The 55,652-nt window shown below is 63.9% G+C and carries 56 protein-coding genes (1 of these 56 cut by a window edge); 25 read left to right on the plus strand and 31 right to left on the minus strand.

The window, feature by feature from the left end; translation table 11 throughout:
• From AC1DYJ_RS27100 to AC1DYJ_RS27110, 3 genes are all read left to right on the plus strand, one after another.
• Nucleotides 1-872: the 3' portion of a benzoate/H(+) symporter BenE family transporter gene (locus AC1DYJ_RS27100; RefSeq protein ID WP_477282743.1), read on the plus strand. 271 nt of this gene lie to the left of the window's left edge; the window shows 872 of its 1,143 coding nt (coding positions 272-1,143); the start codon falls outside the window, past its left edge; its stop codon occupies nucleotides 870-872.
• A gap of 117 nt (nucleotides 873-989) precedes the next feature.
• Complete coding sequence (locus AC1DYJ_RS27105) at nucleotides 990-1,475, plus strand: DUF2852 domain-containing protein (RefSeq protein WP_477282745.1); 486 nt, start codon at nucleotides 990-992, stop codon at nucleotides 1,473-1,475.
• A 119-nt stretch (nucleotides 1,476-1,594) separates the two neighbouring features.
• Nucleotides 1,595-2,353 (plus strand): M48 family metallopeptidase, encoded by a 759-nt coding sequence (locus AC1DYJ_RS27110; RefSeq protein WP_477282747.1) that lies wholly within the window; start codon nucleotides 1,595-1,597, stop codon nucleotides 2,351-2,353.
• A gap of 213 nt (nucleotides 2,354-2,566) precedes the next feature.
• Here the strand turns inward: AC1DYJ_RS27110 and AC1DYJ_RS27115 are convergent, their stop codons facing one another.
• Complete coding sequence (locus AC1DYJ_RS27115; protein ID WP_477282749.1) at nucleotides 2,567-2,785, minus strand: hypothetical protein; 219 nt, start codon at nucleotides 2,783-2,785, stop codon at nucleotides 2,567-2,569.
• A gap of 110 nt (nucleotides 2,786-2,895) precedes the next feature.
• Between AC1DYJ_RS27115 and AC1DYJ_RS27120 the strand changes: the two genes are divergently transcribed.
• The 6 genes from AC1DYJ_RS27120 to AC1DYJ_RS27145 all read left to right on the plus strand — a co-directional run bounded on the left by AC1DYJ_RS27120 (nucleotide 2,896) and on the right by AC1DYJ_RS27145 (nucleotide 8,602).
• Nucleotides 2,896-3,555 carry a phosphoribosylanthranilate isomerase gene (locus AC1DYJ_RS27120; protein ID WP_477282751.1) on the plus strand — a complete coding sequence of 220 codons (660 nt, stop codon included), beginning with the start codon at nucleotides 2,896-2,898 and terminating at the stop codon, nucleotides 3,553-3,555.
• Between the two features lie 90 nt (nucleotides 3,556-3,645).
• Nucleotides 3,646-4,896, plus strand: a complete 1,251-nt coding sequence (trpB, locus tag AC1DYJ_RS27125; protein WP_477282753.1) for a tryptophan synthase subunit beta — start codon at nucleotides 3,646-3,648, stop codon at nucleotides 4,894-4,896.
• A gap of 2 nt (nucleotides 4,897-4,898) precedes the next feature.
• Nucleotides 4,899-5,738, plus strand: coding sequence for a tryptophan synthase subunit alpha (trpA, locus tag AC1DYJ_RS27130; protein WP_477282755.1), 840 nt, complete (start codon nucleotides 4,899-4,901; stop codon nucleotides 5,736-5,738).
• Between the two features lie 48 nt (nucleotides 5,739-5,786).
• On the plus strand, nucleotides 5,787-6,710 hold the full coding sequence (accD, locus tag AC1DYJ_RS27135; protein ID WP_477282757.1) for an acetyl-CoA carboxylase, carboxyltransferase subunit beta: 924 nt from the start codon (nucleotides 5,787-5,789) through the stop codon (nucleotides 6,708-6,710).
• A gap of 121 nt (nucleotides 6,711-6,831) precedes the next feature.
• Nucleotides 6,832-8,157 carry a bifunctional folylpolyglutamate synthase/dihydrofolate synthase gene (locus tag AC1DYJ_RS27140; protein WP_477282758.1) on the plus strand — a complete coding sequence of 442 codons (1,326 nt, stop codon included), beginning with the start codon at nucleotides 6,832-6,834 and terminating at the stop codon, nucleotides 8,155-8,157.
• A 25-nt stretch (nucleotides 8,158-8,182) separates the two neighbouring features.
• On the plus strand, nucleotides 8,183-8,602 hold the full coding sequence (locus AC1DYJ_RS27145; protein ID WP_477282760.1) for a VOC family protein: 420 nt from the start codon (nucleotides 8,183-8,185) through the stop codon (nucleotides 8,600-8,602).
• A 19-nt stretch (nucleotides 8,603-8,621) separates the two neighbouring features.
• Here AC1DYJ_RS27145 and AC1DYJ_RS27150 read toward each other — a convergent pair whose 3' ends face one another.
• From AC1DYJ_RS27150 to AC1DYJ_RS27210, 13 genes are all read right to left on the minus strand, one after another.
• Nucleotides 8,622-8,903: a cupin domain-containing protein gene (locus AC1DYJ_RS27150; protein ID WP_127289572.1), complete on the minus strand. Its 282-nt coding sequence runs from the start codon at nucleotides 8,901-8,903 to the stop codon at nucleotides 8,622-8,624.
• A gap of 135 nt (nucleotides 8,904-9,038) precedes the next feature.
• The gene (gene trxA / locus AC1DYJ_RS27155) at nucleotides 9,039-9,362 is read right to left on the minus strand and encodes a thioredoxin (protein WP_023672297.1); all 324 of its coding nucleotides are present in this window, start codon (nucleotides 9,360-9,362) and stop codon (nucleotides 9,039-9,041) included.
• A gap of 74 nt (nucleotides 9,363-9,436) precedes the next feature.
• On the minus strand, nucleotides 9,437-12,952 hold the full coding sequence (addA, locus tag AC1DYJ_RS27160) for a double-strand break repair helicase AddA (RefSeq protein WP_477282763.1): 3,516 nt from the start codon (nucleotides 12,950-12,952) through the stop codon (nucleotides 9,437-9,439).
• Nucleotides 12,949-16,086 carry a double-strand break repair protein AddB gene (gene addB, locus AC1DYJ_RS27165; protein WP_477282765.1) on the minus strand — a complete coding sequence of 1,046 codons (3,138 nt, stop codon included), beginning with the start codon at nucleotides 16,084-16,086 and terminating at the stop codon, nucleotides 12,949-12,951. The genes addA and addB overlap by 4 nt, the downstream gene beginning before the upstream one ends.
• Nucleotides 16,083-16,787, minus strand: a complete 705-nt coding sequence (locus AC1DYJ_RS27170) for a nucleotidyltransferase family protein (protein ID WP_477283311.1) — start codon at nucleotides 16,785-16,787, stop codon at nucleotides 16,083-16,085. The genes addB and AC1DYJ_RS27170 overlap by 4 nt, the downstream gene beginning before the upstream one ends.
• Nucleotides 16,788-16,801: 14 nt before the next feature.
• Nucleotides 16,802-18,313: a tRNA (adenosine(37)-N6)-threonylcarbamoyltransferase complex ATPase subunit type 1 TsaE gene (tsaE, locus tag AC1DYJ_RS27175; RefSeq protein WP_477282767.1), complete on the minus strand. Its 1,512-nt coding sequence runs from the start codon at nucleotides 18,311-18,313 to the stop codon at nucleotides 16,802-16,804.
• 8 nt (nucleotides 18,314-18,321) lie between these two features.
• Nucleotides 18,322-20,886 carry a sensor histidine kinase gene (locus AC1DYJ_RS27180; RefSeq protein ID WP_477282769.1) on the minus strand — a complete coding sequence of 855 codons (2,565 nt, stop codon included), beginning with the start codon at nucleotides 20,884-20,886 and terminating at the stop codon, nucleotides 18,322-18,324.
• A gap of 287 nt (nucleotides 20,887-21,173) precedes the next feature.
• Nucleotides 21,174-22,574, minus strand: a complete 1,401-nt coding sequence (gene ahcY / locus AC1DYJ_RS27185; protein WP_477282771.1) for an adenosylhomocysteinase — start codon at nucleotides 22,572-22,574, stop codon at nucleotides 21,174-21,176.
• 158 nt (nucleotides 22,575-22,732) lie between these two features.
• Nucleotides 22,733-23,023 (minus strand): HPr family phosphocarrier protein, encoded by a 291-nt coding sequence (locus AC1DYJ_RS27190; RefSeq protein ID WP_477282773.1) that lies wholly within the window; start codon nucleotides 23,021-23,023, stop codon nucleotides 22,733-22,735.
• Nucleotides 23,020-23,421: a PTS sugar transporter subunit IIA gene (locus AC1DYJ_RS27195; RefSeq protein WP_142868692.1), complete on the minus strand. Its 402-nt coding sequence runs from the start codon at nucleotides 23,419-23,421 to the stop codon at nucleotides 23,020-23,022. Before AC1DYJ_RS27195 ends, AC1DYJ_RS27190 begins: the two co-directional genes overlap by 4 nt.
• A gap of 164 nt (nucleotides 23,422-23,585) precedes the next feature.
• On the minus strand, nucleotides 23,586-24,047 hold the full coding sequence (locus AC1DYJ_RS27200) for an HPr kinase/phosphorylase (protein ID WP_477282775.1): 462 nt from the start codon (nucleotides 24,045-24,047) through the stop codon (nucleotides 23,586-23,588).
• 12 nt (nucleotides 24,048-24,059) lie between these two features.
• Nucleotides 24,060-25,844 (minus strand): stimulus-sensing domain-containing protein, encoded by a 1,785-nt coding sequence (locus AC1DYJ_RS27205; protein ID WP_477282777.1) that lies wholly within the window; start codon nucleotides 25,842-25,844, stop codon nucleotides 24,060-24,062.
• 24 nt (nucleotides 25,845-25,868) lie between these two features.
• Entirely contained in the window at nucleotides 25,869-26,570 is a 702-nt protein-coding gene (locus AC1DYJ_RS27210; RefSeq protein WP_010912942.1) for a response regulator transcription factor, read from the minus strand.
• A gap of 347 nt (nucleotides 26,571-26,917) precedes the next feature.
• Between AC1DYJ_RS27210 and AC1DYJ_RS27215 the strand changes: the two genes are divergently transcribed.
• From AC1DYJ_RS27215 to AC1DYJ_RS27225, 3 genes are all read left to right on the plus strand, one after another.
• Nucleotides 26,918-28,528, plus strand: coding sequence for a phosphoenolpyruvate carboxykinase (locus tag AC1DYJ_RS27215; protein WP_477282779.1), 1,611 nt, complete (start codon nucleotides 26,918-26,920; stop codon nucleotides 28,526-28,528).
• 86 nt (nucleotides 28,529-28,614) lie between these two features.
• Complete coding sequence (gene arfB, locus AC1DYJ_RS27220) at nucleotides 28,615-29,049, plus strand: alternative ribosome rescue aminoacyl-tRNA hydrolase ArfB (RefSeq protein WP_477426310.1); 435 nt, start codon at nucleotides 28,615-28,617, stop codon at nucleotides 29,047-29,049.
• 181 nt (nucleotides 29,050-29,230) lie between these two features.
• Nucleotides 29,231-29,848 carry an alpha-ketoglutarate-dependent dioxygenase AlkB family protein gene (locus tag AC1DYJ_RS27225; protein WP_477282783.1) on the plus strand — a complete coding sequence of 206 codons (618 nt, stop codon included), beginning with the start codon at nucleotides 29,231-29,233 and terminating at the stop codon, nucleotides 29,846-29,848.
• Nucleotides 29,849-29,893: 45 nt separating this feature from the next.
• On the opposite strand, the gene AC1DYJ_RS27230 is transcribed toward AC1DYJ_RS27225, so the two are convergent.
• The 12 genes from AC1DYJ_RS27230 to hisB form a co-directional block, all read right to left on the minus strand.
• Nucleotides 29,894-31,429, minus strand: a complete 1,536-nt coding sequence (locus AC1DYJ_RS27230; RefSeq protein ID WP_477426312.1) for a hypothetical protein — start codon at nucleotides 31,427-31,429, stop codon at nucleotides 29,894-29,896.
• A gap of 38 nt (nucleotides 31,430-31,467) precedes the next feature.
• Nucleotides 31,468-31,863, minus strand: coding sequence for a GtrA family protein (locus AC1DYJ_RS27235; protein ID WP_477282787.1), 396 nt, complete (start codon nucleotides 31,861-31,863; stop codon nucleotides 31,468-31,470).
• Nucleotides 31,864-31,913: 50 nt separating this feature from the next.
• Nucleotides 31,914-32,951, minus strand: a complete 1,038-nt coding sequence (locus AC1DYJ_RS27240) for a glycosyltransferase family 2 protein (RefSeq protein WP_477282789.1) — start codon at nucleotides 32,949-32,951, stop codon at nucleotides 31,914-31,916.
• Nucleotides 32,952-33,023: 72 nt separating this feature from the next.
• Nucleotides 33,024-33,983 (minus strand): type I pantothenate kinase, encoded by a 960-nt coding sequence (gene coaA / locus AC1DYJ_RS27245; RefSeq protein WP_477282791.1) that lies wholly within the window; start codon nucleotides 33,981-33,983, stop codon nucleotides 33,024-33,026.
• A gap of 23 nt (nucleotides 33,984-34,006) precedes the next feature.
• Entirely contained in the window at nucleotides 34,007-34,330 is a 324-nt protein-coding gene (locus tag AC1DYJ_RS27250) for a phosphoribosyl-ATP diphosphatase (RefSeq protein WP_477282793.1), read from the minus strand.
• Nucleotides 34,331-34,365: 35 nt separating this feature from the next.
• Nucleotides 34,366-35,160 carry an imidazole glycerol phosphate synthase subunit HisF gene (hisF, locus tag AC1DYJ_RS27255; protein WP_477282795.1) on the minus strand — a complete coding sequence of 265 codons (795 nt, stop codon included), beginning with the start codon at nucleotides 35,158-35,160 and terminating at the stop codon, nucleotides 34,366-34,368.
• The gene (locus AC1DYJ_RS27260; RefSeq protein WP_477282797.1) at nucleotides 35,157-35,993 is read right to left on the minus strand and encodes an arginase family protein; all 837 of its coding nucleotides are present in this window, start codon (nucleotides 35,991-35,993) and stop codon (nucleotides 35,157-35,159) included. The genes hisF and AC1DYJ_RS27260 overlap by 4 nt, the downstream gene beginning before the upstream one ends.
• Entirely contained in the window at nucleotides 35,990-36,736 is a 747-nt protein-coding gene (gene hisA, locus AC1DYJ_RS27265; protein ID WP_477282799.1) for a 1-(5-phosphoribosyl)-5-[(5-phosphoribosylamino)methylideneamino]imidazole-4-carboxamide isomerase, read from the minus strand. The genes AC1DYJ_RS27260 and hisA overlap by 4 nt, the downstream gene beginning before the upstream one ends.
• 2 nt (nucleotides 36,737-36,738) lie before the next feature.
• The gene (locus AC1DYJ_RS27270; RefSeq protein WP_477282801.1) at nucleotides 36,739-37,029 is read right to left on the minus strand and encodes a DUF1330 domain-containing protein; all 291 of its coding nucleotides are present in this window, start codon (nucleotides 37,027-37,029) and stop codon (nucleotides 36,739-36,741) included.
• The gene (hisH, locus tag AC1DYJ_RS27275; protein ID WP_477282803.1) at nucleotides 37,029-37,679 is read right to left on the minus strand and encodes an imidazole glycerol phosphate synthase subunit HisH; all 651 of its coding nucleotides are present in this window, start codon (nucleotides 37,677-37,679) and stop codon (nucleotides 37,029-37,031) included. Before hisH ends, AC1DYJ_RS27270 begins: the two co-directional genes overlap by 1 nt.
• Nucleotide 37,680: 1 nt before the next feature.
• Nucleotides 37,681-38,157, minus strand: coding sequence for a DUF2628 domain-containing protein (locus tag AC1DYJ_RS27280; protein WP_477282805.1), 477 nt, complete (start codon nucleotides 38,155-38,157; stop codon nucleotides 37,681-37,683).
• A 4-nt stretch (nucleotides 38,158-38,161) separates the two neighbouring features.
• The gene (gene hisB / locus AC1DYJ_RS27285) at nucleotides 38,162-38,761 is read right to left on the minus strand and encodes an imidazoleglycerol-phosphate dehydratase HisB (protein ID WP_477282807.1); all 600 of its coding nucleotides are present in this window, start codon (nucleotides 38,759-38,761) and stop codon (nucleotides 38,162-38,164) included.
• Between the two features lie 256 nt (nucleotides 38,762-39,017).
• On the opposite strand from hisB, the gene hslV reads away from it, so the two are divergent.
• From hslV to AC1DYJ_RS27310, 5 genes are all read left to right on the plus strand, one after another.
• A complete protein-coding gene (gene hslV, locus AC1DYJ_RS27290; RefSeq protein WP_112559910.1) occupies nucleotides 39,018-39,569 on the plus strand; it encodes an ATP-dependent protease subunit HslV in 552 nt (183 codons plus the stop codon).
• Nucleotides 39,559-40,083 carry a GNAT family N-acetyltransferase gene (locus AC1DYJ_RS27295; protein ID WP_477282809.1) on the plus strand — a complete coding sequence of 175 codons (525 nt, stop codon included), beginning with the start codon at nucleotides 39,559-39,561 and terminating at the stop codon, nucleotides 40,081-40,083. Before hslV ends, AC1DYJ_RS27295 begins: the two co-directional genes overlap by 11 nt.
• 4 nt (nucleotides 40,084-40,087) lie before the next feature.
• Nucleotides 40,088-40,687, plus strand: a complete 600-nt coding sequence (locus tag AC1DYJ_RS27300) for a DUF2585 domain-containing protein (protein ID WP_477282811.1) — start codon at nucleotides 40,088-40,090, stop codon at nucleotides 40,685-40,687.
• A 4-nt stretch (nucleotides 40,688-40,691) separates the two neighbouring features.
• Nucleotides 40,692-42,005 (plus strand): ATP-dependent protease ATPase subunit HslU, encoded by a 1,314-nt coding sequence (hslU, locus tag AC1DYJ_RS27305; RefSeq protein ID WP_023714505.1) that lies wholly within the window; start codon nucleotides 40,692-40,694, stop codon nucleotides 42,003-42,005.
• A gap of 236 nt (nucleotides 42,006-42,241) precedes the next feature.
• Nucleotides 42,242-43,198, plus strand: a complete 957-nt coding sequence (locus tag AC1DYJ_RS27310) for a DUF1402 family protein (protein WP_477282813.1) — start codon at nucleotides 42,242-42,244, stop codon at nucleotides 43,196-43,198.
• A 133-nt stretch (nucleotides 43,199-43,331) separates the two neighbouring features.
• Here AC1DYJ_RS27310 and AC1DYJ_RS27315 read toward each other — a convergent pair whose 3' ends face one another.
• From AC1DYJ_RS27315 to AC1DYJ_RS27325, 3 genes are read right to left on the minus strand one after another with little or no spacing between them, the layout of a single operon-like run.
• Entirely contained in the window at nucleotides 43,332-44,561 is a 1,230-nt protein-coding gene (locus tag AC1DYJ_RS27315; protein ID WP_477282815.1) for an NAD(P)/FAD-dependent oxidoreductase, read from the minus strand.
• A gap of 4 nt (nucleotides 44,562-44,565) precedes the next feature.
• Nucleotides 44,566-44,880 (minus strand): MocE family 2Fe-2S type ferredoxin, encoded by a 315-nt coding sequence (locus AC1DYJ_RS27320; RefSeq protein ID WP_477282817.1) that lies wholly within the window; start codon nucleotides 44,878-44,880, stop codon nucleotides 44,566-44,568.
• Nucleotides 44,881-44,911: 31 nt separating this feature from the next.
• Entirely contained in the window at nucleotides 44,912-46,003 is a 1,092-nt protein-coding gene (locus AC1DYJ_RS27325) for a fatty acid desaturase family protein (protein ID WP_477282819.1), read from the minus strand.
• Between the two features lie 164 nt (nucleotides 46,004-46,167).
• On the opposite strand from AC1DYJ_RS27325, the gene AC1DYJ_RS27330 reads away from it, so the two are divergent.
• From AC1DYJ_RS27330 to AC1DYJ_RS27355, 6 genes are all read left to right on the plus strand, one after another.
• Nucleotides 46,168-47,199 carry a LacI family DNA-binding transcriptional regulator gene (locus tag AC1DYJ_RS27330; protein ID WP_477282821.1) on the plus strand — a complete coding sequence of 344 codons (1,032 nt, stop codon included), beginning with the start codon at nucleotides 46,168-46,170 and terminating at the stop codon, nucleotides 47,197-47,199.
• Between the two features lie 592 nt (nucleotides 47,200-47,791).
• Nucleotides 47,792-48,733: a sugar ABC transporter substrate-binding protein gene (locus AC1DYJ_RS27335; RefSeq protein ID WP_477282823.1), complete on the plus strand. Its 942-nt coding sequence runs from the start codon at nucleotides 47,792-47,794 to the stop codon at nucleotides 48,731-48,733.
• 111 nt (nucleotides 48,734-48,844) lie between these two features.
• Complete coding sequence (locus AC1DYJ_RS27340) at nucleotides 48,845-49,921, plus strand: ABC transporter permease (protein ID WP_477282825.1); 1,077 nt, start codon at nucleotides 48,845-48,847, stop codon at nucleotides 49,919-49,921.
• 2 nt (nucleotides 49,922-49,923) lie between these two features.
• Nucleotides 49,924-50,691 carry an ATP-binding cassette domain-containing protein gene (locus AC1DYJ_RS27345; RefSeq protein WP_477282827.1) on the plus strand — a complete coding sequence of 256 codons (768 nt, stop codon included), beginning with the start codon at nucleotides 49,924-49,926 and terminating at the stop codon, nucleotides 50,689-50,691.
• Between the two features lie 121 nt (nucleotides 50,692-50,812).
• Nucleotides 50,813-51,808, plus strand: coding sequence for an inositol 2-dehydrogenase (gene iolG, locus AC1DYJ_RS27350; RefSeq protein WP_477282829.1), 996 nt, complete (start codon nucleotides 50,813-50,815; stop codon nucleotides 51,806-51,808).
• Nucleotides 51,809-51,838: 30 nt separating this feature from the next.
• Nucleotides 51,839-52,633 carry an SDR family oxidoreductase gene (locus tag AC1DYJ_RS27355; protein ID WP_477282831.1) on the plus strand — a complete coding sequence of 265 codons (795 nt, stop codon included), beginning with the start codon at nucleotides 51,839-51,841 and terminating at the stop codon, nucleotides 52,631-52,633.
• Nucleotides 52,634-52,910: 277 nt separating this feature from the next.
• Here AC1DYJ_RS27355 and AC1DYJ_RS27360 read toward each other — a convergent pair whose 3' ends face one another.
• Nucleotides 52,911-53,096, minus strand: a complete 186-nt coding sequence (locus AC1DYJ_RS27360) for a hypothetical protein (RefSeq protein WP_477282833.1) — start codon at nucleotides 53,094-53,096, stop codon at nucleotides 52,911-52,913.
• Between the two features lie 119 nt (nucleotides 53,097-53,215).
• On the opposite strand from AC1DYJ_RS27360, the gene AC1DYJ_RS27365 reads away from it, so the two are divergent.
• Together AC1DYJ_RS27365 and AC1DYJ_RS27370 are read left to right on the plus strand one after the other, a co-directional pair.
• Nucleotides 53,216-53,470, plus strand: coding sequence for a hypothetical protein (locus AC1DYJ_RS27365; RefSeq protein WP_477282835.1), 255 nt, complete (start codon nucleotides 53,216-53,218; stop codon nucleotides 53,468-53,470).
• A 211-nt stretch (nucleotides 53,471-53,681) separates the two neighbouring features.
• Nucleotides 53,682-54,773, plus strand: coding sequence for a 3-deoxy-7-phosphoheptulonate synthase (locus AC1DYJ_RS27370; protein WP_477282837.1), 1,092 nt, complete (start codon nucleotides 53,682-53,684; stop codon nucleotides 54,771-54,773).
• Nucleotides 54,774-54,950: 177 nt separating this feature from the next.
• Here AC1DYJ_RS27370 and AC1DYJ_RS27375 read toward each other — a convergent pair whose 3' ends face one another.
• Entirely contained in the window at nucleotides 54,951-55,586 is a 636-nt protein-coding gene (locus tag AC1DYJ_RS27375) for a LysE family translocator (protein ID WP_477282839.1), read from the minus strand.
• Between the last annotated feature and the right edge of the window lie 66 nt (nucleotides 55,587-55,652).

A 55,652-nucleotide genomic window follows, 5' to 3' on the forward strand; every position in this document is an offset into this window, starting at 1 on the left:
TCATCGTCACCGGCATCCTGTTGATCGCCACCGGCCTGTTCAAGCCACTGACCCAGCTGATCGCCAAAATACCGGCCTCGGTGGCGTCCGGCATGCTGGCCGGCATCGTCGTCACCTTTGCCCTCAATGCCGTCAAGACCATTCCCGTCGACCCCTGGCTGATCCTGCCGCTGATCGCGGCCTTCTTCGTCATTCGCCTGTTCAACCCGGCGCTGTCGGTGCTGGCGGTGCTGATCGGCGGCGGCATTGCCGCCGTTCTCACCGGCCGTGTCGGCGGCCTGCCGGCGCCGGAACTGTCGACGCTGACGCTGATTGCGCCGCATTTCAGCGTCGCCGCCATTATCGGCCTGGCGCTGCCGCTTTACCTCGTCACCATGGCCTCGCAGAACCTGTCGGGCCTCGCCGTGCTGCGTGCCGCCGGCTATCACCCCGAACCCGGCCCGCTGATCGGTGTCACCGGCCTGTTCTCACTGCTGTCGGCGCCGTTTGGCGGCTCGACCACCAATCTGGCGGCGATTTCGGCGGCGATCTGCACCGGGCCGGATGTCCATCCCGACCCTGCCGAGCGCTGGAAGACCGGCCCCTTCTATGCGCTCGCCTATCTTGTCTTCGCGATTTTCGGCGCCTCGCTGGTGGCGATCTTCGCCGTGCTGCCGCAGAGCCTGATCGTGCTGGTGGCTGGTCTGGCGCTGATGGGGTCGCTCGCCAATGCGCTGTCGATCGCGCTCAAGGACGAAGACCAGCGCATGGCCGCCACGGTCACCTTCGTCGTCACCGCGTCGGGGCTGACCTTGTTCGGCGTCGGCGCTGCATTCTGGGGCCTGGTCGCCGGGCTGGTCGTACTTTTCCTCGACGCGCTCAAAAAGCGATAATCATTTCAGACCCTTGTCCGGTTTTGGCCGGCATTGTCTTGAATCGCCGTTTTCGTCTTCCCATCTCGATTCAACGCAGCCGGGTTTGGCTGTCTCCAACCGAAGGAATGGGAGAAAATGAACACTTCCGCATTGATCCGCCCGGCCTGGACGCCGGCGACCATAGCGCTGATGGTGATCGGCTTCATGGTGTTCTGGCCGCTTGGCTTTGCCATGCTTGCCTACATCATCTGGGGCGACCGGCTTGACGGCTTCAAGCGTGACGTCAACCGCGCCACCGACGGCATCTTCGCCGGCTGCCGCCGCGGTTCCGACAAGGCCGCGCGCTGGGGCCATGGTTCGGCTCGCACCGGCAACGTCGCTTTCGACGACTGGCGCGAGAAGGAACTCGAGCGCCTCGCCGAAGAGCGCCGCAAGCTGGACGAGATGCTGACCGAGTTCGACGACTATGCCCGCGAATTGCGCCGCGCCAAGGATCAGGACGAGTTCGACCGCTTCATGGCCAACCGCAACAAGTCGACCGCCCCGACGACCACGAGCACGACCGAACCGACCAAGCCCTCAACCCCCAAGCGCAAGGGCCCGAACCTGCTTGACGACTGAGATCCTGCGACAGGTCTCGGCATGACAGACGGCGTCGCGCGAGCGGCGCCGTTTCTTTTTTGTTCTCTTTTCGCGTTCGCTCTACTGGCCGTTTTCCTCGAATCGCGTATCGTTCAGCCATGTCCTTCGGCTTCTTCCGCAACCTGACCAAGCCCAAGCCCTCGCCTGTCGAAGAGCGAGAGCATGTCGTTGCCGGCCGCACGCTGCCGCTCAAAATCGTCGAGAGCGGGCGGGCGCGGCGGCTGACGCTGCGCATCGATTCCGGTGGCCAGGGCTTGCGCATCACCGTGCCGCCGGGCCTGCGCCGTGGCGAGGTGGAAAAATTCCTGCACCGCCACCAGGACTGGCTGGAGCAGCGGTTGGCCAAGGTGCCGACACGGCCGCAAGTGCGGCCCGGCATCAAGATTCCGATCCGCGGCGTTGCTCATCGCATCGTCCATGAACCGGCGAAACGCGGCACCGTCACCGTCTCGCGCGACGAGCGCGGCCCGCTGCTGGTCGTGCATGGCGATCGTATACATTTGCCGCGCCGCATCGCCGATTTCCTCAAGCGAGAGGCCAAGAAGGATATCGAGAAGCTGGTGATCAGACACACCGAGGCGCTCGGCAAGCGCGCCAAGGCGATCCGCTTCAAGGATACGTCGAGCCGCTGGGGCTCCTGCACCTCCGACGGCAACCTGTCCTTCTCCTGGCGCATCATGATGGCGCCGACGCCGGTGATAAACTACCTCGTCGCGCATGAGGTTGCGCATCTCAAGGAGATGAACCACGGCCCGAAATTCTGGAAACTGTGCGAGCAGCTCTGCCCCGACACCGACCGCTGCAAGGACTGGCTGAAGAGGAATGGCGGCGCGCTGCAGGCGATTGTTTTTGATTGAGGGGAAAGCTCAAAAAAGGCAACGGAGGTAGAGTTCCTTCGCGCCCCCCTCTGTCCTGCCGGACATCTCCCCCACGAGGGGGGAGATCAAATGTCACGCTGGCTTTAGCCAATCTCTTACGTTGCAGGATGAGCGGAGCGCCGAGACTGCTAATCTCCCCCCTTGTGGGGGAGATGTCCGGCAGGACAGAGGGGGGCGCTGTCCCGCCTCCGCTCAGTCATCGTTCGCGGCATTAAGCTCCTCCGGCCGCAGCCCTTCGTCGCCATGGCGTGGCCATGGGAGAAAATTCTGCTCGAATTCATCGCTGCCGAAATAGTCCAGCGCTCGGTGCGCCTCCGCCCCATTGAAAGCCGCCTTGTCCATCAGATGCGCGATCACTTCGCGCGCCTGCGTCATCTTCTGCCTGAGTTGGGCGACGGTTTCGTCTGCCATGATCTTGCTCCCGCCTGCATTGCTCCAGAAGAAGGTAGCGCGTTCCGCCCAAGTGGCAAACAGCATGCTTTTTCTCGACTCTCGGCGCTTTTCGTGCCAATCCCCGCGCCATGGCGCTCGACATCAAGATCTGCGGGTTGAAGACCGATGAGGCAATGGCCGCGGCATTGGCCGGCGGCGCCAGCCATGTCGGTTTCATCTTCTTCGCCAAAAGCCCGCGCTGTGTCGAGCCCGCGGAAGCCGGGCGCCTGCGCCAGGCGGCGATCGGCAAGGCTAAGGCTGTCGCTGTCACAGTCGACGCCAGCGACGCCTTCCTGGACGAGATCGTCGAAAAAATGCACCCCGACATGCTGCAGCTGCACGGTGCGGAAACACCCGCGCGGGTGGCCGAAGTGAAAGCCCGCTACGGGCTGCCTGTAGTCAAAGTGTTCTCCGTCAGCGAGGCCGCCGATCTCGAGCGGATAAAGCCCTTTGTCGGCATTGCCGACCGGTTCATGTTCGATGCCAAGCCGCCGAAAGGCTCGCAACTGCCGGGCGGCAATGGCGTCACCTTCGACTGGCGCATTCTGGCCGGCCTTGACGCCGGGCTCGATTACATGCTTTCCGGTGGGCTCAACGCCGCCAATATCGGCGACGCCTTGAGATCGGCCAATCCGCCCGCAATAGACATTTCGTCGGGCGTGGAAAGCGCTCCGGGTGTCAAGGATCCGGCGCTGATCGAGCAGTTTTTCCGGGCCGTCAGGGCCGCGCGCGACGACCGCGCCGCCTGAACAATTCTTTCGAACCCGAGCATGTTCCGGAAAAGTGGGACCGGTTTTCCGACAAGGACATGCTCAGAAACCAAAACTAGGAGATCGGCGATGGACCAGCCGGCGACACCCAATTCCTTCCGCACCGGACCCGACGAGCAGGGCATGTTCGGCATTTTCGGCGGTCGCTTCGTCGCCGAGACGCTGATGCCGCTTATCCTCGACCTCGAGCGGCACTGGAACGAGGTCAAGAACGATCCGGACTTCAAGGCCGAACTCACCGATCTGTCGACCCATTATGCCGGGCGGCCGTCGAAACTCTATTTCGCCGAAGGCCTGACAAAGCATCTTCGTGAGGTTTCCTCGGCGAAGGGCCTCGGGGGCGGCGCAAAAGTCTATTTCAAGCGCGAGGATCTGAACCACACCGGTTCGCACAAGATCAACAACTGCCTCGGCCAGATTCTCTTGGCCAAACGCATGGGCAAGAAGCGCATCATTGCCGAGACCGGCGCCGGCCAGCACGGCGTGGCGGCAGCCACCGTTGCGGCGCGCTTCGGCTTTCCTTGCGTGGTTTATATGGGCGCCACCGACGTCGCCCGTCAAAGCCCCAACGTGTTTCGCATGAAGCTGCTCGGCGCCGAAGTGCGGCCGGTCACCGCCGGCCACGGCACGCTGAAGGACGCCATGAACGAGGCGTTGCGCGACTGGGTGACCAATGTCGAGGACACTTATTATCTCATCGGCACCGCCGCCGGCCCGCATCCTTATCCCGAGCTGGTGCGCGACTTCCAGTCGGTCATCGGCACCGAGGCGCGCGCCCAGATGCTGGAACAGGAAGGCCGGCTGCCCGACACCATCATTGCCGCTGTCGGCGGCGGGTCGAACGCCATCGGCCTGTTCCACCCGTTTCTCGACGACAAGGAAGTCCGCATCATCGGCATCGAAGCCGGCGGCCGCGGGCTCGACGGCATCGAGCATTGCGCCTCGATGAACGCCGGCGCACCCGGCGTGCTGCACGGCAACCGCACCTATCTCTTGCAGAATGCCGACGGCCAGATCCTGGACGGCCATTCGATCTCAGCCGGCCTCGATTATCCCGGCGTCGGCCCCGAGCATTCCTGGCTGCGCGATTCCGGCCGCGTCGAATACGTGCCGATCCTCGATGACGAGGCGCTGGAAGCCTTCAAGCTGACGACGCGTGTCGAAGGCATTATCCCGGCGCTGGAATCGGCGCACGCCATTGCGCATGCGGTCAAGATCGTGCCCGCCATGGACAAGGACCAGATCGTCATCGTCAACCTGTCGGGACGTGGCGACAAGGACGTGCACACGGTGGCCTCGATGCTGGGCATGGAGATCTGATCATGGTGACCCGCATCGACCGCCGCATGGCAAAATTGAAAGCCGAAGGCCGCCCGGCTCTGGTCACCTATTTCATGAGTGGTGACCCGGACTATGACACCGCTCTGTCGATCATGAAGGCGCTGCCCAAGGCCGGCGCCGACATCATCGAAATGGGCATGCCGTTTTCCGATCCGATGGCCGACGGCCCGGCGATCCAGGCCGCGGGCCTGCGCGCGCTGAAAGGCGGCCAGACGCTGGTCAAGACGCTGAAGACGGCGGCGGACTTCCGCGCCACCGACAATGACACGCCGATCGTGCTGATGGGCTATTACAACCCGATCTACATCTACGGCGTCGACCGCTTCCTGAGGGATGCGATCGCCAGCGGCATCGATGGGCTGATCGTCGTCGACCTGCCGCCGGAGATGGATGAGGAACTCTGCATTCCGGCGCTGAAGGCCGGCATCAACTTCATCCGACTGGCGACGCCGACCACCGACGACAAGCGCCTGCCCAAGGTGCTGCAGAACACGTCGGGCTTCGTCTATTACGTCTCGATGACCGGCATCACCGGCTCGGCTTTGGCCGACACCGGCAAGGTCGCGGCGGCGGTCAAGCGCATCAAGGGCCACACCGACCTGCCGGTCTGTGTCGGCTTCGGCGTCAAGACGGCCGAGCAGGCGCGCATCATCGGCGCCAATGCCGACGGCGTCGTCGTCGGCACCGCGATCGTCAACGCGGTGGCCAATGTGCTGGGGCCGAAGGGAGAAAAGACCGCCGACCCGGCCGAAGCCGTCGCCACGCTGGTCAGCGGCCTGTCGCAAGGCGTGCGTTCGGCCCGCCTTGCTGCTGCCGAATAGTCGTCTTACCTCTGTAGCCAACTCTTCGTCAGGACAGGAGCCGAAGCGATGAACTGGATCACCAATTACGTTCGCCCGCGGATCAATTCGATGCTCGGCCGGCGCACCGATATGCCGGAGAATCTCTGGATCAAGGATCCCGAGACCGGCGAGATGGTGTTCCACAAGGACCTGGAATCCAACCAGTTCGTCATCCCGTCATCGGGCCATCACATGAAGATCTCGGCCAAGGAACGGCTGAAATTCTTCCTCGACGACGGCAAATACGAGCAGCTTGACAATCCCAAGGTCATGCAGGACCCGCTCAAGTTCCGCGACGAGAAGCGCTACACCGACCGGCTGAAGGACGCCAAGGCCAAGACCGGCCTGGAAGACGCCATCGTCAACGCGCTGGGCACGGTCGAAGGCCTGCCGGTGGTGGTGACGGTGCAGGATTTCGCCTTCATGGGTGGCTCACTCGGCATGGCCGCTGGTGACGCCATCGTGCATGCTTTCGAGGTCGCCCTGCAGCGCAAGCGGCCGCTGATCCTGTTTGCCGCCTCCGGTGGCGCCCGCATGCAGGAAGGCATCCTGTCCCTCATGCAATTGCCGCGCACCACGGTCGGTCTCGACCGGCTGAAGGAAGCCGGCCTGCCCTACATCGTCGTCCTGACCAATCCGACCACCGGCGGCGTCACCGCCTCCTACGCCATGCTGGGCGACGTCCACATCGCCGAGCCCGGAGCGCTGATCGGCTTTGCCGGCCCGCGCGTCATCGAGCAGACCATCCGCGAAAAACTGCCGGACGGTTTCCAGCGCTCCGAATATCTGATGGAGCACGGCATGGTCGACATGGTGGTGTCGCGGCTGGAGATGCGCTCAACGATTGCGCGGCTGCTGAAGATGCTGCTCAAGGTTCCCGAGCAAAAGGTGCTGGAGCCGGAAATCCTGCCGCCCGCGGTCATCCCGACGGAAGCCCGGCCGCAGGCCTGACGCGACATTCCTGGCCGCTATCAGCGATTGCGCGCGATGTTTCGCGCGGTATCCTCTTGTTACGCATGATCCTTTCCGAAAACCGATTCGTGTTTTCGGGGCCATGCGGTAGGATTCCCCTATGACCACACTTGCCGCCGACCGCGAAATCGAAGCCTTGATGGCGCTGCATCCGAAAGGCTTCGACCTTTCGCTCGACCGCATCACAAGACTGCTCGAACGCCTCGGCAATCCGCAGGACCGGCTGCCGCCGGTCATCCACATCGCCGGCACCAACGGCAAGGGCTCGTGCGCGGCCTTTTCGCGCGCGCTGCTCGAAGCCGGCGGCCATCTCGTCCATGTCCACACGTCGCCGCATCTGGTCAACTGGGCCGAGCGTTACCGGCTGGCGGCCGAAGGCGGCGGCAGGCTGGTCGATGACGAGACCTTCGCCGAGGCCATTGCCCGCGTTGCCCGGGCCAATGCCGGCCAGAAGATCACCGTCTTCGAAATCCTCACCGCTGTCACCTTCGTGCTGTTTTCCGAACACCCGGCCGCCGCCGCCATCATCGAGGTCGGCCTTGGCGGCCGCTTTGACGCCACCAATGTCGTTGCCCGGCCGGCCGTGTCGGTGATCATGCCGGTGTCGATGGACCACGAAGCCTATCTCGGCGACCGGGTCGAGCTGATCGCCGCCGAAAAGGCCGGCATCATGAAGCGCGGCTGCCCGGTGGTGATCGGTGCGCAGGAGAGCGAGACGGCGCTGCAGGTGCTGATCGAAACCGCCGAGCGGCTGGATTGCCCGACCTTCGTCTACGGCCAGGATTTCCTTGCCTTCGAGGAAAACGGCCGCATGGTCTACCAGGACGAGGACGGCCTGATGGACCTGCCGCCGCCGCGCCTGCCCGGGCGCCACCAGTTCGCCAATGCGGCGGCAGCGATTGCCGCCGTCAAGGCCGCCGGCTTCGAGATCAGCCACCGCGCCACGGAAAAGGCGATGGCCACCGTCGCCTGGCCGGGCCGCATGCAGAAGCTGGCGCAGGGCAGGCTGGCGGAGCTGGCGCCCAAGGGCGCCGACATCTGGCTCGACGGCGGCCACAATCCGGGCGCCGGCGTGGTCATTGCCGAAGCTTTGGCCGAGCAGGAAGAAAAGAACCCGCGGCCGCTGTTCCTGATTGCCGGCATGATCAACACCAAGGACCAGAGCGGCTATTTTCGCGCCTTCAAGGGGCTCGCCCGGCATGTCTACACGGTGCCAGTGAGCATGAGCGATGCTAGCGTACCGAACGATGAACTGGCGGTCCGCGCGACGGAGGCGGGTCTCACCGCCGAGCCGGTCAGCTCCGTCGCCAGCGCGCTGATGCTGCTGCGCGACACCTGGGACGGGCCAGCGCCGCGTATCCTGATCGGCGGTTCATTGTATCTTGCCGGCGCTGTGTTGGCCGAAAACGGCACCCCGCCAACCTGAGGCCGATGACTGCAAGGAACCGAGGATGATCAAGGTGAAGCAACTCGCCCATGTCTGCATCTTCGCGCATGATCTGGAAGCAACGCGGGCCTTCTACCGCGACGTGCTCGGCCTCGACACGCAGTTCAACTTCCTGCGCGACGGCAAGGTGTTCGGCTTCTACCTGAATTGCGGCGGCCGCAGCCATGTCGAGGTGTTCCAGAAGGACGCCACGAGCTACAGCGAGACGAACCAGATCAACCACTTCTGCCTTGAGGTGGAGAACATCGACGCGGCGATCGCGCACATTAAATCGAATGGCGTCGACGTCACGGCCAAGAAACATGCCTGCGACGACACGTTTCAGGCCTGGATCCGCGATCCCAACGGCGTGAAGATCGAGTTGTTCGAATACACCGCCAAAAGCGGGCAATTCACCGGTGGGGATCGGATCGCCGACTGGTGAACGGCGCTGCTCCGATCGACTATTTCAGCTCGATCTCGATGAAGGCGTATTCGCCCTCGTTGGCGCTGATGACGTCGTGTTCGACGCCTTCCTTACGGAAATAGGGCGCGCCCTTCTTCATCTCGGCGAAGCTTTCGCCATCCTTGGTCACCAGCTTCACCTTGCCGTCCATCAGCGGCACCACGACGTAGTCGTGGCCATGCCGATGCCAGCCGGTGTTGTCGCCGGGCTGGAAGCGATATTCGGTGACGATGACGCGCTCATTGTCGATGAAGACGGTGGCCTTGGCGGATCCGGTCATTCTGTTTTCTCCCTGTCCTGCCTCAAGCAGATGACATGGAATGCGCCGATGCGAGGGCCAGAGGCGGTTTGGCTGTAACGCCAAAGAAAAAGCCCGGCGCGATGGCCGGGCTTTAACATCCAGAATTTTGCCAGATCAGGCGAGGCTGCCATTGATCCAGTGCGACAGCGCGGTCTTCGGCGCCGCACCGACCTTCATGTCAGCCACTTCGCCGCCCTTGAAGATCATCAGCGTCGGGATCGAGCGCACGCCGAACTGCGCGGCAAGCTCGGGGTTCTCGTCGATGTTCAGCTTGGCGATCTTGATCTTGTCGCCGAGTTCATTGGCGATCTCTTCCAGCGACGGACCGATCATCTTGCACGGGCCGCACCATTCAGCCCAGAAATCCACCACGACGGGCTGCGAGGCGTTGAGCACATCGGCCTGGAAATTGCTCTTGTCGACCTTGACGGTGGCCATGCGAAAATCCTTTCGAAAATTTATCTCGCACCAAATGTGGTGGTTGAGCAGCCCTTCTTCAAGCAGAACTTGTGTCACGCTCCCGTGAGTCGGGCAAGGGCATCGTCCATCGCCTCAGCCGGCAGTTCGATCAGCCTCGGCGCCTCGGTAAACAGCAGCGCAGCCGTCACGTCGCGGCCGGGATAAAGCGGCATCAGCAGCGCGCGATAGAGCGCCAGCTGCAGGACATAAGCTGGCGGGACCTGAGCCAGCGAGACCGGTGCCGGCCGGTTGGTCTTGTAGTCGACGATCGATACGCGCTCGGACGTCACCGCCAGCCGGTCGATCTTGCCCGAGATCGAGCGCAGTTTGCCCTTCACCTCGAGACTGCCCATGACAGCGACCTCGGAGCGGGACGTCGGCGAAAACAGCTCGGCAAAACGCGCATCCCCGAGGATCGCCATCACCGAGGCCAGCGCCTTGTTGCGCTCGGCCTCTAGCCAGTCGGCGCCGGCACGGCTGAGATAGTGCCTGGCCGCGCTCTCCCTTTCGCTTTCGGGGAAGCCGGGCAGCATTTGCAGCAATTTGTGCAGCGCCAGGCCGCGCATCACGGCAAAACCGGGCTCCGCCTCGCTGTCCAGCACTGGCGAGCGCGTATCGACGACCGCCTCCTTGCCCTCGTCGATCAGCGCCGAAGCGCCGGAGGGTGACAGCGGGCGCGGCAGCTCCTCGTAGGGCGGCAAGGCGCGAAACAGATTTGCCGGCAAGAACGGCAGAAGCGGTTGCGGCAGCCGCGCCTCGTCGGCGGCGGCCAGCGCTACCGGCGGCAATTTGGTCATGACGAAGCGATGCACCGGTTCGTCGCTTGCCGGATGGCGGCGCTCCGTGCTTTCCGGCGCACCGGTCAGCGCGCGGCTGACAATCGAATGCCAGGTGCCGATGCTGGGCGAGCGCTTGCCGTGATAGCCGCAGACGATCAGCCGGTCCTCGGCGCGCGTCATGCCGACATAGAGCAGCCGCCGGTATTCGTCGTCGGCGAGTTCCCGCGCCCGCGCCGAGGCCGCCCGGGAAAAGCCGTTGGCGACATCGCTGGCCGAGCGCCAGAGATAGCCTTTGCCGTCAAAGCTGCGGCCCGAGCCGTCGAACGGCATCAGCCGTGGCAGATGTTGGTCGCTGAACGGCGCCGAGCCGCCATCGACCAGGAAGACGACAGGCGCTTCCAGGCCCTTGGCGGCGTGTACGGTCATGACGCGGACCTCGTCGCGCGTCTGGTCCATCTCGCGCTTGATCTCAGGCCCGGTGTTTTCCAGCGTCGCCAGAAAAGCCTCAAGCCCCGGCAGTCCGGTGCGCTCCTCGGCCAGGCAGAAGCTCAGGAATTCGTCGAGGATATCGCCGGCCTCCGGCCCGAGCCGGGCGATCATCTTCTTGCGCAGGCCGTCGCGCGCCAACAGGCCGGCATAGAATTCGAAGACAGGCCGGAACGCCGCCTCGTTGGTCCAACCATCGAGTCGGGTGACAACATTGGTCAGCGCTTCGCTCTCGACGGCATGAAGGCGCAGTGACGCTATCAGCGAGGCCGGCCTTCCCGCGCCAAGCGCAAAAAGCGTCTCTTCCGACAGGTCGAAGATCGGGCTGCGCAGCACGGCGGCAAGCGACAGGTCGTCCTGCGGCTGGATGAGGAAATGGCCGAGCGCGATCAGGTCCTTCACCGCGATATGGCCGGGCAGGCTGAGACGGTCGGCGCCGGCGACCGGGATGTCGCGGTCCTTCAGCGCGCGCGACAGCGCATGCACGAAGCGGTCGCGCTTGCGCACCAGCACAAGGATGTCGCCGGCCTTCAGCCTGCGTCCTTTGCCTTCGATGATCTCGCGATCCCTGAGCCAGGCCTGGATCGTCGCTGCGACATGCTCGGCCACCCGCACCGCCGGCGCGCTGGCATGGTTGACCGGCAGCGTCCAGTCATCGGGCTCCTCGACCGCATCGGCGCCGAGCGACGGCCAGACCTCGACATAGCCCGGGGCGTCGTTGCGGATCGCCTTGTGGTCGAGCGGGTCGGGATCATGGCTGATGCCGCGCCGCACGCCCGGCTCGGCAAAGACGCGGTCGACCGCGGCGAGCACGTCGTCGGTCGAGCGGAACGACCAGGTCAGTTTCAGGTCGGCGAACGAGGCCTCGGCGTCACGCACGCGCCCGGCAAACAAAAGCCGGCTGTCGGCAAAGGAGTCCGGCGCGGCACCCTGGAAGGAATAAATCGACTGCTTTTCATCACCGACGGCAAACATGGTGCGATTGCCGCTGCCGCGCTGGCCGTGACCGGCGAAGAATTCTTCCGACAGGCGCTTCACCACTTCCCACTGGTCGGGGCTGGTGTCCTGCGCCTCGTCGAGCAGGATGTGATCGATGCCCTGGTCGAGCTTGTATTGCACCCAGGGGCCGGCATCAGGCCGCGCCAGAAGGTTGACGGTGCGGGTGATGAGATCGTTGAAATCGAGGAAGCTGCGGCCGCGCTTCAGGCGCTCGTAGCGCACGATCAGCCAGTCGGCGATGGTCAGCGCCGCGACCGTGCCTTCCAGCATCCGGAACAGCGCCAGCCGGTCGGACACCTCGACGATCGCCTTGACCGCTGAGAGATAGCGTTCGGGAAGGTCGGGCAGCCGGTCGAGCAGCGCCTTTTTGAACAGCTTTGCCGGCTCATAGGGGTCGCCGTCGGCCTTGAGGAAAGCCTTGCTCAGCATCTGCAGCCGGCGGATTGGATCCTCGTCGGCAAAGGCCGTGCGGGCATAGGGCAGCAGATTGTTCAGCACAGCGCGCGCATCGGCGGCTTCCGCCGCGCCGGCGAAAACGGCAAGGAAATCCGGCGGAAAACCAGGCAAGGGCCAGGCGGACGCCGCTATGTCCTCCGCGCTCTGCCCAGGACGGAAATGGAATTCGTCGAACAAGGCCTGAAAGCCGTTGCCGTCGCGCCTGACGGCGTCGATGAAGCCGCGCAGGCCGTCGCGCTTGCGCACGATTTCGGTCAGCAGCGCGTCGAGCCCATGTTCGCCGCCGCGTTCCAGCACGGTGGCAAAGGCCTCGGCCAGTCCGGCGTCGCCGGCTGACGTGCCCGAAATCATGTCGCGGCGCGCGGCGGCGAACAGCGAGACCTCCATCTGCGGGTCGAGCAATTCGAAATGCGCCGGGATGTTGGCTTCCAGCGGGAACTGGTGCAGCACCGATTCGCAAAAGGCGTGGATGGTCTGGATTTTCAGCCCGCCCGGTGTCTCCAGCGCTTCGGCAAAGAGCCGGCGCGCACGGCGCATCGTGTCGCGGTCGGGCCGGCGATCGTCGAGCGCGGTGATGCGAGCCGCCAGTTCCGTGTCACCAAGCGTCGTCCACTCCGACAGGGTGGAGAAGACGCGGTTCGACATGTTAGCGGCCGCGGCCCGCGTATAGGTCAGGCACAGGATCTTCGACGGGTCGGTGCCGTTGAGCAGCAGCCGGATGACGCGCTGGGCCAGCACGTGCGTTTTGCCGGAGCCGGCGTTGGCCGACACCCAGGCCGAATTCTTCGGGTCGGAAGCGCGCGCCTGGCTGGCGGCGGTCTCGGTGGGGATGGGATAGGCTTTCTTCATGCCTCCCCGCCCTCATCGTCGCTGTCGCCGCCGGCCGACCATTCAAGCACGCGCGCCAGATGGTCGTAGTCGCCATCGCTCTCGCCTTCGCGAAACGGCAGCGCCCGCGACAAATAGCCGGTCGTCGGATCGGCATAGTGGACCAGCAGCTTTTCCAGCCGCTCCCAGGCCTCTTCAGCGAGGTCTTCGGCGGTTCTCGGCTGGCGGTTGTAGTCGAGGATGGATTCCTCGAACACTTCGCCATTCGGCTTTAGCCGCACGAAGGCAAGCTGCGAGGGTTCGCGTGCGCCGAGCCCCCTGAAGGCGCCGCGCCGCAGCAGCGCGCCTTCCAGTGCCAGTTGCGGCGCCAGCAGCGTGTGCGCCTGCGCCTTGGAGGGCGAGGAGCCGGTCTTGTAGTCCAAAATGTCGGCCATGCCGCCGGCCAGCAGGTCGACGCGGTCGGCATAGCCGGACAGCGTCACGCCGGTGCGGCCGACAGCGGTTTTCTCGGCGCGCTCCTCGGCATGCCGCCTTGCGACGGCGGGCGCCCGGCCACGCTCCCATTCGATGATGTTGGCGGCGAGCTTTTCGAAGCGCGGCCACCACACCGCCTCGACATCGGCAGGGAGGGCTATCTCGGCAAAGCACGTCCGGCCGGCGGCGATGAGGCGTGCCAGAGCTTCCGGCGCGCGCGGATCGGCAACCTCTGTCGAGAACAGATGCAGTATGTCGTGAAACAGCGTGCCGCGCTCGGCGGCACCGGGATCGCGGATCACCGGTTCGAGCGGCAGCAGGCCGAGAATACGTTTGGCATAGACCGCATAGGGGTCGCGGCGGAGCGTCTCGATTTCGGTGACCGAGAAGTGCTGCGGCCGAACAGAAAGCGGCGGCTTCGGCTGCGGTCTCGGCGCGAAACGCTTCCGCTCGCCGGCATCGAGGGTTCGCGCCCAGGCCAGCAATTCATCGCCGCGACTGCGCAGTACGGCGGCGGGATCCTTGCCGATGAAGGTGAGGATGCGCTGCAGCCAGCGCGACGGGACCGCAGGCGCGTCGCCGGCGCGAGCGGAGCGCGTCAGCACCACCTTTTTGGCGCCCATCGCCATCTGGAAATCATGGGCGGCAAGGCCGATGCGGCGTTCGGGCGGTTCGAGGTCGATGCCGGTCTTCATCAGCCGCGACATGAAGCGGTCGCTCTCCGGCTTGCGCGGCCACACGCCTTCGTTCAGCCCGCCAATGACCAGCGTGTCGACATTCTGCAGCCGCGCTTCCAGCGCGCCCCAGATGGCGATGTTGCGGTCGGTGCCTTGTCCCGGCTTGACCGTTTCCGGCGCGATCAGCGCATCCATCACATCGGGCCATTCGTCGGCAGCGAAGTCGAACGACGCCGAAGCCGCGACCACGCCGCGCAGCAGTTCGGCAAGCTTCTCGCCGGCATCACCAGCGTAGAGTTCGGCAAGGCTGCCATCCGCCGTGCGGCCGAGATTTTCCAACGCGGCGACGCTCGCCTTGGTCAGTGCGACGAGATCGGCGCTCTCTTCAGCGCGAAAGGCAGTCAGCGGCGCCAGCGCCGTCGCAAGCCGGCTCAGCAGGTCACGAGCGTCCTCGATGCCGCGCACGGTCAGGCGCGAAAACCAGAAGGGCTGGCGCTTGTCGCCGCTCAGACCGGCAAGCCGCTCCTCGAACAGCGCCGCCAGCGAGGCGATATCGGGGCGCCCGGTGCCGCCGCGCAGCGCCACCAGTTCGATGAGCTCGGCGGCATGGCGAACGCCGGTGCGTTCCAGACCGAGACCAAGTAGCGGATGCTTGAGCAGCGCCAGAAGGCCGACCGGATCGCCGGGCCGGAACACGGCCTGCAATGTCAGCCGCAGCAGGCTGGCCGCCGGCGTGTTGGCGAGTGGCGTGCCGCCGGAATCGTCGGCGACGACCCCGAAGCGCAACAGCTCGGCCGAGACACGTCGCGCCAAGGCTCGATCGCCGGTAACGAGGGCCGCCCGCTGTCCCGGCTGCTCGACGGCGGTCTTCAGCGCGATGGCGATTGCCACCGCCTCGTCGCGTTCGCTGGCGGCTTCGACAAGCGTCACATCGGCGAAGGCCTCGGCGATGTCGCCGGCCTTGAAGGTAACGCGCGTCTCGGCCCACAATTCGGTGGTTTCGGCCGGCCGCAATGCCTCGCCGACGAGGGCTGCGCGGATGGCAAGCGGCCGATCGGCTGCCACCACTTCTTCGACATCGCCGCGCAGCACGCCGATCTTGCCGATCAGTTTGGCCATGCCGTATTGCGGATGGCCGAGCAGTGCCGGCCGCGCGCCGGGCGCCGCAATCGCGGCAAAGGACGCCTCGTCCAGCATCCCATCGAGACCGGGCAGCACCACGGCGCCGTTGGGCAGGCCGGCAACCACGGCAAGCAGTTCCGCCGTGGCAGGGATCGAGCCCGTCGAACCGGCGGCAATCACCGGGCCTTTCGGCGGATTGCGTTCGAGCCGCTTCGCCTCGCGCCGGATCAGCGCATTGCGGTGCGCGGCCGGATTGGAGCGGTCGCGCTCCTCCAGCAATTTCGGCCAGGCGTCGGTGACGATGCGAAGGAAGTCGAGCGTCACCAGCCACCAGCCGGCAAGATTGCCGGTCACCAGATCGGCAAGCCTGGTCCAGTCCGTGCCTTCGGTCTCGATCTCGTCCATCAGCCGGGCAAGGTCGCGCGCCAGCCAGATCGCATCGGCGGCGGAGGCCGGAACGACGATCTCTTCGTCGAACATCGCCAGCACATGCGCCGGCAAGGTGCGCTTCCAGGCCCGCACCAGCGGTGCCAGAAGCAGCAGGCGTTCGATGGCGGCGATCGGCGGCGCCATTTCAAGCTCGGCGGGCGCGCCGGCGTCGAAGGCGGCCTCGTCCTCGTCGAACTCGCCGAGCGGGCGGATGACCGGCAGGATTGCCGACCGACGGGTCGCTCCCGGTCCGGAAAGCGCGTTGACGAAGGCGCCGCGCAGCGCCCGCGCCGCACGCCGCGTCGGCACATAGATGGTGACGTCGGCCAGCGCCAGCGGATCGCCGTCGAAGCGGAAGCCCGGCACCAGCCGTCCCGCCAGCAAAGCCTCGGCCAGAGTCGGCAGGAACGGCGCTCCGGGCGGGATCGAGAGAACGCGGCGCGAGCCGCTCATACTGCCCTTGCGAAGGCAGCGGCGACCGCCGCTTCAGCCTGCGGAATGGCATCGGGCGTGCCGACCGTGATCCAGCTTCCGCGCATCTGCATGCCGAACAGCCGGCCCGTCGTGATCGCCTTGTCGAAATACGTGTTGAGCGAATGCGCCCCGGCCGGCGCATCCTTAAAGATAGCGGGATTGACGATCGCTGCCCCGGCATAGATCAGCCCTGCGGGGTCGCCTTTCGAGCGCCGCAGGCCGCCATCCGGCGCCATCAGGAAATCCGTGCCGACGCAGTGTCCGGTCGCCGAGTCGAGATCGGTAAGCATCAGCAGAATATCCATTTTCGCGCTGTCCCATGCAAGGGCAAGGCGCTCCAGGCTTGGCTGGCCGCTATCGATCCAGAACGTGTCGGCGTTGATGATGTAGAAGGGCTCGCTGCCCAGCAGCGGCAAGGCCTTGACGATGCCTCCGGCCGAATTCAGCAGCGCGTCGCGCTCGTCGGAAATCACGATTTTCGGCGCCTGCCTATGGGCGACATGGTCGACGATCTGATCCGGCAGATAATGCACGTTGACGATCGCTTTCTCGACACCAGCCGCCTGCAAACTGTCCAGCGCCCAGTCGAGCAAGGTCTTGCCGGCGATTCGCACCAGGGGCTTCGGCATGGTGTCGGTGATCGGCCGCATGCGCTTGCCGAGACCAGCTGCCAGCACCATCGCGGTGGTCAGGGTCACGATGCGCGTTCCTCGAGCAGGCCATGCGCCATATAAAAATCCTTCAGCCCGGCCAGCGCCGGATGCGCCAGCGCCCGCCTGAGATAGTCGCGGATGCGCGGCAGGTGTCTCAGATAATAGGGCTTGCCGTCGCGCTTTTCGAGCCGCACGAAAATGCCGAGGATTTTTGAATTGCGCTGCGCCGCCATGATCGCATAGGCCTCGCGGAAAGCGGCCTCGTCGAAGCCACTGGCGGCATGGCGCGCCGCGACATAGGCATCGACGGTCAGTTGCTCGATCTCAGGCGAAACGGTGACGCGGGCATCCATTGCGAGCGAGGCGACGTCATAGGCGGCAGGGCCGATCAGCGCGTCCTGGACATCGACGATGCCGAGCCGATCATGACCGCTGCGCTCGCCGCGCCAGATGATGTTGGGCGAGTGGAAATCGCGCAGCATCAGCGTGTATGCGCTGGCGTCCAGCCGGTCGAGAACCGCGTTCCATTCCTTGTGATAGCCGGCGCGCAAGGCCTCACTGGCCGGGGCGCCCGTGACCATCGGCACATACCAGTCGACCAGCAGGTCGGCTTCGATCAGCATGGCATCGCGATCGAAAGGTGGCACCTTGTGGAAGACGCCTGGCACGGCCTCCATACGCTGCGGCCACGCCTTGCCATGCATCATCGCCAGCAGTTCGGCCGCCGCCGCATAGCGCTCCGCCACCGGCTCGCCTTGGCCGTCCAGAAAACCTTCCGAGCCCAGATGCTCCAGCAGCAGAAAACCCTGATCGAGATCCTCGGCATGGATTTCCGGAACGCTGACGCCTTGCGCCAGCAGCGCCTTGTCGATGGCGACGAAGGCGGTGACCGACTGCGCCGTGTGGGCGATCACCGCATAGGGTTTGCCGTCGCGCACCGGCGGTCCAAGCACCAGCCGTGGCGAGTTCATCAGCACGCGTGGCGCCTGGCCGGGAAGCGAGACGATCTCATAGGAGCGCGCCGAGGCATCGCCGACGAAATGGCGGCGCGCCGCGTAGCCCCAGCCAGCCGTTTCAAGGAAATCACGCATCGCCAGGGAGCGAGCGACACGGTCGAAGGCGGCACCTTCGCCCGACAGCTTTGCCAAGCGGCCTTCGCCCTGGTGGACGAGTTCGATCCAGACCGACGCCTTTGGCAGCGCGCCTTCCGCCCGTTCCGGCCACTCGACCAAAGCAGCGCCTTGCAGTAGGGCTTCGTCGAAACCGAGCTCATCGATCTCGCCGGCCGAAGACAGCCGATAGAGGTCGAAATGATGGACGGGAACGCGGGTGTCGTAGCTTTGCACCAAGGTGAAGGTCGGGCTCGGCACGTCGAGGCCGGCATCATCGGCCAGCGCCCTGATCAAAGCACGCGCCAGCGTCGACTTGCCGGCGCCGAGATCGCCCTTGAGCGCCAGCACGTCGCCCGGCCGCAGCGCCATAGCAAGGTCTTCGCCGAGCCTTGCGGTCGCAGCCTCGTCGGCGAGAAAACGCTCCAGCACAGCAACAGCCATCGAGCGCGCTACTCGGCTGCGGCGCGGATGCCCGACGGTGCATCGGGGAAGGTGCAGATGACGGTGGTGCCCTGGTCCTTGCCGGTCTCGATGCGCACCGAGCCGCCATGCAGCTCGACAAAGCTCTTGACGATCGACAGGCCCAAGCCTGCGCCGCGCCGGCGTCCGCCATTGGTGCGCGGCTCGAAGCGGCGGAACACCGAATCGAGCAGGTCCGGCGGCATGCCGGGGCCGTCATCATGGACGGAGAATTCGACTCCTTGCTCCAGATGCCGGCAGGCCAGCGTGATCGTGCTCGCCTCCGGCGCATAATTGGCGGCGTTGCTCAACAGATTGTAGAGAATCTGGCGGACCCGGGTCTCGTCGCCGTGGAAACTCGTCGGCGCTGCCGCAGCGTCTATCCTGAGCTTGATCGCATGCTCTTCCAGCCGGTCGGCGACCAGTTCTGCGGCTGCCTGGATGGTGCGCTCGACGCTCACCTCCGAGATGTCGAGCTGCATGATGCCGGCGTCGACGGTGGCGAGGTCGAGTATGTCGTTGACGATGGTGAGCAGCACCGACGACGACGAGCCGACATGCTCGACATATTCGCGCTGCTTGGGGCTGAGCGGCCCGGTCGCCGGCAGCGACAACAGCTCGGTGAAGCCGATGATGTTGGTCAGCGGAGAACGCAGCTCGTAGGAAACGTGCTGCACGAACTCGTTCTTCAACTGGTCGGATTTCTGCAGCGCCTCGTTCTTGTCCTTCAGCGCGCGCTCGACATTGACGCTGTCGGTGACGTCGACAAAGGTCATCATCACCTGGCCGTTGGGCAGCGGGATGACGGCGTAGCTGAGCACGGTGCCGTTCTTCAGCTCGGTCTGGCCGTGGCGCTCGCGGCGCTCGTCATCGAAACCGGTGATGGCGGCGACGAAGCCGCCCCATGGGCTGTCGACGGCGCGCTGGTCACTGAGATCGCGGATCGCCTGAACATGGACGTTGGGCTTGATGACGCCCTCGTCCAGCCCCCACAAGGCGACGAAGGCCGGGTTGGACAGGCGCAGCCGCCCGTCGGGGCCGAACACCGCAACGCCCTCGGCCAGATTGTCGAGCGTCTCTCCCTGGACCCGCACCGCCGTCTGGTAGCGGCTCTCCAGGTCCATCTTCTCGGTCAGGTTCTCGAACACCCAGGTGACGCCGCCCTTGGGCTGCGGGTTGGCGACCACGCGGATGGTCTTGCCGTCGGGCAGATGCCACCAGTGTTCCTGCGATTCCACGGCGCGGTAGGCGGTAAGCAGGCCTTCCTTCCAGCGCCGCCATTCCGGCTGTTCGGCGATCTTGCCTTCGCTGCGCAGCCGGTCGAGCAGCAGCGCATTGTCGGGCGCGCTGTGCAGGAAGCCAGCGTCCAGCCCCCACAGTTTCTGGAATGCCTGGTTGAAGAAGCGCAGCTTCTCGTCGGTATCGAAGATCGCCACCGCCGTGTTGAGCTGGTCGAGCGTGTCGGCATGGCTGCGCACGGTGCGCTCATATTCGCCGCGGATGGTTTCGGTGGCGCTGGTGTCGGAGGCAAGGCCCGCCGAACCGTCGGGGCCGGCGAAGTCGGTGACGGCGAAGACGCGGCGGTCGCCCTCGATCACCGTCGACAGCGTCTGTTCGAACACCGGCCGCGACTTGTGTTGTTCGGCGATCTGTTCGCGCGCCTGGCCGCCGAGGAATTCCTTGGCTTCGCGCACAGCGGTTTCGGCGCTCGGCGCCTCGACCGCTCCGGCATAGGCGCGGTTGACCCATTTCAGCCGCCCATCGGTGGCGCGCAGCCATGCCGGCATCGGCAAGGCGTCAAGCAGGCCGATCATGGTGTCGTAATCGGCGGCCAGTCGCTGGTTCTCGATCTTCAGCCTGGCCTGGCTGCGCTGCGTTTCCGAAAGCGAGACGAAGCGCACCAGCACATGGGCAGCGCTCTTGCGGCCATGCACTTCGAGCGGCGCCCCGGCCTGCGATTCGATGACGAGGTCGAAGGGCTTGGCCTTCTCGCGCAGGCCAGCCACCGCATTTTCGAGCGCGGCGGCCGAGCGCGGCATCAGCCAGCGGCCGAAGGCCAGGAACGCCGCGCGGTCGTCCGGCGCGCCGCTTTCGAGCGGCAAGGTTCCGATAAGCTCGGGCTTCTTGTTCTCCGAAGCCCAGACGATGATGCGCTGGTCGCGCAGATTGAGCAGCGCTTCGGATCGTTGCAGCGCCGCGTTGACGTCGGCGATGCGGGCTCGGAGCTCGACATTCTGCGCCGAGGTGCGTGCTCTTTCGCGGATCAGGAAGATGGCCGAGACCAGAGCGGCGCCCATGACGCCGACGAACATGGCGAGCTGGATGACCTCCACCGCACTGACCGACAGCCCGGCCTTCTGCGCCATGGATGGCTCGGCATGCGCGGCAAACGAAGTGAGCGGACCGACAAGAGCGGACGTGGCGAAAAAACCTGCGACGCGGGCGCCGACGCGCTTCTTCAGGCCCCCGCCTGTCGTGGCGGAGCCGGTGATATCGGAATCGTCGTGGCCGCCGGAAACGGCCCATCCCGCGCGAGGCGGGTTTTCCCCCGGCATGTCTTGGTCCTCTTCGCCGCCTGAATGCAAGACCGCCCGGATCAGGATGACGTTGGTAGAACGCCCTCCCGACCCAACTCTTCTTTGAAGAGCATGATCTTTTCCGAAAACCGGTTCCCGCTTTTCGGGATCATGCTCTCTGTACGTGAGCCGGCCCTCGTCCCCGGCCCGCGAATCACCACAATAGCGCGTGCTGGAATCGGCGTGAAGAATCATTCAGCGCAAAAAAGAGCCGGGCGAAATGTCAATCGCCCGGCTTCAATATCTAGTGGTATTTTGCGCTATGCTTAATAGCGGTAGTGTTCCGGCTTGAACGGACCCTGCGGGGTCACGCCGATATAGGCGGCCTGTTCGCCGGACAGTTCGGTCAGGCGGGCGCCAAGCTTGTCGAGATGCAGGCGCGCCACCTTCTCGTCGAGATGCTTGGGCAGCACATAGACCTGGTTCTGGTACTGACCGGGCTTCGAGTAGAGCTCGATCTGCGCCAGCACCTGGTTGGTGAACGAGGCCGACATCACGAAGCTCGGATGGCCGGTGGCGTTGCCGAGGTTGAGCAGGCGTCCCTCCGACAGAAGGATCATCCGCTTGCCGTCCGGGAAGGTGATCATGTCGACCTGAGGCTTGACGTTGGTCCACTTCAGATTGCGCAGCGACGCTACCTGGATCTCATTGTCGAAGTGGCCGATATTGCCGACGATCACCATGTCCTTCATCGAGCGCATGTGGTCGAGGGTGACGACATCCTTGTTGCCGGTCGTGGTGATGACGATGTCGGCGGTCGGTGCCGCATCTTCCAGCGTGACGACCTCAAAGCCGTCCATCGCCGCCTGCAGCGCGCAGATCGGATCGACTTCGGTGACCTTGACGCGGGCGCCGGCGCCCTTGAGCGAGGCCGACGAACCCTTGCCGACGTCGCCATAGCCGCAGACGACCGCGACCTTGCCGGCCATCATCGTGTCGGTGCCGCGGCGGATGCCGTCGACCAGCGATTCCTTGCAGCCATACTTGTTGTCGAACTTCGACTTGGTGACCGAGTCGTTGACGTTGATCGCCGGGAAGGGCAGCAGGCCCTTCTTCTGCAGCTGGTAGAGCCGGTTGACGCCGGTCGTCGTTTCTTCGGTGACGCCGCGGATGGCTTCCTTCTGCTTGGTGAAGAAGCCGGGCGAAGCCTTGAGGCGCTTCTTGATCTGGGCGACGAAGTATTCCTCTTCCTCGCTCTGCGGGTTGGACAGCACGTCCTCGCCGGCTTCGGCGCGGGCGCCGACCAGAATGTACATGGTGGCGTCGCCGCCATCGTCGAGGATCATGTTGGAGAGGCCGCCATCGGCCCACTGGAAGATCTTGTCGGTGTAGTCCCAGTACTCCTCGAGCGACTCGCCCTTAACCGCGAAAACCGGGATGCCGGCTTCGGCGATCGCCGCCGCGGCATGGTCCTGCGTCGAGAAGATGTTGCACGAAGCCCAGCGGATCTCGGCGCCGAGCGCCTTCAGCGTCTCGATCAGCACCGCCGTCTGAATGGTCATGTGCAGCGAGCCGGTGATGCGCGCGCCCTTCAGCGGCTTCTTGTCGCCGAATTCCTCGCGGCAGGCCATCAGGCCCGGCATTTCGGTTTCGGCGATATCGAGTTCCTTGCGGCCCCAGCCGGCAAGCGAAATATCGGCGACCACATAGTCCTTGCTACCTGTCATGGCAGTGCTCCGGTGTGATTTGTCTCAAAAATGCGCCTGCGCCGCACGGCGCGTCGAAGGGCGCGGAATGCCGGTCTGACTAGCAGATCGCCGCCAAGACGACAATGGGATATAAAGAAATCTTTATGCGCGTATGTGTTTTTAGGCGGGCGCGGCGTTCAGCACTCTTCGCCGAAGCGCGAGGCGACCAGCTGCTCCAGCGCGTCCATCACCGCGACGGCGTCAGCGCCGCTGGCGGTGACGCGGATCGAATAGCCGGGGCTCGCCGCCAGCATCATCAGGCCCATGATCGAGGTGCCGCCGACCTTGAGGCCGTCCTTTTCGACATGGACGGTGGCGTCGAAGCCGCTGGCGACCTGGACGAACTTGGCCGAGGCGCGCGCATGCAGGCCGCGCTGGTTGACGATCGGGAACTCGCGCACGATCTCACCCGGCAACAGCGCGTTCATTTGCTGCTCAGGAGCTGGCTGGCGACGTTGATGTATTTGCGTCCCGCGGCCTGTGCCTCGTCCAGCGCCGCCGCCATGTTGTCGCCCTTGCGGATCGACGACAGCTTGATCAGCATTGGCAGGTTCATGCCGGCGATGACCTCGGTGCGGCCGGATTCCATCACCGAAATGGCGAGGTTGGAGGGCGTGCCGCCGAACATGTCGGTCAGAACGATGACGCCGGTCCCGGTGTCGACGCGGCCGACGGCATCGACGATATCGCGCCTGCGCTGCTCCATATCGTCATCGGCGCCGATCGCCACGGTTTCGAAATTGTCTTGTGGCCCCACGACATGTTCCACGGCATGGCGGAACTCGGCGGCCAGTTGACCGTGCGTTACAAGCACGAGTCCGATCATTCTATGGTGGCTCCCGTCATCGCCGCTTCACAGGCGCTTTTTATGCTCGCCGGCCATCCCAGGCGGCGGGAGCGCTATCTTGTCGACGCGCGGCGCGTTGACAAGCCCAAAATTGCGCCGGCCATAGCCATTTTGACGCATTGCAGCAAAAAACCGGGGACGGATCATACGAAAGGCGCAATCGCCAGCCGCGCCATTACGGCCGGCAAAGCTGTCGCAACGTTGCGCTCGATGAGATCGATCCGCGGCACCGGACAGCCCGCGATCGGCTCGCTGAAGTCTTCCTGAAAGCGGTCCCTCTGATGTTTCGGCACCAACCGGATATGGAGGTCGATCACCCCGCCTGGCTCGAACGACAGCGGCCGTGGCATGAATCCCGGCACTTCCGCGAGGCCGGCAATGGTGGCCGGCACGCGGCAGATCAGCCGCCCGGCGCGAGCGACCGCAAGCAGCCTGTCGTCCCCGATCAGCCGTGAAAACAGCCCGCGCGCCCGGCAATGGTCGATGAGCACCAGCGCCAGCGTCGTCTTGCCGGCGCCGGACGGTCCGGTGATGAGCACACCGCGTTCGCCGATCAGGATCGCGGTGGCGTGGATGTTTTCGGGTTTTGCTGCAGGATCAGGCATGCGTGGCGGCGATCAGCCTTCGGCCGGCAGCGTGACGACGAAGCGCGCGCCCTTGATGTCGCCGGGCTTGGTGCCGGGGATATTCTCGGCTGTCAGCGTGCCGCCATGGGCTTCGACGATCTGCCTGCTGATCGACAGGCCAAGCCCGGAATTCTGGCCGAACGCCTCGCCGGCCGGGCGGTCGGTGTAGAAGCGCTCGAAGATGCGGTCGATGGCGTCGGCGCGGATGCCGGGGCCGTTATCGTCGACGGTGACGATGTTGACCTTGCCCGAGCGCGCCAGCGAAATGGCGATATGGCCGTGGTCTTCCGGCACGAAGGAGCGGGCATTCTCGATCAGGTTGGTGATGACCTGGCCGATCCTCAGATCATGGCCGGTGACGAAATAGCCTTTGACGCCTTGCGGCAGCTTGGCAGCCTTGAACTCGATCTCGACGGCCTTCTTGTTGCGCGTCGCCTCGCGCGACACGGCGACGAGATCGGTGATGAATTTCTTCAAATCGACGATTGCGGCGTCTTCGCGCGCCAGCTCGGCGTCGAGGCGCGAGGCATCGGAAATGTCGGTGATCAGCCGGTCGAGCCGCCGGACATCGTGCTGGATGATCTCCATCAGCCGGCCGCGTGAATTGTCGTTCTTGGCCAGCGGCAGCGTCTCCACCGCGCTGCGTAGCGAGGTCAGCGGGTTCTTCAGCTCGTGCGAGACGTCGGCGGCAAAGCTTTCGATCGCCTCGATGCGGGCATAGAGCGCGTTGGTCATGTCGCGCACCGCGATCGACAGATTGCCGATCTCGTCCTGGCGGTCGGAAAAGTCGGGGATCTCCTCGCGGCTCTTGACGCCGCGCCGCACCCGCACCGCCGCCGCCGACAACCGGCGCAGCGGATTGGCGATGGTGGACGCCAAGAGCATCGACAGGATGGCAGTGACAAGTGCCGCGATGCCGAACACGCGCAAAATCGCCTTGCGCTCGGCAGCGACGATCTTGTCGATGTCGCCGCCTTCGGTCGACAGCATCAGCACGCCGAGAACGGCGCGGAAGCGCTGGATCGGCACCGCGACCGAGACGATCTGCTCGCCCTGTTCGCTCACCCGCACGATCGTCGACGGGCTGCCGGTCAGCGCCTTGACCACTTCGGGGAAAGCAGCACCGTTGCCGCCGGGCTGCTCGTGATAGACCGGCAGGTCTTTGTTGCGGAAGAAGTCGAAGACGAATTTCTGCACCCGCTCCAGCATGTCCGGCTGCTCGTCCTCAACCGGTGGCAGGTCGTAGCGCAGGATCTGGCCGCGCGAATAGAGATGGCGCGAATCGAGCAGCAGATTGGCGTCGCGGTCATAGATGCGGGCGCGCGTGCGCGTCGGCGAAATCAGCCGCCGCAGCACTGGTGCGACGCGCTCGGGATTGATCGGGAAATCCAGATTGTCGAGCTGGTCGGAGCCCGGCCCAAGGCTCTCACCGGCCTGCAGCTCGAGCAGCTTTTCCGGGTCGATGCTGATCGAATCGGTTTCGACCGTCGCCGACGCCGCGATCGCGCCGGCGATGATCTCGCCTTGCGTCATCAGGCTTTCGACGCGGGCGTCGATCAGCCCGTCGCGGAAGGTGTTGAGGTAGAGGATGCCGGTGACCAGCACGGCCAGCCCGGCCAGGTTGAGGAACAGGATGCGCCGGGTCAGGCTGGAAAAGATGTGATGGCCGAGGAAGCGGCGCATCGGCACCGTGACCCTCGACAGGAATGCGGGCAGAATCCTGGACGGCCGCCTGCCGGCGCCCGCCCGTCTGCCTCGCTCTACGTCAACTGCCATCGAATAGCAGCTCCCGGTCCGTTATCAGGCTTCGCGGAACCGGTACCCGACTCCGTAAAGCGTTTCGATCATTTCGAAGTCATCGTCGACGGCCTTGAACTTCTTGCGCAGCCGCTTGATGTGGCTGTCGATGGTGCGGTCGTCGACATAGACCTGCTCATCATAGGCCGAATCCATCAGCGCATCACGGCTTTTTACCACGCCGGGGCGCTGGGCCAACGAGTGCAGGATGAGAAATTCGGTAACCGTCAGCGTCACCGGCTCGCCCTTCCAGGTGCAGGTGTGGCGTTCCTGGTCCATCACCAGCTGGCCGCGTTCGAGCGAACGGGCCTGCTGGCTGGGCGCCTTTGCCGCAGCCTCGCGGGCACTGGCACGGCGCAGCACGGCACGCACCCGCTCGACCAGCAGGCGCTGCGAGAACGGTTTGCGGATGAAATCGTCGGCGCCCATCTTGAGGCCGAAAAGCTCATCGATCTCGTCGTCTTTCGAGGTCAGGAAGATCACCGGCAGGTCGGACTTCTGCCGCATCCGGCGCAGCAGCTCCATGCCGTCCATGCGCGGCATCTTGATGTCGAGGATGGCGAGATTCGGCGGACGCGCCGCCAGGCCTTCCAGCGCCGACGCACCATCCGTGTAGGTCTCGACACGATACCCCTCGGATTCGAGGGCGATCGAGACCGACGTCAGAATGTTGCGATCGTCATCGACAAGCGCGATTGTTGCCATTTCAAGCGGCTCCCTCATGAGCTGGTCCCTTCTGTCTTAGAGAAGGGGCTTTTGCAGGACAAATTAGGTACAAAATGTGGCACAGGCTCCATCCGCTGTCGCGGACAACTTGCCGGCGGTCGCAATCGCACCTCTACACGGATTGGACGAACACTGTGTGCCAATCCTTTGGGCAACCACTGTGATTTTTTGCACATATAAACGATTTAAACAACTTTCAAATTTTTTAAATCGATTAATGATTTGATATCATTTGGGTTTTCTGGTTCTGACCGTCTCAGCCCACCTCGCGGGCCGGCCGGAAATACGCCGGCAAACTGCGGCGAATCCAGAAGAAGGGACCCTTGATGTCGGAAGTCGGCAAACGCAATTCCGCCTGCGCGATCGATCGCATCGGCCTGAAGACCACCGGAACGGTGCATTATAATTTCGGTACGGCGGCCCTTTACGAGGATGCGATCCGCCGTGGCGAGGCCAGGCTGACCGCCGGCGGCGCGCTGCTTGCCGAAACCGGCCAGCACACCGGCCGCTCGCCCAAGGACAAGTTTGTCGTGCGCGACGGTGACACCGAGGCCCATATCTGGTGGGACAACAACAAGGCGATTTCGCCCGCCCAGTTCGAAACGCTGTTCGCCGATTTCCTCGTCCAGGCCGCGGACAAGGATCTCTATGTGCAGGATCTCGTCGGCGGCGCCGATGCCGAGCTGAAGCTGCCGACACGCGTCATCACCGAATTCGCCTGGCACTCGCTGTTCATCCGCAACCTGCTCATTCGCCCCGATGCGGCCGAGCTCGAGCACTTCGTGCCGGAGATGACGATCATCGACCTGCCGTCCTTCCGCGCCGATCCGGCTCGCCATGGCAGCCGCACCGAAACGGTGATTGCGGTTGATCTGACCCGCAAGATCGTGCTGATCGGCGGCACCTCCTATGCCGGCGAGATGAAGAAGTCGGTGTTCACCATGCTGAACTACCTGTTGCCGGCCAAGGGCGTCATGCCGATGCACTGTTCGGCCAATGAGGGACCAGCCGGCGACGCGGCGATCTTCTTCGGCCTTTCCGGCACCGGCAAGACGACGCTGTCGGCCGATCCGTCGCGCACGCTTATCGGCGACGACGAGCATGGCTGGGGGCCGCACGGCATCTTCAATTTCGAAGGCGGCTGCTACGCCAAGACGATCCGACTGTCGGCCGAGGCCGAGCCGGAAATCTTCGCCACCACGCAGCGTTTCGGCACGGTGCTGGAAAATGTCGTGCTCGACGCCAACCGCGTGCCGGATTTCAACGATGGCAGCCTGACCGAAAACACGCGCTGCGCCTATCCGCTGGACTTCATCCCCAACGCCTCGAAGACCGGGCGCGCCAGCCATCCGAAAAACATCATCATGCTGACCGCCGATGCTTTCGGCGTCATGCCGCCGATCGCCCGGCTGACCCCGGCGCAGGCGATGTATCATTTCCTCTCCGGCTACACCGCCAAGGTGGCCGGCACCGAAAAGGGCGTGACCGAGCCGGAAGCGACGTTCTCGACCTGCTTCGGCGCCCCGTTCATGCCGCGTCACCCCAAGGAATATGGCAATCTGCTGCGCGAGCTCATCGCCCGCCACGGTGCCGATTGCTGGCTGGTCAACACTGGCTGGACCGGCGGCGCCTACGGCACCGGCAAGCGCATGCCGATCAAGGCGACACGCGCTCTGCTGGCGGCAGCGCTCGACGGTTCGCTGAAGGCGGCCGGCTTCCGCACCGATGCCAATTTCGGCTTCGAGGTGCCGGTGGAAGTGCCGGGCGTCGACAGCGCCATTCTCGATCCGCGCTCGACCTGGGCCGACAAGGCTGCCTATGACCGCCAGGCAGCGCGGCTGGTCGGCATGTTCGCCGTCAACTTCGAGAAATTCGAAAGCCATGTCGATGCCGTCGTGCTCGGCGCCGCGCCGCGCCTGCAGGAAGCGGCCGAGTAGATCGCGCCATCGGCTCAGCCCATCCTCAAAAGGCCCGGTTCCGATCGGGCCTTTTCTTTTTCGGTCCGTCGCGCCATGACTGCGGCATGCCGATCGACGACATCATCATTGCCGACGAAGCCGTGATCCACCAGGGCGACCTGCACGAGGATTTCATCCGCTCGTCCGGCCCCGGCGGCCAGAACGTCAACAAGGTGGCGACCGCCGTGCAACTGCGTTTCGACGCGGCCAACGCCACCGGCCTGTCGGAACGCGTGCGCGCACGCACGATCAAGCKGGCCGGCCAGCGCGCCACCAAGGACGGCGTCATCGTCATCGAGGCCGGGCGCTTCCGCACCCAGGAGCAGAACCGGGCCGATGCAAGGGCAAGGCTGACGGCGCTGGTCGCCAAGGCCGCCGAACCGCCGCCGCCGCCGCGCAAGAAGACCAGGCCGTCGAAGGGCGCGGTGGAGCGGCGTCTGAAGAGCAAGGCCGGGCGCGGCACGATCAAGAAGCTGCGCGGCCGGGTGGATAACGACTAGAGCATGATCCCAAAAAGTGGGTACCGGTTTTTGGAAAAGATCATGCTTCAACAAAGGGTTATATCATGGTGAGATTTCAACCAAATCTCATCATGATCTAGGTTGAAGGGTGTTGGCGGCTTTCGGGTCGCCGTTTTCGGTTGGCGGTGGCATTGTTGCCCGGATCAACCTGGGTCCACTCATGCTCGTTCTGCCCAAAGGCGTCCGCCATATGCCTGGTTATCTGCCTCGCGCGGCGCAGGAAGCGCTGGTCGACGCGGTCAGGGACGTTGTGCAGCAGGCGCCGCTGTTCGTGCCGGCCATGCCGCGCACCGGCAAGGAGATGAGCGTGCGCATGACCAATTGCGGCTCGCTGGGCTGGGTCACCGACAAGGAACTGGGATATCGCTACCAGCCGATGCATCCGCTGACCGGAGCGCCATGGCCGCCGATCCCGGACGCGCTGATGCAATTGTGGCAGGAGGTCGCCGCCTATCCCCGCCCACCGGAGGCTTGCCTTGTCAATTTCTACACGCAGGACGCCAAAATGGGCCTGCATCAGGACCGCGACGAGGCCGATTTCTCGGCGCCCGTGGTGTCGGTCTCGCTTGGCGACGACTGCCTGTTCCGGGTCGGCCAGACGACACGTGACGGCGGCACCAAATCGTTCAGGCTGAAAAGCGGCGATGTCGTCGTGCTCGGCGGCGAAGGCCGGCTCTGCTTCCACGGCGTCGACCGTATCTATCCGTCAACCTCGGCGCTGCTGAAGAATGGCGGCCGCATCAATCTGACGCTGCGGCGGGTGACGAAGGCGGACTAGAGCAATTCCAGGAAAAGTGTGAGCGGTTTTCCGTCCGGAACTGCGTCAAAAGAAAGAGCTAGAGCGGTTCGCCGCTCTAGCATCGTTGCGGACAAGGACCCTCAACGTGTCATCCTCGGCGATCTGCCGGTAGCCTTGCATGAAGCGGACGAAATCCTGCCGGCCGGACAGCTCGGTCAACCACAAGGTGTCCGCTTTCTGCACAATCACCAGCGATGGCCGCGTGGTTTCGAGTTGGGCAAGCTTGTCATCGATGTAGTGATCGGTGATCTGCCTGTAGTGTTCGGCCGCCGCCTGGTTGCCGCTTTGCGCCTCGACCTGCGCGAAATGGTTGGCGAATCCGCCAAGCCAATCGCTGCAGTAGATCGAGATCCAGCTGCCGCCGACCATTCGCGTCAGCGGATGGCCCGCGGCAATGTCCGAGCCTATGAGCGCGACCGTCGGATGATCCACCGCGGCCTTTATCGTGGCGACGAAATCGGCACCAGGTTTCTGACTGGGCCAGAAGGGAACGGCATTGGCCAGTATGGTGATGGCAAGCAAAAGCACGCGCGCCGACCCCATGCCGGTGCCCGATGGCGATTGCCGCGCGGGGTCGATCTGGACGGCTCTGAGCAGCAACGCTCCGGCCATGAGGCTGATCGCCGGGAATGCATGATAGGGCCAGCCCTTGGCCTGATAGACGAGTGGCATGGTGGCCGCCAGTGACGCCAGGACGAACACCATGATCAGCGGCGACAAGGCGAGGCCCGGCCGAAGCAGACGCAGTATGTAGAGAGCGACGAGATAGGCCGGCGCGTATTGGAGCAACAGCGCTTGCACGACCCGCAGCCGCATATAGGTGTCGGCCAGCACCGGGTAGATGGTGTTGAGGAACTCTGGATAGACGTACAGCAYGGCGACGAGATAGGCGACGCAGACCAAGCCGATGACCCAGTATTCGATGCAGAAGAGCGACCAGATCGACCGCCGCCGCCAGGCCACGTAAAGCGCCGGAACCAGCACCATCAGCGCATAATAGGGTTTCACCAGCACCAGCACGCTGCCGCAAAGGCCGGCCAGTACCGCTATCGGCAAGCTCGGCCCGCGCCCTTCCGCCGGCGCGGCGCGCCAGGCCATCAACACCAGCAACGGCAGAAACAGGGCGACGCCCAGATGCTCCCGCTCGCTGAAAGCATTGCCGGGAAGAATGATCAGCAGTGCCAGGAACAGCGGCAACATCGAGAACAGGATGCGGTTCTCGGCAAAGCCGGCCAAGCTGGCGATGCGCGCGGCAAAGCCAAGACCCAGAAGGCAGATCGCATAGGCATAGAGGTGAATGACGGCTTCCGGCGAAATGCCGAGCGCATGCGCCAGGGCCACGGCCGGCATGAACAGCCATGGCGTGAACGGCGGATTGACCTCGAAGAGATCGACATAGAGCCGCGAGCCGGCAAGCACCTTCTCAGACATGGTGATTGCCCAGCTGGTGTCGGGTATGACACCCCAACGCATCTGCCAGGGCACGGCCGCCGCCAGCACCAGCAGGCACAAGACCAGGGTCCGTGGCAGCGCTCGCGCGCTGCCCTGGGCCGAAGTCATGGCGGACCTCTCAATGGGCGAAGCGCGGGTCTCCGTACTCATCGGGCCGCCACGAAGACGAATTTGCGCAGGATGATGAAGTTCAGGACCGGAACCAGGACCGAAGCGATTGCCACTGGCACCCATGGCGGCAGTCCGGCTACGTCCGTAAGGATCACGGCCAGCCCGACCGAGAGCAGAAATCCGATCGCCGTGGCACAGGCGAAGCGCACGATCTCGAAGCCAACCGCGCCGTCCGACATGAACGTTACGAAGCGATGCCCGCAATAGGAGAACACCGCGCCGGCGCCGTAGCCGGCGATCGAGGCTATTGTCGCCGGCATGCCAAAGCCTTGCCGGGCCGAAAGCGCCAGGGTCAGCACGGCGTAGATCAGGGTCGATACGCCGCCGATCGCAGCAAACCGCAGGATTCGCGCCGGCTCCGAACGGCCCATGGCCCATGACCAGACGCCGGGCAAAGGATCGTTGACCGCCTGGCGCACAGTCAGCCGAACCGGCGTTCGCGCGTCCCGGGCGGCGTCTTTTTCGGCGCCTGGGAATTGCTCATCGCGGCGACCGCTTCCTCGAAGCCGGTCAGCCGGTCGACGACGTAAAGCGGCCGCCGTTTTACCTCGGCATGAATGCCGCCAACATAAAGGCCGATGACGCCGGTCATCAGCAGATTGATGCCCGACAGGAAGGAAATGATCACCACCGTCGATGTCCAGCCATGGACGACGCCGCTGACAAACAGCCAGGAAAACACCGCGTAGAGGCCGAGCAGGGCGGCGAGGCCGGAAATGGCCAGGCCCGCCCACAGCGCCAGCCGCAGCGGCTTGTCGGAAAAGCTCACGATGCCGTGCACGGCCAGCCGCACCATCTTCCAGAATGGATATTTGGTTTCGCCTGCCGCCCGCATAGGCCTCTCGAACGGCACGGCGGTCTGCTTGAAACCCATCCAGCCGAACATGCCGCGCACGAAGCGGTCACGCTCGGGCATGCGTTTGAAGGTTTCCAGCGCCTTGCGTCCGATCAGCCGGAAATCGCCGACGTCGCGCGGAATGTCGACGGAGGTCATCTTCTCGATCAGCCGGTAGAAGATACTGGCGCTGACCCGCTTGAACCAGGTTTCGCCCTCACGCCGGATGCGCCGCGCATAGACGATCTCGTAGCCTTCCTTCCACTTGGCGACGAGATCGAGCACCACCTCCGGCGGATCCTGCAGGTCGGCATCCATGACGATGACGGCCTCGCCGGCGGCCGCATCCATGCCGGCTGTAATGGCGATCTGGTGGCCGAAATTGCGCGACAGCTCGATCAGCTTGAAGCGGTCATCCTCGGCCACCATGCCGCGCAGGAAAATGACGCTGGTGTCGCGGCTGCCGTCGTCGACGAAAATTGCCTCGGCACGACCGTCCAGCTTGTCCAGCAGCATGCCGATGCGCCGCACCAGCAGCGGCAGCACCGCTTCCTCGTTGAAGATCGGAATGACCAGAGAATAGACCGGGGCGTTGCGGCCCACGGCATCGCTCGCATTGACCACCGCTTGCTCCCGACCCGCTGGAATTGCAGCAAAAACTAGCCGGGATTGCCTAAGGTGCCGTTAACCCAGTCGTCACAGTTTTCTGAGCGCCACTTCCTCGACCAGGTGATTGGCGCCCTTGCGCAGGATGAGGTCGGCGCGCGCCCGGGTCGGCACGATGTTCTCGCGCAGATTCTTCAGATTGATGTTGGCCCACAGACCCTCCGCAATGGCGCGCGCGGCGTCTTCGGAAAGCTGCGAATAGCGATGGAAAAAGGAGTCCGGATTGCGGAAGGCGGTCTCGCGCAGCCGCATGAAGCGGGCGATGTACCATTGATGGATCAGCTTCTCGTCGGCATCGATATAGATGGCGAAATCGAAGAAATCGGACAGGAAGGGCACGATCTTGCCGTCCTTGGGCAGTTTTCCCGGCTGCAGCACATTGATGCCTTCGAAGATCAATATGTCCGGCCGGTCGATGGTGACGAACTCGCCCGGAATGACGTCATAGGTCAAATGCGAATAGACCGGCGCGCGGACATTGCGCTGCGCCGACTTGATGCCTGAGAGAAACCTGAGCAGCGCGCCGACATCATAGCTGTCAGGAAAACCCTTGCGCTCCATCAGATTGTCGCGCCGCAACACCTTATTGGGGAGCAGGAAACCGTCAGTGGTGATGAGGTCGACCTTCGGGCTCGACGGCCAGCGCGCCAACAGCTCCTTCAGCACGCGCGCCGTGGTCGACTTGCCGACCGCGACCGAACCGGCAATGCCGATGATGAAAGGTGTCTTGACCACATCCAATGCATTGAAGAAGGCTTGGCGCTGCCGAAACAGCAGCTGGCTGGCCTCGACATGCGCTGACAGCAGGCGCGACAGCGACAGATAGATGCGCTTGACCTCTTCGAGGTCTACCGGATCGTTGAGCGAGCGCAGACGGTTGATCTCGTCTTCGCTCAGCGTCATCGGCGTGTCGGCACGGAAGTTCGACCATTGCTCGGCCGAGAAGAAACGATAGGGGGAATATTTCTCGGTCGGAGCGAGCTGGTCCATCGAGTTTCCTGCCCTCCTGACGGTCAACCCTTCGACCGCGAAGCCTTTTCGGCGACGCCCGAACGGCCTGTGCGGCCCTCGAGCTCCCTCAGTACGTCGTCCAGCGGCACCCCGGCGATGCCGAGAACCACAAGCCAATGATATATAAGATCGGCACTTTCGGAAACGAGGGCTTTCTTGTCGCCTTTGACGGCGGCAATGACGGTCTCGACCGCCTCTTCGCCGAGCTTCTGCGACGCCTTGTCCATGCCCTTGGCGAACAGTTTTGCCGTCCACGAGTCCGGATCGCCGGACTGGGCACGTTCGGCGATGATTGTCTCCAGCTCGGAGAGCGAGAATTCAGCCATGGCGCGGTAGCAAGCCTTTCTTAGCCGGAAACGCTCTAGGGCCGATCGACGGATGAGTCCAGCCGCATCGGCAGCCCGGCCTTGGCCATATGCGCCTTTGCCTGCGCAATCGTGTAGGTGCCGAAATGGAAGATCGAGGCCGCCAGCACCGCACCGGCATGGCCGTCGCGGATACCCTCGACCAGATGATCGAGCGTGCCGACGCCGCCCGACGCGATCACCGGCGCGCGCACCGCATCCGCAATCGCGCGGGTCAGCGCAATGTCGTAGCCGGCCTTGGTGCCGTCACGGTCCATCGAGGTCAACAGGATCTCGCCGGCGCCACGGTCGACCATTTTTCGGGCAAACTCGACCGCGTCGATGCCGGTCTTTTCGCGGCCGCCATGGGTGAAGATCTCCCAGCGGTCGGCTTCATTGGCAGCAGAGACCTTCTTGGCGTCGATGGCGACGACAATGCATTGGTTGCCGAACTTGTCGGCTGCCTCGGCGACGAAATCCGGGTTCTTCACCGCCGCCGTGTTGATCGACACCTTGTCGGCGCCTGCCAGCAACAGTTTGCGGATGTCGGCGACCTGGCGCACGCCACCGCCGACGGTCAGCGGCATGAAGCATTGTTCGGCGGTGCGGGCGATGACATCAAAGATGGTTTCCCGGTTGTCGGACGACGCGGTGATGTCGAGAAAGCAGAGCTCGTCGGCGCCGGCCGCATCATAGGCCTTGGCCGCCTCGACCGGATCGCCGGCATCGACCAGATCGACGAAATTGACGCCCTTGACGACGCGGCCGTTCTTGACGTCGAGGCAAGGGATGACGCGGGCTTTCAGCATCAATCCTTCTCCATCGTCGCCAGCAATTCGGTGAGCAGTTCGCCGACCAGCGGCGGAACCTCGGCCTTCGCGTCGAAGGCCGGATCGTAGGCCGAGATGGTGATGCCGGAAATCGGCAGCAGACCGGCCATGCCGCACACCGCCTGGCGCAGCTGTTTCGGCCCCGGGCCGCCCGGCGTGGTGTAGCGGTTGGCCTGCAGCGCATCGGGATCGTGTACGTCGAGGTCGAGATGCAGATGCACCCGCTTTGCGTCCGGCGCCTTCAGCCGGCCGCAGGCCGTGGCCCAGTCGGGGCATTCGGCGCGGATGACCGGCAGCGTCTTCAACAGCTCCTGTTCGGCGGGGTCGAGGTCGCGCGCATTGAGCAGCACGCAGCGGGAAGGGTCGATCGGTTTGAAGCCGGGGATGGAAGAGGCCATCGGCTTCCAGCAGAGGCCGAGGACCGTGGCCAGCGCCATGCCGTCGAGAAAACCGTAGACGGAGGTTTCCGGCGTGTTGAGATCGCCATGCTGGTCGGCCCAGATGATCGCATCGGCATCTTCGCCGGCGACCGCGCCGGCCGATGTCAGGCAATTGCCGGCCAGAACGATCGGAAAGCGGCTGCGGTCGATGGCGATGCGGACTTCGCCGGAGACGGCGTTGCACACAGCAAAACCGGTCGCGATCTCGCGCTCCTGCTCGTCGCCAACCCTGCCGATATCGGTAACGGCGACGTCATGCCCGGCCAGCGTCAGTGCATCGACAAGCCCGCCGGCGACGATTGCGTCCGGTCCCTGGCCCATGCCGCCGTGATAGTGGCCGCTGTCATAGGAGGCGAGGATGATGGAGACTTTCACTTATCGGTCTCCATTGCCTTGCCCTGCAGCACCGCCAGCGCCTCGGCCGGGTCGATACGCCCGTCATAGAGGGCGCGGCCGGAGATCGCGCCTTCGAGCTTTTTGGCGTCAGGCATGGTCATGCGCACGATGTCGGCGATCGACGCCAGCCCGCCCGAGGCGATGACCGGGATCGACACCGCGTCGGCGAGATCGATGGTTGCATCCCAGTTGATGCCGGTCAGAACGCCGTCGCGGTCGATGTCGGTGTAGATGATGGCGGCCACGCCGGCGCCTTCGAATTTCTGCGCCAGTTCGATGACGCCGAGGCTGGAGGCCTCTGCCCAGCCCTCGACCGCCACCTTGCCGCCCTTGGCGTCGATGCCGACGGCGATCTTGCCGGGAAATGCCTTGCAGGCCTGTTTCACCAGGTCGGGGTCGCGCACCGCCACGGTGCCGAGGATGACGCGCGCCAGCCCGCGATCGAGCCAGTCCTCGATCTGCGCCAGCGTGCGGATGCCGCCGCCAAGCTGCACCGGGTTTTTCGTTGCCTTGAGGATGGCGCCGACAGCCGCGCTGTTGACGCTCTGGCCTTTGAAGGCGCCGTTGAGGTCGACGACGTGCAGCCACTCGAAACCCTGGTCCTCGAAGGCCTTGGCCTGCGCCGCCGGGTCGTCATTGTAGATGGTTGCGGTCGCCATATCGCCGTGCTTCAGCCGCACGCATTTGCCGTCCTTGAGGTCGATGGCAGGAAACAGGATCACGGTCAGGCGCCCTCGACGATGACGAAATGGCCGGTCGAGGCGGCAAGCCGGTATTTCGACGCCTCCTGGTACTCCGGCGAGTGATAGCAGGCGACGGCCACATCGTAGGACTCGAACTCGACCACGACATGCCGATTGCCCGTCGGCTTTTCCGGATTTTCATGGCGCCCAGCCCGCACGATGAACGTCGCGCCATATTTGGCGAAGGCCTTGGCGTTGGCTTCGATGTACTGCTTGTAGATATCGGGGTCGCGGACATCGATCAGCGCGATCCAATAGCCCTTCTTGCTCATCAGGGTCTCCAGCGCAGGAAATTGGTGATCAACGCCAGGCCGAGCGCCTGGCTTTTCTCGGGATGGAACTGCGTGCCGGCGAGATTGCCGCGCGCGACAGCGGCGGTCACCGGGCCGCCATAGTCGGCGACGGCCAGCACCTCGTCGGCCTTCTGCGCATCCAGATGATAGGAATGGACGAAATAGGCATGCAGGCCCTTGGCGCCGGTCGCGATGCCGGAAAACAGCGGATGCTTGCGGTTGAGATCGATCGTGTTCCAGCCGATTTGCGGGATCTTCAGCGCCGGATCGGCGGGCGTGATCTCCTTGACGTCGCCGGCAATCCAGCCGAACCCCTTGGTCACGGTCTTTTCCAGGCCGCGCTCAGACATCAGCTGCATGCCGACGCAGATGCCGAGGAACGGCCGCGCCTTGGTGATGGCGACCTCCTCCACCGCTTCCCACATGCCGGCGACAGAGCGCAGGCCCGCCGCGCAATCGGCATAGGCGCCGACGCCGGGCAAGACGATGCGGTCGGCGCTGCGAACGCGTTCGGCGTCGGCGGTGAGCTCGATAGCAGCGGCAATGCCGGCTTCATGCGCGGCGCGCTCGAAGGCCTTGGTGGCCGAGCGCAAATTGCCCGAGCCGTAATCGATGATTGCAACCCGCATGTCAGCCTTTTCCCGGCGTATGGGTCAGCCCCAGCGTCAGGCCGGTCTGGGCCGGCCGGGCAAGGCTGGCGTCCGGCACGATGCGCGGCAGCGGCGCCGGCTCGTCCGCCAGCGTCTCGGCGTCCAGCGTCTGACGGATATCGGCATCGTCCAAATTGTCGGCCTGGATCACACCCCATTCCTGCCAACCGCGGCGACGAAGTGCCGCGATCCGCAGCCCTTGGCCTTCCAGCCCGACATAGAGCGAGACCAGCAGCGACAGCGCCGAACCCGCCCAGTCGAGCCCCAGCCTTTGGCCGAGCACCGAAATGAGGCCCATGGCGACAAAGGCTAGCGCCGCCTCGACCCAGAGTTTGTGCCAGGCGAGCCACAGTGGCGCCAGAAGGAAAGCCAGCCAGGAAAAGCCGTCGCGGACAAAGGCGGTGGCGTCGGCCGCCTCGGTGCGGCCTGGCGGTTCCATCACGACATAGATGGCCATCAGCCTACCCTTTCAGAGATCCCTTGGTGGAGGGAACCGCGTCCGGCTGGCGCGGGTCGCGCTCCAGAGCAAAACGCAGCGCACGCGCCACCGCCTTGAAGCAGGTCTCGGCGATATGGTGGTTGTTGGCGCCATAATGATTGGTGACATGCAGCGTGATGCCGGCATTCTGCGCCAGGGCCTGGAAGAATTCACGCACCAGTTCGGTGTCGAACGTGCCGATCTTGGGCGACGAGAAGGCGACGTTCCAGACCAGGAACGGCCGGCCGGAGACATCGATCGCCGCGCGCGTCAGCGTCTCGTCCATGGCGAGATCGATCGAGGCATAACGCATGATGCCGCGCCGTTCGCCCAGCGCCTTGGCCAGCGCCTGGCCGATCGCAATGCCGGTGTCCTCGACCGTGTGGTGGTCGTCAATGTGCAGGTCGCCCTTGGCTCTGACCGTGATGTCGATCAGCGAATGACGCGACAGCTGGTCGAGCATGTGGTCGAAGAAACCAACGCCGGTCGACATGTCGGAGATACCGGTGCCGTCGACATGGACCGAGACCGCGATCTCGGTTTCCTTGGTCTTGCGGCTGACTTCGGCGGATCGGGACGCCATGGCCTTGTCCTTGTCTTTGGGCAAACGACTCTTTGGGCAAACGACTCGGGGCAAAACGGAAAGACAATGCCTCCAAGCGCTCATTTGCTTGAAAACGAATGCCTTCTAGCAGCATGATCCGGCGATTGCCAGTTGCGATGCGGGCCGCTATCGGAGCCGGTTTGCAATCACCAGCCCCATGCATACATATGGCCGATCGAAATCACTCGTACCGCGCCAATCGCCTTATCGGGATCGCGCGAATCGGAGCCGCAAAATGTCGAATGAACTGACCATGCACGCCACGACCATCGTGACGGTGCGCAAGGGCAACAAGGTGGTGATCGCCGGCGATGGCCAGGTCAGCCTTGGCCAGACCATCATGAAGGGCAACGCCAAGAAGGTGCGCCGCATCGGCAAGGGCGGCAATGTCATTGCCGGTTTCGCCGGCGCCACGGCGGATGCGTTCACCCTGCTGGAGCGGCTCGAAGCCAAGCTCGAACAATATCCAGACCAGCTGACGCGCGCCTGCGTCGAGCTCGCCAAGGACTGGCGCACCGACCGCTATCTGCGCCGGCTGGAAGCGATGATGCTGGTGGCCGACAAGTCGGTCTCGCTGGCGCTGACCGGAACCGGCGACGTGCTCGAGCCCGAATTCGGCGTCATGGCCATCGGCTCCGGCGGCAATTACGCGCTGGCCGCAGCACGTGCGCTGATGGACACCGACAAGGACGCCGAGGAGATCGCCCGCAAGGCGATGCAGATCGCCTCCGACATCTGCGTCTACACCAACAACAATTTCGTCATCGAAACGCTCGATGCCGCCTGAACCAGGCGTGATCTACGATTTTCGGCCGGTGACGGAAAGAGACCTGCCGATGATCGCCGGCTGGCTGGCCGAGCCGCACGTGGCTGAATGGTGGGACGATCCGGAGGCGGAAATCGCCGGCATTCGCGAACATATCGACTCGATTTCGGTCGAGCCGCTGATCGTCGAGCTCGACGGCAGGCCGATCGCCTATCTGCAGAGCTACGATCCGCATCTGGAGGATGGCCATCCCTATGCCGACCAGCCTTTCGGCACGCTTGGTATCGACCTGTCGATCGGCGTGCCGGGCCTTGTCGGCAAAGGTCATGGCTCGGCTATCACCAGGCAATTCGTCGAACAGCTGTTCGAGGAAGGCGCGCCGCGCGTCATCATCGATCCGCATCCCGGCAATGGCCGCGCCATCCGGGCCTATGAAAAGGCCGGATTCCGCGCCATTGATCGCAGGCACTCTAGATATGGCGACGTCGTGCTGATGGCCGTCGATGCCGAAGGCGACGCGCAAGAGGGGGAATGAGTTGATGACGACACCGGGCGGGGACAAAAATTACTCGGCCTATGAAGACAGCTGGCGCATGGGGCTTCTGCTCGTGCTCGCTCTGCTCATCTTCCAGGCCGGCGCGCTTTACGGAATGGGCCGAACGCCGATCTGCACCTGCGGCTACGTCAAACTCTGGCAAGGCGTGGTGATGAGTTCGGAGAATTCCCAGCATATTTCCGACTGGTACACCTTCTCCCACATCATCCACGGCTTCCTGTTCTACGCCTTGGCCTGGTTCCTGTTCCCGCGCTCGCCGATCGGCCTGCGCCTGGCTTTTGCCGTCGTCATCGAGGGCGGCTGGGAGCTCCTGGAAAACAGCCCGTTCATCATCGACCGCTACCGCGCCGGCACCATTTCGCTGGATTACTATGGCGATTCGATCATCAACTCGGTGTCCGACACACTGGCCATGGTGCTGGGATTTGTGATGGCCAGAAAGCTACCTATATCTGTGATCGTCGGCCTCGCCCTCATCTTCGAACTGGGTGTCGGCTACCTCATCCGGGACAATCTGACGCTCAACGTGATCATGCTGCTGCATCCGTTCGAGTCCATCAAGCAGTGGCAAAGTGGAATTTAGTGATATGACCACCTTCTCCCCCCGCGAAATCGTTTCGGAACTCGACCGCTTCATCATCGGCCAGAAAGACGCCAAGCGCGCCGTGGCCATCGCCTTGCGCAACCGCTGGCGCCGCCAGCAGCTGGAAGGCCAGATGCGCGAAGAGGTGATGCCGAAGAACATCCTGATGATCGGCCCGACCGGCGTCGGCAAGACCGAGATCTCGCGCCGCCTGGCGCGGCTGGCGGGTGCACCTTTCGTCAAGGTCGAGGCGACCAAGTTCACCGAAGTCGGCTATGTCGGCCGCGATGTCGAGCAGATCATCCGCGACCTCGTCGAGATCGCCATCGGCCTGGTGCGCGAAAAGATGCGCGAGGACGTCAAGGCGCGCGCCCACCTCAATGCCGAGGAACGCGTGCTGGAGGCCTTGGTCGGCAAGACGGCGAGCCCGGCGACCCGCGATAGCTTCCGCAAGAAGCTGCGCGACGGCGAGCTCGACGACAAGGAGATCGAGATCGAAGTTGCCGACACCGGCACTGGCGGCATGCCCGGCTTCGAGATTCCCGGCATGCCCGGCGCCAATATCGGCGTGCTCAACATCAACGACATGCTGTCGAAGGCGATGGGCGGCAAGAAGACCAAGGCGCGCAAGACGACGGTGAAAGAATCCTACGCGCTGCTGGTCAATGACGAGTCCGACAAGCTGCTCGACCAGGACGAAGTGGTGCGCCGCGCGCTCGATGCGACGGAAAATGACGGCATCGTCTTCCTCGACGAGATCGACAAGATCGCCTCGCGTGAAGGCGGCATGGGCGCCGGCGTCTCGCGCGAAGGCGTGCAGCGCGACCTGCTGCCGCTGATCGAGGGCACCACGGTGGCGACCAAATACGGGCCGTTGAAGACCGACCACATATTGTTCATCGCCTCGGGCGCCTTCCATGTCTCGAAGCCGTCCGACCTGTTGCCGGAATTGCAGGGCCGCCTGCCGATCCGCGTTGAGCTTCGTGCGCTGGAAAAGGACGATTTCGTCCGCATCCTCACCGAGACCGAGGCCAGCCTGATCAAGCAGTATATCGCGCTGATGAAGACCGAAGGCGTCGACCTGACTTTCACCGATGACGCCATCGATTCGTTGGCCGGCATCGCTGTCGACCTCAACGCCAGCGTCGAAAACATCGGCGCCCGGCGCCTGCAGACGGTGATGGAGCGCGTGCTGGACGAGATCTCGTATGACGCCCCGGACCGCAACGGCACCAGCGTCACCATCGACGCCGCCTATGTGGAAAAGCATGTCGGCGACCTCTCGCGAAACACAGATTTGTCGCGATTCATCCTTTAAACGGGGGCGCCGGGTCATACGGCGCCGGTTCAGGCAACACAAGTCCGGCTAACAGCATCTATGTGTGGCCGGATGGTATCATCGGGCGACCTTTCGTCTTGCCGGGTGCAGGGGCGCTCTCGACTCAACCGGGAGCACTCCCTAGTTTGCGCGGCAATTCTTGATCTCTTTGTTTGACGCAATTCCGGACGGAAAACCGTTTTACACTTTTCCTGGAATTGCTTGGGCGGCGGCGCATGAAAAAACTGATCCTGATCATTCTCAGCTTGACGCTGGCGGCGACGCTGGTCGCCGCTGATGCGGCGACATTGGTGCCGGCAGGCAACCGCAATGCGGTGCAACCCGACATTCCCGGCGCCTCCAGCCGCCGAACCCAGGCCACCAACACCACCTTCCAGGCCAAATACCGCAAGGTTTATGCGCTGCTGCAGAGTGACGCCGACCTGCGCGGCAAGATCAGGAAGGCTGCAGCCGCCTATGGCATTGATCCGATCCATATCGTCGGCGCCATCGTCGGCGAGCACACCTACAATGTCGACGCTTACGACCGGCTGCAGACCTACTACGTCAAGGCGATTTCCTACCTCTCCAGCAAGCTCTCCTTCGCCTATGACGGAGAGGACATCACCGATTTCGTGCGGCGGCCGGAATTCAAGAAATGCACAATGTCCGACAGCTACGATCTGTGGGAATGCCGTGAGCAGGTGTGGAACCGCTCTTTCCGCGGCAAAAGCGTCGGCGGCGAGAGTTTCCCCAACGACCGCTTCGGCGCCACCTTCTTCCAGCCCTATTATGCCGGCCAGACTTTTGGCCTCGGCCAGCTCAACCCGCTGACCGCGCTGCAGATGAGCGATCTCGTGCACAAGGTTTCGGGATTGCCCGAGCTCGACGTCAGCGATCCCAACTCGGTCTACAAGACCATCATGGATCCGGACCTGACGCTGCCCTACGTCGCGGCGACGATCAAGAAATCGATCGACGCCTATAAGAACATTGCCGGCTTCGACATTTCGGGCAATCCGGGGCTCACCGCCACGCTCTACAATGTCGGCAATCCCGAGCAGCGCGCCTACGCGCTGAAGGCGGAAAACGACAAGCGCCGCGCCGCCGGTGAACCGGAAAAGCTGCCGGAAGAGAATTATTACGGCTGGCTGGTCAACGACAAGCTGGATGAGCTGAAGGCGTTGTTTTAGGGGCCAAGCGCAGGCCCCTACCTCCCCCTTGTGGGGAGGTCGGACCGAAGGTCCGGGTGGGGGTCCGGTGCCGCACCCCCACCCCGCTGCTTCGCAGCGACCCTCCCCACAAGGGGGGGGGTAAGTCAGATCCTCACGCCGCCAGCAGCGACTTCAACTTCACCGCCTGTGACCCCAGCGCTTCCGGCGCCGGCTTTGCCCGCTTGGCGATCAGCATCTCAGCCAGCCTGATGTCGCGCGCTACCGCATTGCCCGGACCGATGCCGCTGGCCGCCACAAGCCTGCCGTCCTCGGCCAGATGGAACAGGATGAAGGCGCCGTCGTCGAGATCGCGGCGCACTGTGCTTTTGCCTTCGTCGGAAAGCCCGGCGATCTGCAGCGACAGGCCATACTGATCCGACCAGAACCACGGCACCGCCGCATGCGCCTCGCCGGCGCCCAGCATGTTCCTCGCTGCCAGCGCGCCCTGTTCCTGGGCATTGCGCCAGGCCTCCAGCCGCACCCGCCGGCCGCCATAGATGGCGAGCGGAAACGAACAACAGTCGCCGGCGGCGAAGATGTCGGGGTCGTCGGTCCGAAGTTCACCGTCGACGGCGATGCCGTTGTCGACGGTCAGGCCCGCTTCGCCAGCCAGCCCGGTGACCGGCACGGCGCCGATGCCGATGACGGCGAGGTCGGCAACGATCTCTTGTCCGCCGGCGAGCGCGATGCGCACCTCGGCACCGTCATCGGCGATAGAAGTGATGCCCTGGCCGGTGAGGACTTTCACGCCTTCGCTTTCATGCGCCGCATGGATGACTTCAGCGATGTCGGCCGGCACGCCACGCATCAGGATGCGCGGCTGCGCCTCGATGACGGTGACTGCTGCCCCGAGCTTGCGCGCCGCCGCAGCGAGTTCCAGCCCGATGAAGCCGCCGCCGATGATGGCGATGCGGTTTGTGGGGGTGAGGTGGCCGCGAATGGCGAGTGCGTCCGCAAAGGTGCGGAGATAGACGCAGCGCGGACCCAATCCGGGCATCGGCAGCTTGCGCGGTGTCGAGCCGGTCGCCAGCAACAGTTTGTCGTAGGGCAGCACCGAACCGTCGGACAGCCGCACGGTATGCGCCGAGCGGTCGATCGCCACGGCCTGGACCGAATGGATATGCCGGATCGATTTCTCGGCCAGCATTGCATCGCTGGCGATCGCCTTGATTTCAGGTGCATCGCTGACCATCGCGTCTTTCGACAGAGGCGGCCGCTCATAGGGCAGATGCGGTTCGTCACCGACCAGCGTCACCGGGCCGTCATAGCCGAGCTCGCGCAGCGCCAGCGCTGCCCGCCCGCCGCATTCGCCGGCGCCGATGATGACCATTCCCGCTTGCATCGTTCTATCCGATTTGGATCAGCACTTTGCCGGCCTCGACCTTGACCGGATAAGTCGCGAGGTTGACGCAGACCGGCGCGCCGCGTGCGGCACCTGTCTTGTAGTTGAAGCGGCCATTGTGCTTGGGGCACTCGATGATGTCGTCCATCACCAGCCCATCGGCCAGATGCACCTTTTCATGCGTGCACAGCCCGTCGGTGGCAAAATAATCATCGTCCGGGCTGCGATAGATGGCGAAGGTGCGGCCGCCATGATCGAAGCGCATCACATCCTCTTCGTCGATATCGCCGGCCGCACAGGCCTCGACCCACTCGCTCATTTCGTCTCTCCCAAAAATCGGATCACCGCGATCATTCCGCCGCGGCTGCGACGGCGTCGTTGTGGAATTCTTCGCGGTAGGGCCGCGCCGTCGGCGGCAGTTCGCGCTTGAGGAAATAGTCCTCATTGCGCAGCTGGCGCAGGAAGGCCGGGATCATTTCGCGATAGCCGGCCAGGATCGACGGCGTCGGCGCCGGCAGGTCGTGCTTGATCAGCGCATGCAGCTTGGGCAGCGCGTGATAGGGCACCATTGGGAACATGTGATGCTCGACGTGATAGTTCATGTTCCAGTAGATGAAGCGACTGATCGGGTTCATGTAGACGGTGCGGCTGTTCAGCCGGTGGTCGACGACATTGTCGGCAAGCCCGCCATGCTGCAGCAGCCCGACCATGACATGATGCCAGGCGCCATAGAGCCGGGGCAGGCCGACCAGCATCAGCGGCAGCCATGAGCCGAAATACAGCGCCAGCGCGAAGGTCACGGCATAGATCGCCGTCCAGATGCGGGCGATGCGGATCGCCCTGGGCTGTTCCTGTTCAGGGATAAAGGTCTTTTCTGCCGCGCTGATGTTGCCGGCGGCGTTGCGGACCATGTCGGACATGGCGTGCCATGCGTCGAGCACGCCGACAAAGGCCAGCGCCGTCCGCAGCAGATCCGGCGGCCGCATCACCGAAATCTCGGGATCGCGGCCGACGATGATGGTGTCGGTGTGGTGGCGCGTATGGCTCCAGCGCCAGGTCACCGGGTTGCGCATGATCATGAAGCAGGCGAGCTGGTAGACCGCGTCGTTCATCCACTGCGTACGGAAGGCGGTGCCATGGCCGCATTCGTGCCAGCGTGAATCGGTCGAGGAGCCGTAAAGCACGCCATAGACGAAGAAGAACGGCACGCACCACCAGCTGCCCCAGAACCAGGCGCCGCCGGCCGCACTCAGGACCAGCGCGGCGAGCCAGATCGCGGTGTCGCGCATCGCCGGCCCGTCGGAGCGCTGCATCAGCTCCTTCATCTGCTTGCGGGACACGTCGGTGTGATACCACTCGGCCGCCGAAAGCCCGGCCTCGACGGCGAGCTGGGCGTCGCGGCCAATCAGGCTGTAGTCCCGCCTGGACGGTGTTGCGGTCATGGTTGCCTCCCACGGCAAACGGCGGCTCGCTATAGCGAATGCCAGCCTGGCTTCGAGTGTGAAAATACCGCCGAGCGATGATAGACTCAACGTCACAAAGATAGTTTCTATCATTTCCTATCAGAATGATGTAAGAAGCCTTCGACAAGCTCAACGAGGCAAGCATGGCGAAACGGCCGACCATCACCGACCTGGCGCGCATTTCCGGCGTCAGCGTTGCCACGGTGGATCGCGTGCTCAACAGCCGCCTGCCGGTGCGCGAGGAAACGGCGCGCCGCGTCTATGAGGCGGCGACCGAGATCGGCTATCATGCCGCCGGCCTGATCAAGCAGCGGCTTCGCCATGAACTGCCGGAGTATCGGCTCGGCTTCCTGCTGCTCAGGGGCAATTACACCTTCTACAGCGCCTTCGCGCATGAGCTTGAGCTGGCGGTGTCGAAATCGCCGCGCTTCCGTGGCGTCGCCATGATCGACTTTGCCGATTCGCTCGCCCCCGACGAGATCGTCGAGCGGGCACGCAAGCTGGCCTCCAAATGCCGGGCCGTCGCTTTGGTCGGACCCGATCACCCGACAGTGACGGTCGCTGTCGAGGAGATGAAAGCCAAAGGCCTGCCGGTGTTTTCGCTGTTGTCCGACTTCGCCGCCAGCATTCGCGAGGGCTATGTCGGCCTCGACAACCGCAAGGTCGGCCGCTCCGCGGCGTGGATGATCTCGAAGGCGGCGAAGCGCCCGGGCAAGGTCGCGCTGTTCGTCGGCAGCCACCGCTTCCACGGCCATGAACTGCGGGAGATCGGCTTTCGCTCCTTCTTCCGCGAACAGGCGCCGGAATTCACCTTGCTGGAAACGCTGGTCAATCTGGAAGCCAATGAGATCACCCGGGACACGCTGGCCAATCTTCTCGGCCACCACCCGGATCTCGTCGGCTGCTATGTCGCCGGCGGCGGTATGGAAGGCGCAGTCGCGGCGCTGAGGCAAGCCAAGCCCGCCGAAATGCCGGCCGTCATCTGCAACGAGATCACGGCGGTGTCGCGCGCGGCGCTGGCCGACGGCATCCTGACCATGGTGATCTCGACCCCACTGGCGGCACTCAGCCGCGAACTGGTCGACCTGATGGCCCATGCCATCGAGACGGGCGCCGCCAACGCGCCGGGCCAGACGTTCTTGCCGTTCGACATTTATCTGCCCGAGAATATTTAGGCGTCTCGGCGTTGGGGATTGGCGGAGACATCCTCGCCTTCGTCATCCACGGGCGAAGCAAGGAGCGAAGCGACGCGGCGCAGACCCGAGGATCCATTCCGTGACATCTGTGCGATGCCAACGGTGCAGAACCAGCTTAGGCTGGAGCGAGCCTCATTCTGAGCCGTCGTGCTTTTGTCGACCGTCACGGCATGGATCCCAGGGTTTCCGCGACGTCGCTTCGCGACTGCTCCACCCTAGGATGACGAAGTCCGGGGTGACCTTCGCCATCGCGGATGGTTGCGACTGTCCGCCAACGGCTTCGGCGCCGATCCCCCTATTGCCTCGGCTTCGATCATCCATCCTCCTAAAATCCTACATCCGGTTTTGGAATGTCTCTTGACGTCTCGCCGAAAAATGGAATAAATATTTCACCAACTAGGTATTTTGGTTCTTTCGTTCCGGAACATCTGTTTCAAACAGGGAGCCTGGCGTTCCATCCAGTGGAAAATGCCGTCCGGAACAGAGACGACATCAGGGAGAGATTCCTCGGGCGATCGGGGATTCCGGGTAGATCGGTGCAGCCGGACACCAAATGTGGAGGAGAAACACAATGAAGAAACTGATTTTGGGCGTCGCTTTTGCGGCGCTGATGAGTTCGTCCGCTTTTGCCGCCAAGGTCGGCGTGTCGATGGCCAAGTTCGACGACAACTTCCTCACCGTGCTGCGCAACGGCATGATCGAGCAGGCCAAGGGCATGAGCGGCGTTGAGCTGCAGGTCGAAGACGCGCAGAACGACGTCGCCAAGCAGCTCGACCAGATCAAGAACTTCGCCGCTTCGGGCGTCGACGCCATCATCGTCAACCCGGTCGACACCTCGGCCACGCAGGCGATGTCGGATGCCGCCGCCGCCGCCAAGATCCCGCTGGTCTATGTCAACCGCGAGCCGGTCAATGTCGACACGCTGCCGGACAACCAGGCTTTCGTCGCTTCGAACGAGGCCGATTCCGGCACGCTCGAGACCAAGGAAGTCTGCCGCCTGTTCACGGAAGCCGGCAAGAAGGAAGCCAATGTCTATGTCATCATGGGCGAGCTTTCCAACCAGGCCGCCGTGCAGCGCACCAAGGACATCGAAGAGGTGATCGCCACGCCGGAGTGCAGCTTCATCAAGATCATCGACAAGCAGACGTCGAACTGGAACCGCGACGAAGCGCAGAACCTGATGACCAACTGGCTCTCGACCGGCAAGCCGTTCGACGGCGTCATCGCCAACAACGACGAAAGCGCCATCGGCGCCATCCAGGCGATGAAGGCTGCCAACATCGATATGAAGACGGTCGTTGTCGGCGGCGTCGACGCCACGCAGGACGCGCTGGCCGCCATGCAGGCCGGCGACCTCGACGCAACCGTGTTCCAGGACGCGGCCGGTCAGGGCGCTGGCGCGCTCGATGCGGCACTGAAGCTCGCCAAGGGCGAGAAGGTCGAGCACAAGGTCTATGTGCCCTTCCAGCTCGTGACGCCGGCTAACATCGACAAGTTCCTGAAGAAGAACTGAGGCAAGCGCTTCGCTCGACCAACGGAGCGGCGCATAAACATCCGCGCCGCTCTTGTCTCCCTCACCGCCCTGACGGGCGGGAGGGCAGGTGCGGCCTCACGGAGGACAGACATGTCACAGACATCTCATGGCGTCGGCGGGGTCAGCTATGACGCGAAGAAGCGGACATGGCCGGCCGAATTCAACGTCTTCCTGGCGCTGGTCATCCTCGTCGTCGTCTTCGAACTGATCGGCCGCATCTTTCTCGGCGACTCCTTCCTGTTCAACACCCGCACCGATGTCGGCGGCATCTTCAACGAGGCGCGCCTGCAGATCATCATCCTGCAGGTGTCGATCGTCGGCATCATCGCCATCGGCGTCACGCAGGTGATCATTTGCGGCGGCATCGACCTGTCCTCGGGCTCGATCGTCGGCGCCACCGCCATGATCGCCATGAGTTTTGCCCAGGTGGCGACAGTCAACGGCAACCCCAACCCGAAGGCGATGTTCCTGGCGCAGGGCTGGACCGACCTGCCGGTCCTCGTACCGGTGCTGGTGGCGATCGCTTGCGGCCTGATCGCCGGCCTCATCAACGGCAGCCTGATTGCCTACACGCGCATTCCGCCTTTCATTGCCACGCTGGGCATGATGGTGACTGCGCGCGGCATCGCCAAATGGTGGTCCAAGGGCCAGCCGATCTCGTTTCCGACCGAAAGTTTCGCGGGTATCGGCAAGGGCCTGATGCCGGTCATCATCTTCCTGTCGCTGGCCATCCTGTTCCAGCTGATCATGACTTACACACGCTACGGCAAGCACTGTTATGCCATCGGCTCCAATGAGGATGCCGCGCGCATGTCCGGCATCAAGATCGCCAATCACAAGATCCTGGTCTATGTCATTGCCGGCATTCTGGCCGCGCTTGCCGCCGTGGTGCTGTCCTCCAAGAACCTGACCGCACAGTCCGGCATGGGCGTGATGTACGAACTCGACGCCATCGCCATGGCGGTCATCGGCGGTGTCTCTTTGTCAGGCGGTCGCGGCTCGATCATCGGCACGGTGATCGGCGCGCTGATCTTCGGCGTCATTATTTCCGGCTTCACCTTCCTGCGCCTCGACGCCTACTATCAGGAGATGGTGAAGGGCGTGATCATCGTTGGCGCGGTTGTTCTCGACCAATGGCGTCAACGCATGCGGGCATTGAGGGCTTGACCATGTCAGACATCGTCCTGAAGACCGAAAACCTCACCAAGCGCTATGGCGGCGTACATGCGCTGGAAGGCGCGAATTTCGAGCTGCGCAAGGGCGAGCATGTCGCCATCATGGGCGACAACGGCGCCGGCAAGTCGACCTTCGTGCGCCAGATCACCGCTGTCGAGCAGCGCACCAGCGGCCAGATCTGGTTCGACGGCAAGGAAGTGAATTTTGCCGGGCCGATCGAGGCCCGCACGGCCGGCATYGAAACCGTGTTCCAGAACCTGGCGCTGGCCGACGATCTCGACGTGCCGTCGAACCTGTTCCTCGGCCGTGAAAAGGTCCTGTTCAACCTCGGCCCATTCTCGATCCTCGACCGCAAGTATATGCGCAAGGCGACCGAGGCGGCACTGGTGCGCACGGCGGTGAAGATCCCCAATCTGTCAAACACCATCCGCCATATGTCGGGCGGCCAGCGGCAATGCGTGGCGATCGCCCGGACCGCAACCTTCGCCTCCAAGCTGATCATCATGGATGAGCCGACGGCAGCGCTCGGCGTGCAGGAGACGGCGCAGGTCGAAAACATCATCCGCACGCTGAAGGCCAATGGCGAGCCACTGATCCTGATCAGCCACAACATGCGCCAGGTGTTCGACCTGTGCGACCGCATCGTCGTCTTCCGGCGCGGCCGCATCGTCGCCAATCTGCGCAAGGAGAACACCGACGGCAACGACATCGTCTCCTACATCACCGGCGCCAAGACCGGGGAGGCGGAACTAGCGGCTTGAACACGGCGGGCACCCGGTTTTCCGGGACGATCTGCCGCGCTCAGAAATCACGTTGCCACCTTTCCCTGACGGGAAGGTGGAGACACAACTCTCCCGAACCCATCCCCCTAGAGGAAATACCATGACTGTTCGTTTCGCCCTCCTCGGTGCCGGCCGCATCGGCAAGGTCCACGCCCGCGCCGTTGGCTCCAACCCTGACGCAAAGCTGGTAGCTGTGGCTGACGCCTTCGAGAAGGCGGCGACCGAACTGGCAACTGCCTATGGCGCGGAAGTGCGCACCATCGACGCGATTGAAAAGTCCAAGGATATCGATGCCGTCGTCATCTGCACGCCGACCGACACCCATGCCGATCTGATCGAGCGCTTCGCCAAGGCCGGCAAGGCGATCTTCTGCGAGAAGCCGATCGATCTCAACGTCAAGCGCGTGGAAAAATGCCTGGCCGTCGTCGACAAGGCCAAGGCGACGCTGATGGTCGGCTTCAACAGGCGCTTCGATCCGCATTTCGCCGCCGTGCGCAAGTCGATCGACGACGGCGCCATCGGCACGGTCGAGATGGTCACCATCACCTCGCGCGATCCGGGCGCGCCGCCGGTCGACTACATCAAGCGCTCGGGCGGCATTTTCCGCGACATGACCATCCATGATTTCGACATGGCCCGCTTCCTGCTCGGCGAAGAGGTGGTGGCGGTCAGCGCCCATGCCTCGGTGCTGGTCGACAAGAAGATCGGCGAGGCTGGCGACTTCGATTCGGTCAGCGTCATCCTCGAGACCGCGTCCGGCAAGCAGGCCGTCATCTCCAACTCGCGCCGCGCCACCTATGGCTACGACCAGCGCATCGAGGTGCACGGCTCCAAGGGCATGGTCGCCGCCGAAAACCAGCGGCCGGTGTCGATCGAGGTCGCCAATGAGAAGGGCTATACCCGCCCGCCGCTGCACGACTTCTTCATGACCCGGTATCTCGACGCCTATGCCATCGAGATCGCCGCCTTCATCGCCGCAGCAACGTCGGGCAAGAAGGCATCGCCCAGCGGCGCCGACGGCCTCGTGGCGCTGAAGCTGGCGGACGCGGCGCTGAAGTCCGCAACGACCGGCAAGACCGTCCGTCTCGACAAGTAAGATCCGGAACTCAATTCAGGGAGCAGGGCGATGAGCACATCAGCCGATCGCAATTCGAACACGCGCGCCATCGTCACCGGCGGCGCGCAAGGCATCGGCTTTGCCGTCGCAGAGGCGCTGGCCGACGAAGGCTGCAAGGCGCTGGCGCTCATCGGCCGCGCGCAGGAGAAGGGTGACAAGGCCGTCGCCCATTTCAAGAAGGCTGGCGTCGACGCCATCTTCATCAGCGCCGACGTTTCGAAAGTCGCCGATTGCAAGCGCGCTGTGGCCACCGCCATCTCGCATTTCGGCACCATCAACGCGCTGGTCAACGCCGCCGCCACGTCCGCGCGCGGCTCGCTGGTCGAAACCTCCGAAGAGACCTTCGACCAGATTTTTCAGACCAATGTGCGCGGCCCGTTCTTCCTGATGCAGGGCGTCGTGGCGCACCTGTTGGATAAGAAGGCACCCGGCTCGATCGTCAACGTGTTGTCAATGTCGGCGCATTGCGGCCAGTCCTTTCTGGCGCCCTATTCCTCCAGCAAGGGCGCGCTGGCGACGCTGACCAAGAACGTCGCCAACGCCTATCGCTTCAACCGCATCCGCTGCAACGCCGTGCTGCCCGGCTGGATGGACACCGAAGGCGAGGACACCGTGCAGAAGAAATGGCACGGCGCCTCCGACGACTGGCTGGAAAAGGCCGAAGCCGGCCAGCCCATGGGCCAGCTGGTGAAGCCGGACCAATTGGCACGGCTGATCAGCTACATGGTCAGCCCGCAATCCGGCGTCATGACCGGATCGCTGGTCGACTACGACCAGAGTGTTGCGGGGTCGTCACCGGAGTAGAGCCGGCGAGTCTAGCGGAAACTATCGCTTCGTCATCCACGGGCGGAGCAAGGAGCGTAGCGACGCGGCGCAGACCCGAGGATCCATGCCGCGACTTCAGAGCGCTCCTGCGGTTCAGAATTCTGCGCCGCTGCACCCTTTGGCCGATGTCACGGAATGGATGCCAGGGTCTTCGCGACGGAACTTCGCTCCTGCTTCGCCCTGGGATGACGAAATCGCGAGAGGTCGGCCCATCTCGATTTGGCCGTCATCAGGCACCTCCTCCGCTTCAACCACATCAGCCCCCTGATGCGACGAACGCAGCGAAGACAAGAAAGAAGCCGGGGGCGATCAAAACGAAAACAGCACCGAACAGGACAAAGCGCCAGCCGAGGCTCAGATTTCGAGACTTCAAGCCATAGACAACCCCGGCCATCGCCAATACGAACGCTATGATTGCGATAAGAAGGTATGGGTCTGTCATGACGGGTGCTTTCGCTTCGCGCCGCCTTCGGCTGATCGTCTTGGTTTCAACATAAAGGGATTGGGCTCAGGTGACGACGAGCGGATCGTCACATCCAGACTGCGGCCAAAGAGAATCCGATGCACCCATACTGGATCACGATAGACGGTCATCTAGGCGTCGGCATCACCGCCCGGTCGGAAGCCGACGCCTTGCAACTCTTCGAACTCGCCTTCGGCTCCACGGAGAAAATCACCGGCATCGTGGTCATCAAGGACATGAACGACCTCGACCAGAACCATGTGGTGCCCAATATGAGCGGAGCCACCTGGTTTCGGCGCGGCATCTGGTTTCCGCAGGGCCAGGAGCACATCGCGGACTGGAACAATGCGTAGCCGCATCGGAGACGTGACAAACACACCGGCATCGACTATATGAGCCTCATGATCAACCTGACCGCCTCGTATTGGTACTTTATGAGCTCGCTGGCGGCGGGAGGATTGCGCTCGATCTGAAGATTGCAGCAACAAGTCCGAACAGCCGCCAGACCTGGCGGCTTTTTTGTTTCAGCCGGCAGGTCTCCTAAAAAACCAGGAGCAGAAAGCCGTGTTGACCACCACAGACGACCTTCGGGTCACCGAAATCAGGGCATTGAGCACACCCGACGAGGTGATGCGCGAGATACCGCGCACGCTGACGGCGACGCGCACCGTCGCCACGGCACGCAACGCCATCCATTCCATCCTTACGGGGGCCGACGATCGACTGCTTGTCATCGTTGGCCCTTGTTCCATCCACGATCCGGTCGCGGCCGTTGATTATGCCAGCCGTCTGGCGGCGCTGCGCGAGACCTTGTCCGACCGGCTCGAGATCGTCATGCGCGTCTATTTTGAGAAGCCGCGCACCACGGTCGGCTGGAAGGGCCTGATCAACGATCCTGACCTGGACGGCAGTTTCAACATCGAGAAAGGCTTGCGCATGGCGCGCAACGTCTTGTCGGCCGTCAACAATCTCGGCCTGCCGGCAGCCACCGAGTTCCTCGACATGACCATCCCGCAATACATTGCCGACCTCGTCGCCTGGGGCGCCATCGGCGCGCGCACCACCGAGAGCCAGATCCACCGCGAGCTGGCTTCCGGCCTGTCCTGCCCGGTCGGCTTCAAGAACGGCACCGACGGCAATCTCAGGATCGCCGCCGAGGCGGTGAAATCGGCTGCCCAGCCGCATCATTTCATGGCAGTGACCAAGGGCGGCCGCAGCGCCATTGCCGCAACCACCGGCAATGAAGACTGCCATGTCATCCTGCGCGGCGGCGTTCAGCCGAACTACGATGCGGCGAGCGTCGAGGCCGCCTCGGTCGAACTCGCCCGCATCGGCGTAGCGCCCCGGCTGATGATCGATGTCAGCCACGCCAATTCGGGTAAGAAGCCGGAGAACCAGCCCAAGGTAGCCGCCGACGTCGCCGGCCAGGTCGCGGCGGGCGACGAGCGCATCATTGGCGTGATGATCGAGAGCAATCTCGTCGCCGGCCGGCAGGATGTGGTGGCCGGCAAGCCGCTTACCTACGGCCAGAGCGTCACCGATGGCTGCATCGACTGGGCAACCACCGAGACCGTGCTGCACGGCCTTGCCGGCGCCGTCGAATGGCGCCGCTCGGCTCGCCGCGCCATGATGGAGAACAGGCAGGGAGCGGCTTGACTCTTGTCGACGTTTGCCCGGCACGCACCCCCACCCCTAACCCCTCCCCACAAGGGGGAGGGGGATTAGCGTAGGCGCTGACCCACAGGCGAACCACCTAGGTTCGGAGGCGTGCGGCAGCGTTCCCTCCCCCTTGTGGGGAGGGCTAGGGTAGGGGTCCTCTTCGCAAGAATCCATCTACCCCGCCCTCAGCCCCTCCCATGCCGTAAACACCGAAACCGCAAACAGCAGCAGCCCGGCTGCCCGCCCTGCAAAAGCGGTCGCCCGCGGATTGGCGACCAGCAGGTTCCGGCTGCGGCCGGCCGTGATCGCCAGCCCGCCATAGATCGCAGCCTGGGTCAGCACCGTCAGCAACCCCATGATCGTCGCCTGCATCCAGATCGCGCCGTAATCCGGCTTCAGGAATTGCGGGTAGACTGCAATCACGAACAGGTAGGCCTTGGGGTTGATCAGGCAGGTCACGAAACCCTGGCGAAATGCCTTCCATGCCGAGCGGCTGCCGGCGGGTCCGTCATGGCCGACAGTGATGGAGCTGCGCATCAGCGTGATGCCGATGAAGGCCATGTAGGCGGCGCCGGCCAGCAGCAGCGGCTTGAACAGGATCGGCACGAAATGCATCAGCAGGCCGACGCCGATAGCGCCGTTCAGCGTATGCACCACGCCGCCGACCATAATGCCGCCGGTGGCGGCCAGGCCCCTGTCACGCCCACCGGTCAGCGCATTGGCAAGCACGAACAGCATGTCCATGCCGGGCACGATGATGATGCCGAACAGCAGGATAAAGAACAGCCAGAGATTTTCTGCGTAACTCATGTCAGTTGCCTGTCGCTTCCTGCTGGGATGCCGTTGGGGAACTTGTTGATTTTCAAGCCGATAGGC

Source organism: Mesorhizobium sp. P2_B11 (assembly GCF_056404855.1).

Bases quoted from the DNA above. Each gene is read 5' to 3' on its own strand.
- AC1DYJ_RS27105 (WP_477282745.1), top strand. From the start codon at position 990: ATGAACACTTCCGCATTGATCCGCCCGGCCTGGACGCCGGCGACCATA.
- AC1DYJ_RS27110 (WP_477282747.1), top strand. From the start codon at position 1,595: ATGTCCTTCGGCTTCTTCCGCAACCTGACCAAGCCCAAGCCCTCGCCT.
- AC1DYJ_RS27115 (WP_477282749.1), bottom strand. From the start codon at position 2,785: ATGGCAGACGAAACCGTCGCCCAACTCAGGCAGAAGATGACGCAGGCG.
- AC1DYJ_RS27120 (WP_477282751.1), top strand. From the start codon at position 2,896: ATGGCGCTCGACATCAAGATCTGCGGGTTGAAGACCGATGAGGCAATG.
- trpB (WP_477282753.1), top strand. From the start codon at position 3,646: ATGGACCAGCCGGCGACACCCAATTCCTTCCGCACCGGACCCGACGAG.
- trpA (WP_477282755.1), top strand. From the start codon at position 4,899: ATGGTGACCCGCATCGACCGCCGCATGGCAAAATTGAAAGCCGAAGGC.
- accD (WP_477282757.1), top strand. From the start codon at position 5,787: ATGAACTGGATCACCAATTACGTTCGCCCGCGGATCAATTCGATGCTC.
- AC1DYJ_RS27140 (WP_477282758.1), top strand. From the start codon at position 6,832: ATGACCACACTTGCCGCCGACCGCGAAATCGAAGCCTTGATGGCGCTG.
- AC1DYJ_RS27145 (WP_477282760.1), top strand. From the start codon at position 8,183: ATGATCAAGGTGAAGCAACTCGCCCATGTCTGCATCTTCGCGCATGAT.
- AC1DYJ_RS27150 (WP_127289572.1), bottom strand. From the start codon at position 8,903: ATGACCGGATCCGCCAAGGCCACCGTCTTCATCGACAATGAGCGCGTC.
- trxA (WP_023672297.1), bottom strand. From the start codon at position 9,362: ATGGCCACCGTCAAGGTCGACAAGAGCAATTTCCAGGCCGATGTGCTC.
- addA (WP_477282763.1), bottom strand. From the start codon at position 12,952: ATGAAGAAAGCCTATCCCATCCCCACCGAGACCGCCGCCAGCCAGGCG.
- addB (WP_477282765.1), bottom strand. From the start codon at position 16,086: ATGAGCGGCTCGCGCCGCGTTCTCTCGATCCCGCCCGGAGCGCCGTTC.
- AC1DYJ_RS27170 (WP_477283311.1), bottom strand. From the start codon at position 16,787: ATGGTGCTGGCAGCTGGTCTCGGCAAGCGCATGCGGCCGATCACCGAC.
- tsaE (WP_477282767.1), bottom strand. From the start codon at position 18,313: ATGGCTGTTGCTGTGCTGGAGCGTTTTCTCGCCGACGAGGCTGCGACC.
- AC1DYJ_RS27180 (WP_477282769.1), bottom strand. From the start codon at position 20,886: ATGCCGGGGGAAAACCCGCCTCGCGCGGGATGGGCCGTTTCCGGCGGC.
- ahcY (WP_477282771.1), bottom strand. From the start codon at position 22,574: ATGACAGGTAGCAAGGACTATGTGGTCGCCGATATTTCGCTTGCCGGC.
- AC1DYJ_RS27190 (WP_477282773.1), bottom strand. From the start codon at position 23,023: ATGAACGCGCTGTTGCCGGGTGAGATCGTGCGCGAGTTCCCGATCGTC.
- AC1DYJ_RS27195 (WP_142868692.1), bottom strand. From the start codon at position 23,421: ATGATCGGACTCGTGCTTGTAACGCACGGTCAACTGGCCGCCGAGTTC.
- AC1DYJ_RS27200 (WP_477282775.1), bottom strand. From the start codon at position 24,047: ATGCCTGATCCTGCAGCAAAACCCGAAAACATCCACGCCACCGCGATC.
- AC1DYJ_RS27205 (WP_477282777.1), bottom strand. From the start codon at position 25,844: ATGGCAGTTGACGTAGAGCGAGGCAGACGGGCGGGCGCCGGCAGGCGG.
- AC1DYJ_RS27210 (WP_010912942.1), bottom strand. From the start codon at position 26,570: ATGGCAACAATCGCGCTTGTCGATGACGATCGCAACATTCTGACGTCG.
- AC1DYJ_RS27215 (WP_477282779.1), top strand. From the start codon at position 26,918: ATGTCGGAAGTCGGCAAACGCAATTCCGCCTGCGCGATCGATCGCATC.
- AC1DYJ_RS27225 (WP_477282783.1), top strand. From the start codon at position 29,231: ATGCTCGTTCTGCCCAAAGGCGTCCGCCATATGCCTGGTTATCTGCCT.
- AC1DYJ_RS27235 (WP_477282787.1), bottom strand. From the start codon at position 31,863: ATGGGCCGTTCGGAGCCGGCGCGAATCCTGCGGTTTGCTGCGATCGGC.
- coaA (WP_477282791.1), bottom strand. From the start codon at position 33,983: ATGGACCAGCTCGCTCCGACCGAGAAATATTCCCCCTATCGTTTCTTC.
- AC1DYJ_RS27250 (WP_477282793.1), bottom strand. From the start codon at position 34,330: ATGGCTGAATTCTCGCTCTCCGAGCTGGAGACAATCATCGCCGAACGT.
- AC1DYJ_RS27270 (WP_477282801.1), bottom strand. From the start codon at position 37,029: ATGAGCAAGAAGGGCTATTGGATCGCGCTGATCGATGTCCGCGACCCC.
- hisH (WP_477282803.1), bottom strand. From the start codon at position 37,679: ATGCGGGTTGCAATCATCGATTACGGCTCGGGCAATTTGCGCTCGGCC.
- AC1DYJ_RS27280 (WP_477282805.1), bottom strand. From the start codon at position 38,157: ATGGCCATCTATGTCGTGATGGAACCGCCAGGCCGCACCGAGGCGGCC.
- hisB (WP_477282807.1), bottom strand. From the start codon at position 38,761: ATGGCGTCCCGATCCGCCGAAGTCAGCCGCAAGACCAAGGAAACCGAG.
- hslV (WP_112559910.1), top strand. From the start codon at position 39,018: ATGTCGAATGAACTGACCATGCACGCCACGACCATCGTGACGGTGCGC.
- AC1DYJ_RS27295 (WP_477282809.1), top strand. From the start codon at position 39,559: ATGCCGCCTGAACCAGGCGTGATCTACGATTTTCGGCCGGTGACGGAA.
- AC1DYJ_RS27300 (WP_477282811.1), top strand. From the start codon at position 40,088: ATGACGACACCGGGCGGGGACAAAAATTACTCGGCCTATGAAGACAGC.
- hslU (WP_023714505.1), top strand. From the start codon at position 40,692: ATGACCACCTTCTCCCCCCGCGAAATCGTTTCGGAACTCGACCGCTTC.
- AC1DYJ_RS27310 (WP_477282813.1), top strand. From the start codon at position 42,242: ATGAAAAAACTGATCCTGATCATTCTCAGCTTGACGCTGGCGGCGACG.
- AC1DYJ_RS27315 (WP_477282815.1), bottom strand. From the start codon at position 44,561: ATGCAAGCGGGAATGGTCATCATCGGCGCCGGCGAATGCGGCGGGCGG.
- AC1DYJ_RS27320 (WP_477282817.1), bottom strand. From the start codon at position 44,880: ATGAGCGAGTGGGTCGAGGCCTGTGCGGCCGGCGATATCGACGAAGAG.
- AC1DYJ_RS27325 (WP_477282819.1), bottom strand. From the start codon at position 46,003: ATGACCGCAACACCGTCCAGGCGGGACTACAGCCTGATTGGCCGCGAC.
- AC1DYJ_RS27330 (WP_477282821.1), top strand. From the start codon at position 46,168: ATGGCGAAACGGCCGACCATCACCGACCTGGCGCGCATTTCCGGCGTC.
- AC1DYJ_RS27335 (WP_477282823.1), top strand. From the start codon at position 47,792: ATGAAGAAACTGATTTTGGGCGTCGCTTTTGCGGCGCTGATGAGTTCG.
- AC1DYJ_RS27340 (WP_477282825.1), top strand. From the start codon at position 48,845: ATGTCACAGACATCTCATGGCGTCGGCGGGGTCAGCTATGACGCGAAG.
- iolG (WP_477282829.1), top strand. From the start codon at position 50,813: ATGACTGTTCGTTTCGCCCTCCTCGGTGCCGGCCGCATCGGCAAGGTC.
- AC1DYJ_RS27355 (WP_477282831.1), top strand. From the start codon at position 51,839: ATGAGCACATCAGCCGATCGCAATTCGAACACGCGCGCCATCGTCACC.
- AC1DYJ_RS27360 (WP_477282833.1), bottom strand. From the start codon at position 53,096: ATGACAGACCCATACCTTCTTATCGCAATCATAGCGTTCGTATTGGCG.
- AC1DYJ_RS27365 (WP_477282835.1), top strand. From the start codon at position 53,216: ATGCACCCATACTGGATCACGATAGACGGTCATCTAGGCGTCGGCATC.
- AC1DYJ_RS27375 (WP_477282839.1), bottom strand. From the start codon at position 55,586: ATGAGTTACGCAGAAAATCTCTGGCTGTTCTTTATCCTGCTGTTCGGC.